Source organism: Micromonospora sp. NPDC049891 (genome assembly GCF_040660295.1).
GTDB lineage: Bacteria > Actinomycetota > Actinomycetes > Mycobacteriales > Micromonosporaceae > Micromonospora.
On the sequence record NZ_JBFAML010000019.1, the window covers coordinates 1 to 55587 of the forward strand.

The 55587-nt window shown below is 71.5% G+C and carries 59 protein-coding genes and 3 pseudogenes; 38 read left to right on the top strand and 24 right to left on the bottom strand.

What is annotated here, in order from left to right; all coding sequences use genetic code 11:
• The 4 genes from AB0I71_RS22225 to maa form a co-directional block, all read left to right on the top strand.
• Nucleotides 1-920, top strand: a 920-nt coding sequence (locus AB0I71_RS22225; RefSeq protein WP_357587505.1) for an aromatic amino acid transaminase, incomplete at its 5' end; no start/stop codon positions are given.
• 126 nt (nt 921-1046) lie between these two features.
• Nucleotides 1047-1463, top strand: coding sequence for a secondary thiamine-phosphate synthase enzyme YjbQ (locus AB0I71_RS22230; RefSeq protein ID WP_004936779.1), 417 nt, complete (start codon nt 1047-1049; stop codon nt 1461-1463).
• 4 nt (nt 1464-1467) lie between these two features.
• Nucleotides 1468-1821 carry an MmcQ/YjbR family DNA-binding protein gene (locus AB0I71_RS22235; protein ID WP_025304442.1) on the top strand — a complete coding sequence of 118 codons (354 nt, stop codon included), beginning with the start codon at nt 1468-1470 and terminating at the stop codon, nt 1819-1821.
• Between the two features lie 152 nt (nt 1822-1973).
• Nucleotides 1974-2531 carry a maltose O-acetyltransferase gene (gene maa / locus AB0I71_RS22240; protein ID WP_049204328.1) on the top strand — a complete coding sequence of 186 codons (558 nt, stop codon included), beginning with the start codon at nt 1974-1976 and terminating at the stop codon, nt 2529-2531.
• Nucleotides 2532-2562: 31 nt separating this feature from the next.
• Here maa and AB0I71_RS22245 read toward each other — a convergent pair whose 3' ends face one another.
• Nucleotides 2563-3615: an NAD(P)-dependent alcohol dehydrogenase gene (locus tag AB0I71_RS22245; RefSeq protein WP_043139692.1), complete on the bottom strand. Its 1053-nt coding sequence runs from the start codon at nt 3613-3615 to the stop codon at nt 2563-2565.
• A gap of 25 nt (nt 3616-3640) precedes the next feature.
• Between AB0I71_RS22245 and AB0I71_RS22250 the strand changes: the two are divergent.
• The 5 genes and pseudogenes from AB0I71_RS22250 to AB0I71_RS22270 all read left to right on the top strand — a co-directional run.
• Nucleotides 3641-4171, top strand: a pseudogene (locus AB0I71_RS22250) (SIS domain-containing protein); the annotation flags it as partial.
• A 10-nt stretch (nt 4172-4181) separates the two neighbouring features.
• Nucleotides 4182-5618, top strand: a complete 1437-nt coding sequence (locus AB0I71_RS22255; RefSeq protein WP_357587510.1) for a PfkB family carbohydrate kinase — start codon at nt 4182-4184, stop codon at nt 5616-5618.
• Between the two features lie 55 nt (nt 5619-5673).
• Entirely contained in the window at nt 5674-6369 is a 696-nt protein-coding gene (locus AB0I71_RS22260; protein ID WP_357587512.1) for an SDR family oxidoreductase, read from the top strand.
• On the top strand, nt 6366-7319 hold the full coding sequence (locus AB0I71_RS22265) for a glycosyltransferase family 9 protein (RefSeq protein ID WP_357587514.1): 954 nt from the start codon (nt 6366-6368) through the stop codon (nt 7317-7319). Before AB0I71_RS22260 ends, AB0I71_RS22265 begins: the two co-directional genes overlap by 4 nt.
• Nucleotides 7303-8286 (top strand): DNA topoisomerase IB, encoded by a 984-nt coding sequence (locus AB0I71_RS22270; RefSeq protein ID WP_357587516.1) that lies wholly within the window; start codon nt 7303-7305, stop codon nt 8284-8286. Before AB0I71_RS22265 ends, AB0I71_RS22270 begins: the two co-directional genes overlap by 17 nt.
• Nucleotides 8287-8349: 63 nt before the next feature.
• On the opposite strand, the gene AB0I71_RS22275 is transcribed toward AB0I71_RS22270, so the two are convergent.
• Entirely contained in the window at nt 8350-9129 is a 780-nt protein-coding gene (locus AB0I71_RS22275; RefSeq protein ID WP_357587518.1) for a TetR/AcrR family transcriptional regulator, read from the bottom strand.
• Nucleotides 9130-9194: 65 nt separating this feature from the next.
• Here AB0I71_RS22275 and AB0I71_RS22280 point away from each other — a divergent pair, with 65 nt between their 5' ends.
• Both AB0I71_RS22280 and AB0I71_RS22285 read left to right on the top strand, forming a co-directional pair.
• Nucleotides 9195-10187: an ATP-binding cassette domain-containing protein gene (locus tag AB0I71_RS22280; protein WP_357587520.1), complete on the top strand. Its 993-nt coding sequence runs from the start codon at nt 9195-9197 to the stop codon at nt 10185-10187.
• Entirely contained in the window at nt 10180-10944 is a 765-nt protein-coding gene (locus AB0I71_RS22285; RefSeq protein WP_357587522.1) for an ABC transporter permease, read from the top strand. Before AB0I71_RS22280 ends, AB0I71_RS22285 begins: the two co-directional genes overlap by 8 nt.
• 97 nt (nt 10945-11041) lie before the next feature.
• On the opposite strand, the gene AB0I71_RS22290 is transcribed toward AB0I71_RS22285, so the two are convergent.
• The 4 genes from AB0I71_RS22290 to AB0I71_RS22305 form a co-directional block, all read right to left on the bottom strand.
• Nucleotides 11042-11545 (bottom strand): hypothetical protein, encoded by a 504-nt coding sequence (locus AB0I71_RS22290; protein ID WP_357587695.1) that lies wholly within the window; start codon nt 11543-11545, stop codon nt 11042-11044.
• Nucleotides 11546-11685: 140 nt separating this feature from the next.
• Complete coding sequence (locus tag AB0I71_RS22295; protein ID WP_357587524.1) at nt 11686-13317, bottom strand: RecQ family ATP-dependent DNA helicase; 1632 nt, start codon at nt 13315-13317, stop codon at nt 11686-11688.
• A gap of 47 nt (nt 13318-13364) precedes the next feature.
• The gene (locus tag AB0I71_RS22300) at nt 13365-14315 is read right to left on the bottom strand and encodes a TIGR03557 family F420-dependent LLM class oxidoreductase (RefSeq protein WP_357587526.1); all 951 of its coding nucleotides are present in this window, start codon (nt 14313-14315) and stop codon (nt 13365-13367) included.
• A 74-nt stretch (nt 14316-14389) separates the two neighbouring features.
• A complete protein-coding gene (locus AB0I71_RS22305; RefSeq protein ID WP_357587528.1) occupies nt 14390-14512 on the bottom strand; it encodes a hypothetical protein in 123 nt (40 codons plus the stop codon).
• Between the two features lie 215 nt (nt 14513-14727).
• On the opposite strand from AB0I71_RS22305, the gene AB0I71_RS22310 reads away from it, so the two are divergent.
• Nucleotides 14728-16254: a glycoside hydrolase family 3 N-terminal domain-containing protein gene (locus tag AB0I71_RS22310; RefSeq protein ID WP_357587530.1), complete on the top strand. Its 1527-nt coding sequence runs from the start codon at nt 14728-14730 to the stop codon at nt 16252-16254.
• On the opposite strand, the gene AB0I71_RS22315 is transcribed toward AB0I71_RS22310, so the two are convergent.
• Nucleotides 16238-16519 (bottom strand): GNAT family N-acetyltransferase, encoded by a 282-nt coding sequence (locus tag AB0I71_RS22315; protein ID WP_357587697.1) that lies wholly within the window; start codon nt 16517-16519, stop codon nt 16238-16240. The two genes, AB0I71_RS22310 and AB0I71_RS22315, sit on opposite strands and share 17 nt — an antisense overlap.
• A 72-nt stretch (nt 16520-16591) precedes the next feature.
• Between AB0I71_RS22315 and AB0I71_RS22320 the strand changes: the two genes are divergently transcribed.
• From AB0I71_RS22320 to AB0I71_RS22350, 7 genes are all read left to right on the top strand, one after another.
• Nucleotides 16592-16972, top strand: a complete 381-nt coding sequence (locus AB0I71_RS22320; protein WP_357587532.1) for a hypothetical protein — start codon at nt 16592-16594, stop codon at nt 16970-16972.
• 59 nt (nt 16973-17031) lie between these two features.
• Nucleotides 17032-17853, top strand: a complete 822-nt coding sequence (locus AB0I71_RS22325; RefSeq protein WP_357587534.1) for a DUF1206 domain-containing protein — start codon at nt 17032-17034, stop codon at nt 17851-17853.
• A gap of 138 nt (nt 17854-17991) precedes the next feature.
• Complete coding sequence (locus tag AB0I71_RS22330; RefSeq protein WP_357587536.1) at nt 17992-19206, top strand: mechanosensitive ion channel domain-containing protein; 1215 nt, start codon at nt 17992-17994, stop codon at nt 19204-19206.
• A 146-nt stretch (nt 19207-19352) separates the two neighbouring features.
• The gene (locus AB0I71_RS22335; protein ID WP_357587538.1) at nt 19353-19805 is read left to right on the top strand and encodes a phage holin family protein; all 453 of its coding nucleotides are present in this window, start codon (nt 19353-19355) and stop codon (nt 19803-19805) included.
• Nucleotides 19802-20116 carry a DUF3618 domain-containing protein gene (locus tag AB0I71_RS22340; RefSeq protein ID WP_357587540.1) on the top strand — a complete coding sequence of 105 codons (315 nt, stop codon included), beginning with the start codon at nt 19802-19804 and terminating at the stop codon, nt 20114-20116. The genes AB0I71_RS22335 and AB0I71_RS22340 overlap by 4 nt, the downstream gene beginning before the upstream one ends.
• Entirely contained in the window at nt 20113-20385 is a 273-nt protein-coding gene (locus tag AB0I71_RS22345; protein WP_357587542.1) for a DUF4235 domain-containing protein, read from the top strand. Before AB0I71_RS22340 ends, AB0I71_RS22345 begins: the two co-directional genes overlap by 4 nt.
• Nucleotides 20386-20673: 288 nt before the next feature.
• Nucleotides 20674-20877 (top strand): cold-shock protein, encoded by a 204-nt coding sequence (locus AB0I71_RS22350; protein WP_013732668.1) that lies wholly within the window; start codon nt 20674-20676, stop codon nt 20875-20877.
• A 107-nt stretch (nt 20878-20984) separates the two neighbouring features.
• On the opposite strand, the gene AB0I71_RS22355 is transcribed toward AB0I71_RS22350, so the two are convergent.
• On the bottom strand, nt 20985-21179 hold the full coding sequence (locus tag AB0I71_RS22355; protein ID WP_357587545.1) for a hypothetical protein: 195 nt from the start codon (nt 21177-21179) through the stop codon (nt 20985-20987).
• A 71-nt stretch (nt 21180-21250) separates the two neighbouring features.
• The gene (locus AB0I71_RS22360) at nt 21251-22234 is read right to left on the bottom strand and encodes an aldo/keto reductase (RefSeq protein ID WP_357587547.1); all 984 of its coding nucleotides are present in this window, start codon (nt 22232-22234) and stop codon (nt 21251-21253) included.
• Nucleotides 22235-22325: 91 nt separating this feature from the next.
• On the opposite strand from AB0I71_RS22360, the gene AB0I71_RS22365 reads away from it, so the two are divergent.
• Entirely contained in the window at nt 22326-23117 is a 792-nt protein-coding gene (locus AB0I71_RS22365; protein WP_357587549.1) for a trans-aconitate 2-methyltransferase, read from the top strand.
• Nucleotides 23114-24139 (top strand): adenosine deaminase, encoded by a 1026-nt coding sequence (locus AB0I71_RS22370; protein WP_357587551.1) that lies wholly within the window; start codon nt 23114-23116, stop codon nt 24137-24139. Before AB0I71_RS22365 ends, AB0I71_RS22370 begins: the two co-directional genes overlap by 4 nt.
• Before the next feature lie 246 nt (nt 24140-24385).
• On the opposite strand, the gene AB0I71_RS22375 is transcribed toward AB0I71_RS22370, so the two are convergent.
• Together AB0I71_RS22375 and AB0I71_RS22380 are read right to left on the bottom strand one after the other, a co-directional pair.
• Nucleotides 24386-25801, bottom strand: coding sequence for a HAMP domain-containing sensor histidine kinase (locus AB0I71_RS22375; protein ID WP_357587553.1), 1416 nt, complete (start codon nt 25799-25801; stop codon nt 24386-24388).
• A 17-nt stretch (nt 25802-25818) separates the two neighbouring features.
• On the bottom strand, nt 25819-26508 hold the full coding sequence (locus AB0I71_RS22380) for a response regulator transcription factor (protein WP_357587555.1): 690 nt from the start codon (nt 26506-26508) through the stop codon (nt 25819-25821).
• 74 nt (nt 26509-26582) lie between these two features.
• On the opposite strand from AB0I71_RS22380, the gene AB0I71_RS22385 reads away from it, so the two are divergent.
• Nucleotides 26583-27497, top strand: a complete 915-nt coding sequence (locus tag AB0I71_RS22385; protein ID WP_357587557.1) for an ADP-ribosylglycohydrolase family protein — start codon at nt 26583-26585, stop codon at nt 27495-27497.
• Here the strand turns inward: AB0I71_RS22385 and AB0I71_RS22390 are convergent.
• Entirely contained in the window at nt 27494-28417 is a 924-nt protein-coding gene (locus AB0I71_RS22390; RefSeq protein ID WP_357587559.1) for a DUF1775 domain-containing protein, read from the bottom strand. The two genes, AB0I71_RS22385 and AB0I71_RS22390, sit on opposite strands and share 4 nt — an antisense overlap.
• Nucleotides 28418-28612: 195 nt before the next feature.
• Here AB0I71_RS22390 and thrS point away from each other — a divergent pair, with 195 nt between their 5' ends.
• From thrS to AB0I71_RS22405, 3 genes are all read left to right on the top strand, one after another.
• Nucleotides 28613-30619: a threonine--tRNA ligase gene (gene thrS, locus AB0I71_RS22395; RefSeq protein WP_357587561.1), complete on the top strand. Its 2007-nt coding sequence runs from the start codon at nt 28613-28615 to the stop codon at nt 30617-30619.
• Nucleotides 30620-30681: 62 nt separating this feature from the next.
• Complete coding sequence (locus AB0I71_RS22400; RefSeq protein WP_357587699.1) at nt 30682-31194, top strand: HIT domain-containing protein; 513 nt, start codon at nt 30682-30684, stop codon at nt 31192-31194.
• A 460-nt stretch (nt 31195-31654) separates the two neighbouring features.
• Nucleotides 31655-32713 (top strand): aldo/keto reductase, encoded by a 1059-nt coding sequence (locus tag AB0I71_RS22405; RefSeq protein WP_357587563.1) that lies wholly within the window; start codon nt 31655-31657, stop codon nt 32711-32713.
• Nucleotides 32714-32890: 177 nt separating this feature from the next.
• Here the strand turns inward: AB0I71_RS22405 and AB0I71_RS22410 are convergent, their stop codons facing one another.
• Nucleotides 32891-35044, bottom strand: coding sequence for an elongation factor G-like protein EF-G2 (locus AB0I71_RS22410; RefSeq protein WP_357587565.1), 2154 nt, complete (start codon nt 35042-35044; stop codon nt 32891-32893).
• Nucleotides 35045-35319: 275 nt separating this feature from the next.
• Between AB0I71_RS22410 and pgsA the strand changes: the two genes are divergently transcribed.
• From pgsA to pdxT, 6 genes are all read left to right on the top strand, one after another.
• Entirely contained in the window at nt 35320-35952 is a 633-nt protein-coding gene (gene pgsA / locus AB0I71_RS22415) for a phosphatidylinositol phosphate synthase (RefSeq protein WP_357587567.1), read from the top strand.
• 25 nt (nt 35953-35977) lie between these two features.
• Nucleotides 35978-36856 (top strand): phosphatidylinositol mannoside acyltransferase, encoded by an 879-nt coding sequence (locus tag AB0I71_RS22420; protein WP_357587569.1) that lies wholly within the window; start codon nt 35978-35980, stop codon nt 36854-36856.
• A gap of 13 nt (nt 36857-36869) precedes the next feature.
• Nucleotides 36870-38030, top strand: a complete 1161-nt coding sequence (locus AB0I71_RS22425) for a glycosyltransferase family 4 protein (RefSeq protein ID WP_357587571.1) — start codon at nt 36870-36872, stop codon at nt 38028-38030.
• 35 nt (nt 38031-38065) lie between these two features.
• Nucleotides 38066-38563, top strand: a complete 498-nt coding sequence (locus AB0I71_RS22430) for a hypothetical protein (RefSeq protein WP_357587573.1) — start codon at nt 38066-38068, stop codon at nt 38561-38563.
• Nucleotides 38564-38729: 166 nt separating this feature from the next.
• Nucleotides 38730-39647, top strand: coding sequence for a pyridoxal 5'-phosphate synthase lyase subunit PdxS (gene pdxS, locus AB0I71_RS22435; RefSeq protein ID WP_357587575.1), 918 nt, complete (start codon nt 38730-38732; stop codon nt 39645-39647).
• A gap of 7 nt (nt 39648-39654) precedes the next feature.
• The gene (gene pdxT, locus AB0I71_RS22440; protein ID WP_357587577.1) at nt 39655-40260 is read left to right on the top strand and encodes a pyridoxal 5'-phosphate synthase glutaminase subunit PdxT; all 606 of its coding nucleotides are present in this window, start codon (nt 39655-39657) and stop codon (nt 40258-40260) included.
• A gap of 155 nt (nt 40261-40415) precedes the next feature.
• Here pdxT and AB0I71_RS22445 read toward each other — a convergent pair whose 3' ends face one another.
• Complete coding sequence (locus AB0I71_RS22445) at nt 40416-41264, bottom strand: helix-turn-helix transcriptional regulator (RefSeq protein ID WP_357587701.1); 849 nt, start codon at nt 41262-41264, stop codon at nt 40416-40418.
• A gap of 103 nt (nt 41265-41367) precedes the next feature.
• Here AB0I71_RS22445 and AB0I71_RS22450 point away from each other — a divergent pair, with 103 nt between their 5' ends.
• The 5 genes and pseudogenes from AB0I71_RS22450 to AB0I71_RS22470 all read left to right on the top strand — a co-directional run bounded on the left by AB0I71_RS22450 (nt 41368) and on the right by AB0I71_RS22470 (nt 45317).
• On the top strand, nt 41368-41991 hold the full coding sequence (locus tag AB0I71_RS22450) for an NAD(P)H-dependent oxidoreductase (protein WP_357587579.1): 624 nt from the start codon (nt 41368-41370) through the stop codon (nt 41989-41991).
• Nucleotides 41988-42290: a hypothetical protein gene (locus tag AB0I71_RS22455; protein ID WP_357587581.1), complete on the top strand. Its 303-nt coding sequence runs from the start codon at nt 41988-41990 to the stop codon at nt 42288-42290. The genes AB0I71_RS22450 and AB0I71_RS22455 overlap by 4 nt, the downstream gene beginning before the upstream one ends.
• A gap of 219 nt (nt 42291-42509) precedes the next feature.
• Complete coding sequence (locus tag AB0I71_RS22460) at nt 42510-43259, top strand: YebC/PmpR family DNA-binding transcriptional regulator (RefSeq protein WP_099846556.1); 750 nt, start codon at nt 42510-42512, stop codon at nt 43257-43259.
• 175 nt (nt 43260-43434) lie between these two features.
• Nucleotides 43435-44050: pseudogene (locus AB0I71_RS22465) on the top strand (helix-turn-helix domain-containing protein); the annotation flags it as partial.
• Nucleotides 44046-45317: an MFS transporter gene (locus tag AB0I71_RS22470; RefSeq protein ID WP_357587584.1), complete on the top strand. Its 1272-nt coding sequence runs from the start codon at nt 44046-44048 to the stop codon at nt 45315-45317. The pseudogene AB0I71_RS22465 and the gene AB0I71_RS22470, both read left to right, overlap by 5 nt.
• Before the next feature lie 40 nt (nt 45318-45357).
• Here AB0I71_RS22470 and AB0I71_RS22475 read toward each other — a convergent pair whose 3' ends face one another.
• On the bottom strand, nt 45358-45756 hold the full coding sequence (locus AB0I71_RS22475) for a nuclear transport factor 2 family protein (RefSeq protein WP_357587703.1): 399 nt from the start codon (nt 45754-45756) through the stop codon (nt 45358-45360).
• A gap of 153 nt (nt 45757-45909) precedes the next feature.
• A pseudogene (locus tag AB0I71_RS22480) lies at nt 45910-46131 on the bottom strand (hypothetical protein); the annotation flags it as partial.
• 88 nt (nt 46132-46219) lie between these two features.
• Between AB0I71_RS22480 and AB0I71_RS22485 the strand changes: the two are divergent.
• Both AB0I71_RS22485 and AB0I71_RS22490 read left to right on the top strand, forming a co-directional pair.
• Nucleotides 46220-46408 carry a hypothetical protein gene (locus AB0I71_RS22485; protein WP_357587586.1) on the top strand — a complete coding sequence of 63 codons (189 nt, stop codon included), beginning with the start codon at nt 46220-46222 and terminating at the stop codon, nt 46406-46408.
• Nucleotides 46405-47043, top strand: a complete 639-nt coding sequence (locus AB0I71_RS22490) for a DUF402 domain-containing protein (RefSeq protein ID WP_357587588.1) — start codon at nt 46405-46407, stop codon at nt 47041-47043. The genes AB0I71_RS22485 and AB0I71_RS22490 overlap by 4 nt, the downstream gene beginning before the upstream one ends.
• A gap of 68 nt (nt 47044-47111) precedes the next feature.
• On the opposite strand, the gene AB0I71_RS22495 is transcribed toward AB0I71_RS22490, so the two are convergent.
• The 8 genes from AB0I71_RS22495 to AB0I71_RS22530 all read right to left on the bottom strand — a co-directional run bounded on the left by AB0I71_RS22495 (nt 47112) and on the right by AB0I71_RS22530 (nt 55561).
• Nucleotides 47112-48173 (bottom strand): ABC transporter permease, encoded by a 1062-nt coding sequence (locus tag AB0I71_RS22495; protein WP_357587590.1) that lies wholly within the window; start codon nt 48171-48173, stop codon nt 47112-47114.
• Entirely contained in the window at nt 48170-49063 is an 894-nt protein-coding gene (locus AB0I71_RS22500) for an ATP-binding cassette domain-containing protein (protein WP_357587592.1), read from the bottom strand. The genes AB0I71_RS22495 and AB0I71_RS22500 overlap by 4 nt, the downstream gene beginning before the upstream one ends.
• 81 nt (nt 49064-49144) lie before the next feature.
• Complete coding sequence (locus tag AB0I71_RS22505) at nt 49145-49825, bottom strand: response regulator transcription factor (protein ID WP_357587594.1); 681 nt, start codon at nt 49823-49825, stop codon at nt 49145-49147.
• The gene (locus tag AB0I71_RS22510) at nt 49822-51132 is read right to left on the bottom strand and encodes a sensor histidine kinase (protein WP_357587596.1); all 1311 of its coding nucleotides are present in this window, start codon (nt 51130-51132) and stop codon (nt 49822-49824) included. The genes AB0I71_RS22505 and AB0I71_RS22510 overlap by 4 nt, the downstream gene beginning before the upstream one ends.
• Before the next feature lie 467 nt (nt 51133-51599).
• Nucleotides 51600-53600 (bottom strand): M48 family metalloprotease, encoded by a 2001-nt coding sequence (locus AB0I71_RS22515; protein ID WP_357587598.1) that lies wholly within the window; start codon nt 53598-53600, stop codon nt 51600-51602.
• Nucleotides 53601-53610: 10 nt separating this feature from the next.
• Nucleotides 53611-54207: a LemA family protein gene (locus AB0I71_RS22520; RefSeq protein ID WP_357587600.1), complete on the bottom strand. Its 597-nt coding sequence runs from the start codon at nt 54205-54207 to the stop codon at nt 53611-53613.
• 71 nt (nt 54208-54278) lie between these two features.
• Nucleotides 54279-55223: a permease prefix domain 1-containing protein gene (locus AB0I71_RS22525; RefSeq protein ID WP_357587602.1), complete on the bottom strand. Its 945-nt coding sequence runs from the start codon at nt 55221-55223 to the stop codon at nt 54279-54281.
• Complete coding sequence (locus AB0I71_RS22530) at nt 55220-55561, bottom strand: PadR family transcriptional regulator (protein WP_357587604.1); 342 nt, start codon at nt 55559-55561, stop codon at nt 55220-55222. Before AB0I71_RS22530 ends, AB0I71_RS22525 begins: the two co-directional genes overlap by 4 nt.
• Nucleotides 55562-55587 lie beyond the last annotated feature (26 nt).

Here is a 55587-nt window from a genome sequence, read left to right on the forward strand (position 1 = left end):
GCCTGGGCCAGCGGCACGGCACGGTGCCGGTAGACCTCGCGGACCCGGGCCCGGACGGCGCGCACGTACGCACCTTCGGTGTCCCGGATTCGCAGGTGTGGGTCAGCGATCCGACCTGGGAAAACCACGTCGCCATCTTCAGCGGCGCCGGTTTCAAAGTGAATACCTATCCGTATTTCGACAGCGAAAGCCTGGGCGTGAAGTTCGACGCCATGCTGGCTGCGCTGAAACAGCTGCCGAAGCACAGCATCGCGCTGCTGCATCCGTGCTGCCACAACCCGACCGGTTCCGACCTGACCCCCGCCCAGTGGGATGAGGTGGTCAAGGTGATCGCCGATCGTGAAATCATTCCGTTCCTTGATATCGCCTATCAGGGCTTCGGCGGCGGCATGGAGCAAGACGCCTACGCCATTCGCGCCATCGCGGCGGCCGGCCTGCCGTGCCTGGTGAGCAACTCGTTCTCGAAGATCTTCTCGCTGTACGGCGAGCGCGTCGGCGGCCTGTCGGTGGTGTGCGAAAGCGAAGAGGCGGCCGGGCGCGTGCTGGGCCAGCTGAAGGCCACCGTGCGCCGCAACTACTCGAGCCCGCCGAACTTCGGCGCGCAGCTGGTGGCTAAGGTGCTGAACGACGCCCAGCTGAAAACCCAGTGGCTGGACGAAGTGGAGAGCATGCGCACCCGCATTCTCGAGATGCGTCACGCGCTGGTGGACACCCTGAAGAGCGCGCTGCCGCAGCGCAATTTCGATTACCTGCTGGCTCAGCGCGGCATGTTCAGCTACACCGGCTTCAGCGCGGCGCAGGTCGATCGCCTGCGTGAAGAGTTTGGCGTCTACCTGATCCACAGCGGCCGCATGTGCGTGGCCGGCCTGAACCACAACAATGTGCGTCAGGTGGCCGAGGCGTTTGCCGCGGTGCAGTAACGCCTGTTAGTCTGAACGGACGTTCATCGGGGAGCGATAGCGATATCGCTCCTTTTTTATTGCCGGTGCGCCGCCGAAGTTGCCGCAAACCGGAGAGAGAATATACTGATTGAGGGGCGCTCACTCATGTGGCATCAGCAAACGCTAATCCTCAGCGCAAAAGCGCGTGGCTTTCATCTGGTTACCGACGAGATCGTCAACCAGTTAACCCACTTACACCGCCTGCAAACCGGCCTGCTGCATCTGTTGCTGCAGCATACCTCGGCCTCGCTGACGCTCAACGAGAACTGCGATCCCACGGTGCGAGCCGATATGGAGCAGCATTTCCTGCGCCAGGTGCCGGAAAACGCACCCTATCAACATGACTACGAAGGGCCGGACGACATGCCGGCGCACATCAAATCCTCGCTGCTGGGCGCTTCCTTGACGCTGCCCGTCAGGCACGGGCGGCTGATGTTGGGCACATGGCAGGGCATCTGGCTGGGGGAGCACCGCATCCACGGCGGAGCACGCCGTATTGTGGCCACATTACAGGGGGAATAACCCAATGAATAACAGCGCATTGCTGGAGTACTGCATGGCGAAGCCGGGCGCGGAGCAGAGCGACCAGAACCAGTGGCAGGCCAGCCAGATCAAGGTGGGCGACGTGATGTTCGCGATGGTGTGCGAGGTCGAAGGGCGGCCGGCGCTGGCAATCAAGTCCAGCCCGGAGCTGGCGGAAAGCCTGCGCGAGCACCACCCGGAGATCGTCGCCTGCGACGGCCTGAACAAGGCGCACTGGAATACGGTGTTTCTCGACGGCAACCTGCCGAACTCGCAGTTTTATACGCTGATCGACAGCTCCTATCAGCTGGTGGTGGAAGGCCTGCCCGAACACGTGCGCCAGGAACTGCGCGCCTGATTGCCGGGCGGCGGCACCGCCCGTTTTTCTCCTGCTTTTTCGTGTTAAATCGTGATCGCGGCTTTAAATTGGGAACGTTCCCTTTTTGTCGTCAGGAAAAAACGGCTACGCTTGGGCATTCAAGAAACGCGGATAAGATTAAGGAGGCCGACATGGCCATCAGCGAAGAAAAGCGCAAGATGATCGCCGGGGAGCTGTACGACGCCGGTGATGACCTGCTGCGCAGCGAACGTCGGCGCGCGCGCCAGTTGACGCATCGCTATAACCACTCCTCGCCGGAAGAGGGCGAGCTGCGCAAACAATGGCTGGACGAGCTGCTGGGCGGCTATCAGGGCGGCACCATTGAGCCGACGTTCCGCTGCGACTACGGCTATAACATCTATCTCGGCAAGAGCTTCTACGCCAATTTCGACTGCGTGATCCTCGACGTGTGCGAGGTGCATATTGGCGATAACTGCCTGCTGGCGCCGGGCGTGCATATCTACACCGCCACCCATCCGCTGGACGCCGAGACCCGCGTCGGCGGCGCGGAGTTCGGCAAGCCGGTCAAGATTGGCGACAACGTGTGGATCGGCGGGCGCGCGGTGATCAATCCGGGCGTGACCATCGGCGATAATGCGGTCGTGGCCTCCGGCGCGGTAGTGACCAAAGACGTGCCGGCCAACTGCGTGGTGGGCGGCAACCCGGCCAGGGTCATCAAGCAGCTATAAAAAAACGGGCGCCGCCGGGCGCCCGCTGTCATCAGGCTCGCAGCGAGTCGATATCCACCACGAAGCGGTACTTCACGTCGCTTTTCAGCATGCGCTCATAGGCCTCATTAATTTGCTGCATCGGGATCAGCTCGATATCGGACGTGATGCCGTGTTGGCCGCAGAAGTCCAGCATCTCTTGCGTTTCCGCGATGCCGCCGATCAGCGAACCGGCGATGCGGCGGCGCTTCATGATCAGGTTGAACACCTGCGGCGACGGATGATCGTGCTCCGGCGCGCCGACCAGCGTTAGGGTGCCGTCGCGGCGCAGTAAGTTGAGGAACGGGTTCAGATCGTGCTGAGCCGCTACCGTGTTGAGGATGAAGTCGAAGCTATTAACGTGCTGCGCCATTTCATCCGGGTTGCGCGAAATCACCACTTCATGGGCGCCGAGGCGCTTGGCGTCTTCTATTTTCGACGGCGAGGTGGTGAACAGCACCACGTGCGCGCCCATCGCCCGCGCCAGTTTGACGCCCATGTGCCCCAGCCCGCCGAGGCCGACGATGCCGACCTTTTTGCCTGGCCCCGCGCCCCACTGGCGCAGCGGCGAATAGGTGGTGATGCCGGCGCACAGCAGCGGAGCGACCCCGGCCGGATCGAGATTTTCCGGCACGCGCAGCACGAAGTCCTGATCTACCACCAGATTGGTGGAGTAGCCGCCGTAGGTTACGGCACCGGTCTGACGATCCTGGCCGTTATAGGTGCCGGTAAAGCCGTTCTCGCAATACTGTTCCAACCCCTCATCGCAGCTCGGACAGCTGCGGCAGGAATCCACCATGCAACCGACGCCGACCAGATCGCCGACCCGGTAACGCGAGACATGGCCGCCGACGGCGCTGACGCGCCCGACGATTTCATGGCCTGGTACCACCGGGTAAATCGTATTGCTCCATTCGTTGCGAGCCTGATGCAGGTCCGAATGGCAGACACCGCAGAACAACACCTGAATTTGCACATCGTGGTCGCGCAGGGCGCGCGGTGGGTAATCGAAAGGCACCAGCGCAGATTTCGCATCATGCGCGGCATAGGCATGGGTAATGTTCATGGTCGCTCCAGTTATCAATGTAGGGCTGCTCGTCGCCGGCAACGGTGGCAGCGCCGCCGAAGCGCAACACCTGACCGCCGAGCTGGTCGGCAAGCTCCGCGACGACCGCCAGCCGCTGTCCGCAATCGCACTGCACGCCGAGACGTCGGCGTTGACCGCGATCGGCAACGACTACGGCTACACGGAGGTCTTCGCCCGGCAGGTCCGCGCGCACGGCCGGCCCGACGACGTGCTGCTGCTGCTGTCCACGAGCGGCGGCAGCGACAACCTGCTCGCTGCCGCGCGGGCCGGTCGGGAGGCGGGACTGCGGTGCTGGGCGTTCACCGGGCCGGCGCCGAATCCGCTCGCCGAGGCGTGTCACGAGGTGCTCGCCGTGGACTCCCCGGACACCCAGGTGGTCCAGGAGCTGCACCTGGTCTCCAGCCACCTGCTGTGCGAGTACGTCGAGCAGGCGATGGCCGAGCAGCTGACACCGGCGGCACCAGCGGCCGGTGCGGTGCGGGCCGGTGTCGAGGTGGTGCTGGACGGCGGTGCCGTCCGGCCGGTGCAGGCGTGAGGAGGCAAGCGTGACGGGACCCGTGGTGGTGGTCGGCGACACCCTGCTCGACCGGGACGTCGAGGGTGTGGTCAACCGGCTCTGTCCGGACTCGCCGGTGCCCGTGCTCGACGAGATCGCGCACGTGGATCGGCCCGGCGGCGCCGGTCTCTCCGCCGTCTTCGCCGCCGCACAGGGTGCCGAGGTGGTGCTGGTGACCGCGTTGGCCGACGACGCCGGTGGAGCCCGGCTCAGCGTGCTGCTCGCCGCCGCCGGGGTGCAGGTGTACCCGCTGCGGCTGAACGGTGCGACGCCGGAGAAGATCCGGCTGCGGTCCGGGGGCCGGGTGCTGCTGCGCCACGACCGGGGTGGCGGGGTGGGGGAGCTGGGGGAGCCGGGTGACGCGGTGCTGCGCGTCCTGGACCGGGCATCGGTGGTCCTGGTCAGCGACTACGGCCGCGCGGTGGCACGGCAGCCGGCGCTGCGGGCGGCCCTGGCTTCGATCCGTGCCCCGCTGGTGTGGGATCCCCACCCGCGTGGTCCCGCCGCGGTGCCCGGGGCGAACCTGGTCACCCCGAACGAGGCGGAGGTGCGGGAGCTGACGGAGGCACCTGTCGGCGCCACCCGGCTGGCCACCGCCGCCGAGGGGGCGCAGCGACTGCGGCAGCGGTGGCGGGCGGGGGCGGTGGCGGTGACCCTCGGTGCCGACGGCGCGCTGCTCAGCCATGCCGGGTCGACACCGCTGATGGTGCCCGCTCCGGTGGCCGCCGAGGGGGACACCTGTGGCGCGGGTGACCGGTTCGCCGTCGCGGCCGGCCTCGCCCTGTCCCGTGGTGCGTTGGTCTCCGAGGCGGTGCAGGAGGCGGTGGCGGACGCCTCGGCGTACGTGGCGGACGGCGGGGTGGCGACGGCCCTGCCGGCGCCGGTGCGGCGTGCCCCGCAGGCGGTGCATGCCGCGGTCGCCGGCGACCGGGTCGGGGTGGCCGCGTCCGCCGCCGTGGTCGCCCGGGTCCGCGCCGCCGGTGGCACCGTCGTCGCCACCGGTGGCTGTTTCGACCTGCTGCACGCCGGTCACGTGGCGACGTTGCAGGCCGCCCGGCAGCTCGGTGACTGCCTGATCGTGTGCCTCAACTCCGACGCCAGCGTCGCCGGGCTCAAGGGGCCGGACCGGCCAATCATGCGTCAGGACGACCGAAGTCGGTTGCTGGCCGCGCTGAGCTGCGTCGACGCGGTGATGATCTTCGACGAGCCGACGCCGACGGCGGCGCTGTCCTGGCTGCGCCCGGACGTCTGGGTCAAGGGTGGGGACTACGGCACCGGCGGTGTTGACGGTGACGGTCTCCCGGAGGCGGAGATCCTGCGTCGGTGGGGCGGCCACACGGTGGTGGTGCCCTACCTGGACGGGCGCTCCACCACCGAGATGATCGCCGCGACGGCCAACCGCAAGGTAGTGGAGGTGCGGCGGTGAGCGTGCGGAGCGAGCCGGTGTTGCGAGCCCCGCGGCCGCGAACGGAGGTTGCCCGGTGAGCGCGCCGGGTACCGGCCGGACCGTGCTGGTCACCGGTGGCTCCAGCGGACTGGGCGCGGCCGTGGTGGCGGCGGTGGCTGCCGCCGGTGGCCGGCCGCTGGTGCTGGACCGGCAGGCGCCGGCCGACGGGGTGCCCTGGGTGGAGTGCGACCTGGCCGACACCCGGAGCGCCGAGGCGGCCACCCGCGAGCTGGCCGAGCGGGTGGGCGGGCTGGACGCGGTGGTGACCGCCGCCGGCATCGACGTGCCCGGCCGGCTCGCCGACGTGCCCGGTGAGACCTGGGACCGGATCATCGCAGTCGACCTGCTGGCCACCGCCGCGGTGGTCCGGGCCGCGCTGCCGTTCCTGGTGGCATCCCGGGGCACCGTCGTGACGGTGGCCTCCACGCTCGGCGTCAAGGCGGTGAGCGACGCCACGGCGTACTGTGCGGCGAAGTTCGGGGTGGTCGGGTTCACCCGGGCGCTCGCCGCCGAGCTGGCCGGCACGGTCGGCGTCACGCTGCTCATCCCGGGTGGGATGCGGACGGCCTTCTTCGACGAGCGCGACAAGCAGTACCGGCCGGGGCCGGACGCGATCCTCAACGATCCGGCCGACACCGCCGCCGCCGTCATGTTCGCCCTGTCCCAGCCGGCCGGCTGCGCGATCCGCGAGATGGTGGTCTGCGCCGATCAGGAGACGTCGTACCCGTGATCCTGGCGCTGCGTGCCCTCGGCGTCGGTGACCTCGCCACCGCGGTCCCGGCGTTGCGGGCGTTGCGCGCCGCCTACCCGGACCAGCAGCTGGTGCTCGCCGCGCCGGCCTGGCTCGGACCGCTTGTCGAGCTGGTCGGCGGGGTGGACCGGCTGCTGCCCACCGATGGCCTGAACCGGCTGGACCGGCCCGCCGGGCGGGTGGAGGTGGCGGTCAACCTGCACGGCCGGGGTCCGCAGTCGCACCGGATGCTGGCCGCGGTCGACCCGGGCCGGCTGCTCGCCTTCGCCAACGCCGAGGCGCCGCACGTCGACGGGCCGGACTGGGACGACGACGAGCACGAGGTGTCGCGCTGGTGCCGGCTGCTGCGCGGGTACGGGGTTCCGGCCGACCCGACCGACCTGGACCTGCGCCGGCCGGGTCCAAAGCTGGCGGCAGGCGGGCTCACGGTGCTGCACCCCGGCTCGAAGGAGCCGGCCAAGCGCTGGCCGGCCGGCCGGTACGCGGCACTGGCCCGGGAGCTGACCGGGCGGGGGCACCGGGTGGTGTTGACCGGCAACGCGTCGGAGCGGACCGTGGTCGCCGGTATCGCGTACCAGGCGGGGCTGCCCGCCGCCGCGGTGCTGGCCGGTCGGACGGACCTGACCCAGCTCGCCGCTCTGATCGCCGGAGCGCGCCTGGTGGTCAGCGGGGACACCGGAGTGGCACACCTGGCCACCGGCTACCGGACTCCGTCGGTGGTGTTGTTCGGCCCGGTTCCGCCCGCCCGGTGGGGGCCACCGCCGGAGCGCCGACGGCACCTGGCGCTCTGGGCCGGCGCGCGGGCATGGCCGGAGTGGGACGGGGTAGGTGACCATCCCACGATGGTCGCCCTCGGTGTGGACGAGGTGCTGGCCGCCGTCGACGAGGTGGAGCGGGCGGTGCGGGTGGACCGTGCGGTTGCGGCGTAGCGATCCGGGTCGGCCGGGTTACCGGCGGCGCCGGCGGGGCAGAGGTTGGTCGTTCCTGGACCCGCGCGGTGAGCCGGTACGCGACCCCGACGAGTTGGCCCGGCTGCGGGAACTTGTCATCCCACCGGCCTGGCGGGAGGTGTGGATCTCGCCGTACCCCAACGGGCACATCCAGGCCATCGGCGTCGACGCGGCCGGTCGTAAGCAGTACCTCTACCACCCGCTGTGGCGGCAACGGCAGGACGAGGCGAAGTTCGACCACGTACTGGAGGTGGCGGGCCGGCTGCCGCTGTTGCGCGAGCGGGTCGACAACGACCTGGCGGTACGGGGGCTGCGTCGCGAGCGGGTGCTGGCCACGGTGACCCGGCTGCTCGACATGGGCACCTTCCGGGTCGGCAGCGACCAGTACGCGGTGGGTGAGGATCCGACGTTCGGGGTGGCCACCCTGCGCCCCGAGCACGCCCGGCTCCGCCGGGGTTGCGTGCTGTTCGAGTTCCCGGCCAAGGGCGGTATCGAGCAGGCACGGCTGATCTCCGACCCGCAGCTGTGCCGGGTACTTGCCGACCTGCGTCGGCGGCGGCGGGCGGCCGACCGGTTGTTCGGCTACTGGGACGGTCGGCAGTGGCGGGACGTACGGGCTGACGAGGTCAACGACTACCTGCGCGAGGCCAGCGGTGGCGAGATGACCGCGAAGGACTTCCGGACCTGGCACGCGACGGTACGGGCCGCGACGGAGCTGGCCGCGTTCGCCTCGTCCCGGTCGGTCACCGCCCGTCGTCGAGCGGTGGCGGCGGTGATGAGGCAGGTGGCGGAGCTGCTCGGCAACACACCGACGGTGGCCCGTGCGTCGTACGTGGATCCGAGGGTGGTGGATCTGTTCCACGACGGCGTGGTCGTCCCGGTGGCCGAGGGGACCTCGCCGGAGCAGGCCGAACGGGCGGTGCTGACCCTGCTGGCGCGGGCCTGACCGGGGCCTCAACCAGCGTCGGGTCTACCGCCGCCACCCGACCGGCCGGCATCGCGGGCCGGATCAGGCATCGCGGGATTCGGCGTCGCGGACAGTGCCGGCGGCACGGGTTTCGATCATCGCGGCCACCCCGTCGAGGATCCGGCCCAGCCCGAACCGCCATTCGAGGTCGGTGTCGTCGTCGTACTCGTCGCCCTCGGCCAGCAGCTCGTGAATCGCCGGGTACGGGCCGGGCGCGGTGACCGTGGCGAGGTACCGCCAGTAGCGCAGGCCCACCTGCTCCGGCGTCTGTCCGGTCCGGGCGGCGCCCTCGGCGATGTCGGCGGTGAGCGTGGCCCAGCTGCGGGCGTACCCACTGACCAGCATGATCGCGGCGATCCGCTCACTGGCGCGCAGGCCGGTGCCGCGCAGTGCGGCGAGCCCGTACTCCAGCCAGCGCACCTGGTTGGGGTTGATCGGTGGCCCGCTGATCGGCACGTGCCGCATCCAGGGCTGTCGGCGCAGTGCGGCGACGTTGCCCTCCCCCCACCGGGCCAGGGCCGGCCGCCAGCCCTCGTCGGCGCCACGGGGGGGCGGTGGCGGGCCGAACGCGGTGTCCACCATGAGGTCGAGCAGATCGTGCTTGGTGGGCACGTACCGGTACAGCGACATCGTCGCCACGCCGAGTTCGCTGGCCACCCGGCTCATCGACACCGCCGCCAGCCCTTCCGCCTGGGCGATCTGGATTCCGGCGGCAACCACCTGGTCGAGGCTGAGGCTGCGCTTCGGACCACGGCTCGGGCGGTCGCGCAGGCCCCAGGCGAGCGCGATGTTCTCGGGCAGCTCGACGTCGGGTCCGTCCACTCCACCTCCCAGGCCAGCGTTGACCGCCAGCATAGCTTCTGCGTATGGTCTACGCAGATAAGCGTATGACGTACGCAGATTGGGAGGTGTTCATGGTGCACGGACCGCCATCGGTCGAGCTGCTCGACCTGCGCAAGTCATTCGGGGGCCTCGTCGTGCTCGACGGGCTGACCCTGCGGGTACCCACGGGTGGGGTGCACGCCCTGCTGGGCCAGAACGGGGCCGGCAAGACCACCACGGTGCGGATCCTGGCGACGCTCACCCGGCCGGACTCGGGTACCGCCCGGGTCGCCGGCCACGACGTGGTGCGCGAGCGGCGGCGGGTTCGCCGGACGATCAGCCTCGCCGGCCAGCACGCGGCGCTCGACGACGGGCAGACCGGTGTGGAGAACCTGACCATGCTGGCCCGGCTCGCCGGGTTGCGGGCACCCGCGGCCCGCGCCCGCGCCGCGGCGCTGCTCGATCGGTTCGACCTGGCCGACGCCGGCGGGCGACGGGTGATCACGTACTCCGGTGGGATGCGGCGACGTCTCGACCTGGCGGCCAGCCTGGTCGGCTCACCCTCGGTGATCTTCCTGGACGAGCCCACCACCGGGTTGGACCCGCGCAGCCGGCAGGCGCTGTGGGAGGTGATCGGCGAACTGGCCGGTGCCGGGGTGACGGTGCTGCTGACCACGCAGTACCTGGAGGAGGCCGACCGCCTGGCCGACCGGATCATGGTGCTGCACGGTGGCGGGCTGGTCGCCGAGGGGACCGCGGCCGAACTCAAGCGGCGCTTCGGTGCCCAGCGGTTGGAGCTGACCTGGCGCGACGCCGCCGGTCTCGCCGAGGCGGCGCGGCGGTTGGGTGACCGCGTCACCCACCGCGAGCCGGCCCGGCTGGCGTTGTCGGTGGCCACCGACGGCAGTGCGCCACAGGTCCGCAGCCTGCTGGACGAGGTCGATCCGGACCGGCACGGGGTGGTCCGGTTCACCGTCCGGGAGGCGACCCTGGACGACGTCTTCTTCACCCTCACCGGCCGTCCGGTGAGCCCTGAGCGGGAGGTGGCCGGTGTCTGAGCTGACTGTCCGACCGATGCACGCCGCCGTGATGGTCGGCCGCTGTGTGCGGCTGTCCCGGCGCAACATCGACGCGCTGCTCACCTCGCTGCTGCTGCCGGTGATCCTGATGCTGCTCTTCGTCTATCTCTTCGGCGGGGCGATCGACACCGGTTCGGCGTACGTGACGTACGTGGTGCCCGGGGTGCTGCTGCTCTGCGCCGGCTTCGGGGCGGCCGGCACGGCGGTCAGCGTCACCACCGACCTGACCAACGGCATGATCGAACGGCTACGCACGATGGACGTCGGCGCCACCTCCATCCTCGCCGGGCACGTGGTGGCGAGCGTGGCGCGCAACACGGTCTCCACGGTGCTGGTGCTGGGGGTGGCGGTGGCCATCGGGTTCCGGCCGGCCGTCGCGCCGCTGCGCTGGCTGGCCGCTGCCGGGGTGCTGCTGCTGTTCCTGCTGGCGGTGTCGTGGCTCTCGGCGGCGTTCGGGCTGCTGGCCAGGACCCCGGAGGCGGCCAACGGCTACACCTTCCTGGTGATGTTCCTGCCCTATCCGAGCAGCGCCTTCGTACCCGTCGAGACCATGCCCAGCTGGCTGCGCGGCTTCGCCGAGCATCAACCGGTCACGCCGGTCATCGAGTCCCTGCGCGGCCTCCTGCTGGACACCCCGGTCGGCACGGCGCCCACCCGGGCGGCGGCCTGGTGCATCGCCCTGCTCGCGCTGGCGGTGCTCCTCTCCACCGTCCTCTTCCGCCGCCGCGTCGCCTGACGCCCTCCCCACCATGTTGATCATGAGATTAGCGGCGGTTTCGATCTCGAAAACTGCCGCTAACCTCATGATCAACGGGGCAGATGGGTGGGGTGGGTCAGTCGTTGAGGATCTGGGAGAGGCGGTCGCGGAAGCGCCGCTCGGAGGGGCTGACCTCGGTGCCGCCGAGGCCGAGCACGCCGCCGCTGCTGGCGGCGCCGACGACCTGCTCGGCGATCTCCACCAGCCAGTGCCGGTACGCGCCCGCCTCGCCCTCGTCCACCTTGGCCGCCAGCAGCGCCGACGCCTCCTTCGCCCGGCCCAGCACGTCCTCGGCGTAGCCGCGCGGGTCCGCGGGCTCGATGACCGGCATCTCCTCGCCGGCCTCCGGGTCGCCGACCCGGGTGACGATCTCGCCGGCCACGGCGGCCACCAGCGGGCTGGCCGACTCCCGCCCGCCGGAGATGGTCTCCAGGCCGGCGGCGCCCTCGGCCATCGTCGCCTTGGTGCCGTCGGACTCGGCGGCACTCGCCGCGGTGAGCACCGACTGTGGCAGCCCGACCAGCAGCCCCCACTCCTCGTCGGAGAAACCGAAACCGGTGTACGCCGGCTCTTCGATCACGACCCGCCCCTCCCGCTCGTCGTTCACGTTCTGGTCAACCGCGCCGCCAGCGGCGGCCGGCCGGTCTGGTCCAGCAGCCGTCGGCGCCGGACCGGTCACCGGCGGCCCGGTCTGGTCCAGTCGCCGGCGGCCGGCTCAGGTTAGTCCAGGGTCAGCAGACCCTGTTCGGACACCACGCTCACCGACAGCGTCTTGTACCCGACCTCGTCGAACAGGACCGTCATCCGGCCCTCCTCGTAGCTGAGTACCAGGCCGGAGCCCCACTCCGCGTGCCGCACCTGGCTGTGCACGGGGAACGGGCCGACCGAGCCGTCGTCGGGAACGCTGGTGCCCGCGTGGCAGTTGTCGCAGTGCCCGCAGATCTCGGTCATCTGCTCGCCGAAGTAGGCGAGCAACGTCTGGCCCCGGCAGGCGCTGGTCTCGGCGAAGGCACGCATCATGTCGGTGCGCGACCGGGTCAGGCTCTGCTGCCGCTCCGCCTCAGCGACCGCGGCCGCCGCCGCGTCGACCGGAGTGGGGGCGTAGCGGGGCGCGCTGACGCGTTGTCCCGCCGCCTGCACAGCGGCGCCGACCTGCTCCAGCAGGGCGAGGTACTGCCCGAGCTTGCGTGGGCCGAGCCCGGTCACCTCGCGCAGTTCCTTACGCGTGGTCGGTCCCTTGCGCAGCAACGCGGCCAGGTCGCGCAGCTCGGTGGCGTCGGGCAGGCCACCGCTGAAGTAGCGTTGCAGCCCGACGTCCTCGGCCTGCCACAGCAGCAGGACCCGGGCCGCCTCGCCGTCGCGGCCGGCGCGGCCGATCTCCTGGAAGTAGCTGTCCGGCGAGTCGGGCAGTGCCATGTGCACCACCCAGGCGATGTTGGGCTTGTCGATCCCCATGCCGAAGGCCGAGGTCGCCACCATGATCGGCACCTGGTCGGCGAGGAACGCCTCGTGCAGCCGGGTACGGGCGTTGGCCGGCATGCCGCCGTGGTAGTACTGCGCGGGATAGCCCGTGTCGGTCAGCCGGGCGGCAAGTTCCTCGGCGGCGCGACGGGTGGGCACGTAGATGATGCCGGGCCGCTTGTCGTCGCGCAGCAGGGCGATCAGGCGCCGCCACCGGTAGTCCTCGGTGGGGCAGTGCGCCACCTCCAGGAAAAGGTTGGGCCGATCCAGGCCGGAGACCACGATCTCGGGCTTGTGCAGCCGCAGCCGGTCGACGATGTCGTCGCGGACCGGCGGGGAGGCGGTGGCGGTGAGCGCGACCACCGGCGGTCGGCCGATGCCCTCGATGAGCTGCCCGAGGGCCAGGTAGTCCGGGCGGAAGTCGTGGCCCCAGGCGGAGATGCAGTGCGCCTCGTCGATCGCCACCAGCGCCGGCCGCAGGTCGCGGACCTCAGCCAACCGGTCCGGGTTGGCCAACTGCTCCGGGGTGATGAAGAGGAACTCCGCCCGCCCGTCGCGGATCTCGGCGATCGCCTCGGCCTGCTGGGCCGCTGTCTCGTCCGAGCTGATCCGGACCGCCCGCAGTTCCGATCGCTGTCGCTCGTTGAGCGCGGCGATCTGGTCCTGCTGGAGCGCCAGGAGGGGGGAGATCACCACGGTCGGGCCGGGGATCAGGCTGGCCGGGATCTGGTAGATCGCCGACTTGCCGGCGCCGGTGGGCAGCACCACCAGGGCGTCACGGCGGCGCATCACGGCTCGCATCGCGGCCAACTGGTTGGGCCGCAGAGTGGTCCAACCGAACAGGCTGCGCGCGGCTCGGCGCAACGACATCGAGTGCGTGGTCAGCTTCATCGAAGGCCGCAGGTACCCGGGAGGCTCCGCGCCGAAACCCGTGTTGATCAGCGCGCCCGGGGCAGCACCTCGCGCTGGTACAGGTCGAGCAGCCCCTGCCAGTTCGGCCCGGTGTTGGCGACGTAGACCTCGTCGAAACCGGCGGTCGCGTACGCGTCGATCTTCGCCAGGTGGGCGTCGGCGTCGTTGCCGCAGACGAACGCCTCGCGCATCGCCTCCGGATCCACGAGCGTGGCGGCCTGCTCGAAGTGGCGGGGCGAGGGCAGGACCTGGAGCAGCTCACCGGGGATCGCCTCGGTCGGCCAGCGCTCGTACGCCAGCCGCATGCCCTCCTCCACCGTCGGCGCGTACGCGGCCTTGAAACCGGCCTGGCACGGCTTGTCGCCTCCGCCGTTGTCCCGGAACCGGCTTACCAGGTCGGCGTCGGGCATGGTGTTGACGAAGCCGTCGCCGATGCTTGCGGCCAGGTCCACCGCCTTCGGCCCGAACGCGGAGACGTAGACCGGCGGCGGAGTCTCGGGCAGGGTGTAGATCCGGGCGTGCTCCACCTGGTAATGCCGGCCGTGGTGGTTGACGAAGCCGCCGCTCCACAGCTTGCGCATCACCTCGACCGCCTCCTCCAGCATCTCCAGCCGGACGCCGGCCTGCGGCCAGTGGTCGCCGAGGATGTGCTCGTTGAGTGCCTCGCCGGAGCCGACCCCGAGGACGAAGCGGCCCGAGTGCAGCACCGCGCTTGTCGCCGCGGCCTGGGCGAGCACCGCGGGGTGGATGCGTACGGTCGGGCAGGTGACGGCGGTGGTCACCGGGAGCCGGCAGACCTGGCTCAGCGCGCCGATCATCGACCAGACGAAGGGACTCTGCCCCTGGGCGTCCGTCCAGGGGTGGTAGTGATCGGAGATCCACAGCGCCTCGAAACCGGCCCGCTCGGCGGCCCGTGCCTGGTCGAGCAGTTCGGCCGGCGCGTACTCCTCGGTGGACAGGAAGTACCCGATCTTCATTTTTCCCCCTCGGCCCGCTGGTGCCTGTGGGGCAGGCGGTACCCCGGCGGGCGCCTGTCACACCCCCGACGGGCTCAGCGACGGAACATCGCGCGGATGGCGAGGAGCAGCAGCAGGCCGCCGACCACCAGGCCGAGCAGGCGTACGCCGGGGACGTCGGCCGCGCTCGTCGCGTCGGCCAGCAGTACGGGGTCCATACCCGCACTGTCGCGGTGCAGCGCTCCCAAGGCAACTGTAAGGTTTATTGACTATTGCGTGGCGCGGTGTGACCATGTCTGCACCGCCGGCTGGCGGGGGAGTCCACGGCGGAACACGCGGGGGTACAGCGCCGAATGAGTGAGCGGCAGCGAGCGAATCATCAACTCAGCGCGGCGGTGCCTCATGGCGGCACGCAGCGAAGCGGAGTGCCGGCATGAGTGAGCGAGTCGAGCGCAACGGAAACCTGGCAGCCCTGGCGGCCGCCGTCCTCCAGCCCGGTTTCGTCGGCACCGTACCGCCCGCCTGGATCTGCCGCTGGCTCGGCGACGGGCTCGGCTCGGTGGTGCTGTTCAGCCGCAACGTCGTCGATCCCGGGCAGGTCGCCGCACTCACCGCCGCGCTGCGCGCGGAGCGCCCCGACGTGATCGTCGCCATCGACGAGGAGGCGGGTGACGTCACCCGCATCGAGTCCGGCCGGGGCAGTTCCCGCCCGGGCAACCTCGCACTCGGCGCGGTCGACGACCCGGCCCTCACCGAGGAGGTGGCCCGCGATCTGGGCGAGGAGCTGGCCGCCGCCGGGATCACCCTCAACTACGCGCCGGACGTCGACGTCAACTCCAACCCGGACAACCCGGTGATCGGTGTCCGTTCGTTCGGCGCCGAGCCGTCGCTCGTCGCCCGGCACACCACCGCCTGGGTACGCGGTCTGCAAGCCGGTGGCGTCGCCGCCTGCGCGAAGCACTTCCCGGGCCACGGTGACACCCGCGTCGACTCCCACCACGACCTGCCCCGGATCGTCGCCGACCGGGCCCGGCTGCACGCCGTCGAGCTGGCCCCGTTCCGGGCCGCCGTGGCGGCGGGCGTCCAGGCGGTGATGACCGGGCACCTGCTGGTACCGGCACTGGATCCCGACCTCCCCGCCACCCTGAGCGGCCGCATTCTGGGTGGCCTGCTGCGCGAGGAGATGGGCTTCGAGGGTGTGGTGGTGACCGACGCGGTGGAGATGGGCGCGGTGGCCGACCGCTACGGTTTCGCCGGCGCCGCGGTGCGGGCCCTGGCGGCCGGGGCGGACGCGATCTGTGTGGGCGGTGAGCACGCCGACGAGGAGACGGCCCGTCACCTGCGGGACGCCATCGTCGACGCGGTCGTCGCCGGGGAACTGCCCGAGGAGCGGCTGGCCGAGGCGGCCAAGCGGGTCGGGCAACTCGCCGCCTGGACGGTGGCGGCCCGTACCGCCCGTCCCGGAACTCGGGCCGCCGCGGCCGGCACCGGCTCGACGGTCGGGCTGACGGCGGCCCGACTCGCCGTCCGGGTCACCACCGCCGAGGCCACGGCAACCACGTTGCCGCTGACCGGCCCGTCGCACGTGGTGGAGTTCCAGCCACCACACAACATCGCGATCGGGTCGGAGACCCCGTGGGGGGTGGCGGAACCGCTTACCGCTCTCGTGCCGGGCACCACGAGCGTCCGGTACGTCGAGCACTCGGTGCCGGCCGACCCGACCGTCGGCGCCACCGGTCGGCCGCTGGTGCTTGTGGTGCGCGACCTGCACCGGCATGCCTGGATGCGGGACGCCGTGGACCGGGCACTGGCTGCCCGCCCCGACGCGGTGGTCGTCGAACTCGGGGTCCCCGCCCTGGTCACCGGCGCGGTGCACGTCGCCACCCACGGCGCCACCCGGGCCGCCGGTCGGGCCGCCGCCGAACTGCTCGGTGGGGGCGCCGTCAGCCCGGGCTGGTGACCAGGTCGGCGTACTCCGGATGGCGTTCGATGAAGGCGGCCATGAACGGGCAGCGTGGCACCACCCGCTGCCGCTGCGCGCGGACCTGGTCCAGCGTGCCGCGGATCAGCGCCGCACCGACGCCCATGTTCTGGAAGGCCGGGTCCACCTCGGTGTGCGTGAAGATCAGCACCTCGTCCCGGGGCAGATACGCGGTGAAGCCGGCGAGCGCGTCGTCGACCAGGATCTCGTAGCGGTGTTTGGCGGGATTGTCCTCGACCAGCATGCTCACCTCTGCATTGTCCATCGGCCGTCCGCCGAACCGGTCGGTTCGCTGACGTCTCGTACGCTTGACCGCGTGACCAACCGATCCCCCGCCCGCAGGACCCCGCTCACCTTCACCCGTAGCACCCCCACCCGGCTGGCCGGACTGCTGGCCGGCCTCGCACTCGGCGCGGCCCTGCTGGCCGGTTGCAGCTCGGAAGGGGCCAGCACCAACTGTGGGCTGGACGCCTGCACGGTGACCTTCGACCGGGGCGTGGACGCCCGGGCCAACATCCTCGGCGTCGAGGCCCGGTTGGTCGAGGCACAGGACGACGTCGTCACCATCGAGGTCGGCGGCGAGCAACTGTCGCTCACCGTCGGCCAGCAGGCGGCCGACGTCGGTGGCCTCGCGGTCACCCTGGACAGCGTGACCGACACCGAGGTGAAGGTCCGGATCGCGCGTAACGGCGGCTGACCGTAACCGGGCGGCGGCCAGCACGTTTGGAAATCTTCGCGTTCGGAGATTGAGGCGCCATGTCTCTTACCCGGAACGCCGAAGCCACCGCCGCCCGTACGGCCGACAGCCGGTGGCTGGAACTCCTCGCCCGGGCCGGTTTCATCGGCTACGGGATCGTGCACCTGCTGTTCGGCTGGCTGGCGCTGCAGATCGCCTTCGGCAACTCGTCCGATGACGGCGACCAGTCCGGCGCGCTGCGTACCCTCGCCGCGCAACCAATGGGCAAGTTCCTGGTCATCGCCATCGCCGTGGGCATGCTCGCCATGGCGATCTGGCAGGCCCTCGAGGCGGCGGTCGGGCACCGCACCGAGCGGGGCAACGACCGAGTCAAGGAACGGGTCATCTCCGCCGCCCGCACCGTCATCTACCTCTGGCTGGCCTGGACCGCCTGGAAGGTCTTCTCCAACGCCAACTCGGACAGCGCCTCCCAGCAGGAGGACCTGACCGCCCGGATGATGGAGTCCACGGGTGGCCGCTGGCTGGTCGGCCTCGCCGGCCTGGTGCTCATGGGCATCGGTGTCGGCATGGCGATCTACGGCATCAAGAAGAAGTTCATGAAGCGGCTGAAGACCGGCGAGATGAACGCCAAGACCACTCAGCTCGCCCGCCGGCTCGGCATGGCCGGCTACGCCTCCCGGGGTACCGCCTTCGCGGTGACCGGTCTGCTGGTCGTGCTGGCCGCGGTGAACTACGACCCGGAGAAGGCCCGTGGCCTGGACGCCGCGCTGCGGACCCTGCGGGACCAGGCGTTCGGCACCATCCTGCTCGCCCTCATCGCCCTGGGCATCGCGGCCTTCGGCGTCTACTGCTTCCTCCAGTCCCGCTACCGCAAGGTATGACCTTCTCCTCCGTGGCCGCCCCGACGGTGGCCGGTGACGGCGATCCAAGGCACCATTGCCCCTTTGCCGGATCTTGATCGCCCGTTCGCCGGACGCCGCCGTCGGGGCCCGCCGTCGGGTCGGAAGGAGAAGCGACACGTGCACAGTTACCTCGTGACGGTCGTCGCCGCGCTCGCCGCGGCGGCGATCGCTCTTGCCGTGGTCGAGGTGGTGCATCGCCTCACCCGTCGGTGGGGCCGCCGATCGCTGCTGCTCACCGAGTTGACCGAGCACGCGCACCGCTCGTTCCAGGTCGCCGCCACCGTGCTCGCCGTGCAGTTCGCCGTCCGGTTCACCACCGGGTACGCGGTCGGCACCGGCTGGCGTCAGGCACTGCTGCACCTGCTGGTGCTCGCCGTCATCGCCGCCGGCGCCTGGCTGGTCGCCTCGCTGCTGGTGGTGGTGGAGGATACCGCGCTCGCCCGCTTCCGGGTGGACGTGCCGGACAACCGGCACGCGCGGCGGGTACGGACCCAGGTGGTGATGCTGCGTCGGTTGACGATCGTGGTGATCGTCGTACTCACCGTCGGCGTGATGCTGATGACCTTCCCCGCCGTGCGGGGCATCGGTGCCGGCGTGCTGACCAGCGCCGGTCTGGTCGGTGTCGTCGCCGCGCTGGCCGCACAGAGCCTGCTGGGCAACCTCTTCGCCGGCCTGCAACTGGCCTTCAGTGACGCGGTGCGGCTGGACGACGTGGTGGTGGTCGAGGGGGAGTGGGGCCGGATCGAGGAGCTGACGCTCAGCTACGTGGTGGTCCAGATCTGGGACGACCGGCGGCTGATCCTGCCCACCTCCTACTTCACCAGCACTCCGTTCCAGAACTGGACCCGCACCGAGGCGGCGGTCCTGGGCACTGCCGAGTTCGAGGTCGACTGGTCGATCCCGGTGCAGGCCATGCGGGAGGAGCTGCGTCGGCTGGTGGAGAGCACCGAGCTGTGGGACGGCCGGGTCTGTGTCCTCCAGGTGACCGACGCGACCGGCGGCATGATCAAGGTTCGCGCGTTGGTGAGCGCCGGCAACGCGGGCGCGCTGTGGGACCTGCGCTGCCGGGTGCGGGAACATCTGGTGGCGTGGGTACGCGACCACCGCCCCACCGCCATGCCCCGGCTGCGTACCGAGGTCGGCGACGGCGGAAGCGACCTGCCGTGGCAGTGGGTTCAGCCGCGGCACTCGGCACGCCGCCGGGCCGCGGCCGAGGTCCCCGACGATGCCCGCCTCTTCGGTGGCAGCGACGACGGTCAGGCCCGCAACGAGGCCTTCGTCGGCCCCGACGAGACCGTGGAACCTCGGCAGCCCGCCGAACCTCGCCGCTGAGCATCTCGTTATCCACTCGGATGTGGAGGTTTGGCGCGGCGTTTGACGGGGACGTGCTGCCCGACGCTTCTGCCCCTTTTCCGGGAACAGGATTGACGAGCGGCGACTCCGGGCATACAGCGCGGTGATGACGAGAGGGGGACAGCATGGCTGACGTGGCGAACGCCCGTACGTCCCACAACGGGCGTACGTCCCACAACGGGACCGAGCCGTCCACCGCCGAACTGGTCCAGCGGGCGACGGAACAGGTCTCGCGCCTGGTCCGGGACGAACTCACGCTGGCCCGCGCCGAGCTGACCGAGAAGGGCAAGCAGGCCGGCATCGGCGCCGGCCTGTTCGCCGGTGGGGGTGCCCTCGCCTTCTTCGGCCTGGGGGCACTGGTGACCGCCGCGATCCTCCTGCTGGCCCTGGTGCTGCCGGCGTGGGCAGCCGCCCTGATCGTGGCGGTGGCCCTGTTCCTGGCCGCCGGAGTGCTCGCGCTGATCGGCAAGCGCCGGGTCAGCCGCGCGGTCCCGCCGGTGCCCGAGGCGACGGTGCGCAGCCTGCGGGCCGATGTCGACGTGGTCAGTGCTGCGGTGAAGGACAGGGGACGGGCATGACGGGCAACGGTACGGGTGACACCGAGGCGCTGCGGGAGGAGATCCGGCGCACCCGCGTGGAACTGGGCGAGACGATGGAGGCGTTGGCCGCCAAGGCCGACGTGAAGAAGCGGCTGAAGTCCTCGGCGGACCAGGCGCGGGAGCGGGTACGCGAGCAGGCCGCGTTGACCGTCGCCCGGGTCCGCGCCCAGTCCGGTCTCACCCACCAGCAGGGACCGAGTCGGCAGGGTCCTGCTCCGTTCGTCGCGCTCGCGGTAGGTGCGGTCGCCGCCGCCGTGGTGCTGATGATCATCAGAGGGAGGCGTGGGTGAGCAAGGGAATCGGCAAGGCCGCCTACAAACCGGTAGGCGTGCTGATGGGTTTCGCCGCCGGTGCGATCGCGGGCGTGCTCTTCCGACAGGTGTGGAAGATGACCGCTGGTGACGGCGAGGCGCCCAACCCGACCGATGAGGACCGCCGCTGGGGCGAGGTCCTGGCCGCGGCCGCCTTGCAGGGTGCCATCTTCTCGGTCGTCCGGGCCGCCGTGGACCGGGGCGGCGCGGTAGGTGTCCGCCGGCTCACCGGTCGTTGGCCGGACTGAAGGCCTGTGTCAAGGGCCCTCTCACCATTTGTCGGTGAGGGGGCCTTTTGCCTTATCCACAGCGCCCGCCCGATGATCTCACGCATCCGTCAGGTCACATGTCGGAGAATTTCGTCCGGTAGGCTGTGCAGAGTTTTTGCGTACGTGGTTAAGCTGTTCCACGCTGTTGAGAGATCGCGTGGATTGAGAGAAGTCTCCTTCACCGGGGGCCGTCTCAGGCACCGCTGCTCGAAAACGGCCAACCGGCCGCACGGTGTGCTCGGCCGCCAGTTTTAGAAGGAGTTGCACATGGCGCAGGGAACCGTGAAGTGGTTCAACGCTGACAAGGGCTTCGGCTTCATCACCGTCGACGGCGGGGGTGCTGACGTGTTCGTCCACTTCTCGGCCATCCAGTCCAGCGGCTACCGCACGCTGGAGGAGAACCAGCGGGTGGAGTTCGAGATCGCCCAGGGCCAGAAGGGTCCGCAGGCCGAGCAGGTCCGCCCCCTCTGAGGCACCGGTCGGCGACCGCCGGCCAGTGGCGAGGCAGTCCCCGAATCAGTGCGAAGCCCCGCGTCCCGACCGGACGCGGGGCTTTCCGCATCGTGGGCGCGGCGGCGTCAGCGGCGGTTGCGGGCGCGTACGCCGAGCCAGAGCAGCGCCAACCCGACAAGTACCAGCAACGGTCCGAGTACCGCCCAGATCCGCTGGCCGGTCATCACGCTGCCCTCGACGTAACCGAGGCCCTGCACCGTCCACACCGCACCGACGACCACGGCCAGCAGGCCGAGTGTGAGCCGGAGCCAACCGTTCATCGCGGTCTCCCTCTGTTGTGGCCCGCCGCCGACCGGTCCGCCGGGGGGTGGCCCGTCGCCGGGCGCGCCGCTCACCATCGGTGGTGCACCTGGGGGCGGATCAGGTCGTCGTAGACCGCCGCCACCTCGGCCAGTTCGGTGGTGGACAGTGGCGGCTGGCCGGCCACGGCGGCATTGCCGCGGGCCTGGGTGGCGTCGCGGGCACCCGGGATGACCACCGTGACGCCCGGTTGGTCGAGCACCCAGCGCAGGGCGAACTGGGCCATCGTGCGGTCCTCGCCCACCAGCGGGGCGATCCGCCGCACGGCGGCCAGGCCGGTGGTGAAGTCCACTCCGGAGAACGTCTCGCCGACGTCGAACGCCTCGCCGTGCCGGTTGTAGTTGCGGTGATCGTCGGCGGCGAAGGTGGTGTGCTCGTCGTACCGGCCGGAGAGCAGGCCACTTGCCAGCGGGACGCGGGCGATGATGCCGACCCCGGCGGCCGAGGCGGCCGGCAGTACCCGTTCGAGCGGCTTGTGGCGCAGCGCGTTGAGGATGATCTGCACGCTGGCCACCCCGGGCCGGGCGATCGCGGTGAGCGCCTCGTCGCAGGTCTCCACGCTGACGCCGTACGCGGCGATCCGCTTCTCGGCCACCAGGGTGTCGAGGGCGTCGAAGACCTCGTCGGTGGCGAAGACCGCCGTCGGCGGGCAGTGCAGCTGCACCAGGTCCAACGTGTCCACGCCGAGGTTCGTCCGGGACCGGTCGGTCCATTGGCGGAAGTTGTCCAGGGTGTACGCCTCGGGCGTCTGCGTCACCCGACGGCCCATCTTGGTCGCCACGGTAAGCCCGGCGTCGGGGTGCGCCGCCAGGAAGCGTCCGATCAGCTGTTCGCTGCGCCCGTCGCCGTAGACGTCGGCGGTGTCCAGGAAGGTGACCCCGGCGTCGACCGCGGCGCTGAGCACCGCCATCGCGTCGTCCTCGGTCACCGTGCCCCAGTCGGCGCCGAGTTGCCAGGCACCGAGCCCGACCACGCCGACCTGGCGATCCATGCGGGGGAACGTGCGTTGCTCCATACGGTGAGCCTAGTGACTCCGCTTGCCGTGACGGGTGCCGGGCCGTACGGTAAACAAGACGGACGTACGGTTTGCGGGAGGTGGGGCGACCATGTGGGATCCGGCGGCGTACCTGCGCTACGGCGACGAACGGTCCCGGCCCTTCCACGACCTGCTGGCCCGGGTGGGCGCCGACCGCCCCCGGCAGGTGGTCGACCTCGGCTGCGGCCCCGGCACCCTGACCGCCGTGCTCGCCGACCGCTGGCCCGACAGTCGGGTCGTCGGCCTGGACTCCTCGCCGGAGATGATCGCCCGGGCCAGCGGGTCGGGCGTCCCGGTGAGCTTCGACGTGGCCGACGTGCGTGACTGGCGTCCGGACCGGGACACCGACGTGGTGGTCAGCAACGCGGTGCTCCAGTGGGTGCCCGGCCACCGGGACCTGCTCGTCCGCTGGGCCACCGAGCTGCCGGCCGGTGCCTGGCTGGCGGTGCAGGTGCCGGGAAACTTCGACGCGCCGTCCCACCGGGTGCTGCGCGAGGTTGCGGGTCGCCCACCCTGGCGGGCGGCGTTGACCCCGCTGCTCCGGGAGGCCCCGGTCGCCGATCCGGTCGACTACGCCGGGTCGCTGGTCGCCGCCGGTTGCACCGTGGACGCCTGGGAGACTACCTACGTGCACCTGCTGGCGGCCGGTCCCGACGCGGACCACCCCGTGCTGACCTGGCTGGAGGGCACCGCCCTGCGCCCGGTCCGGGCCGCGCTGGACGCCGCCGGCTGGTCCGCCTTCCGGGCCGCGCTGGCGGTACGCCTCACCGAGGCGTACCCGGTTCGGCACGGCCAGGTGTACTTCCCGTTCCGACGGATCTTCCTCGTCGCCCGTACCGGTTTCGCCCAGGAGAACTCGTGACCGACCTGCGTACCTTCATCGCCGGACTGCCCAAGGTGGAGCTGCACGTGCACCACGTCGGCTCCGCCTCGCCCCGGATCGTGGCGGAGCTGGCCGCCCGGCACGAGGGGCGCAGCCCCGTCCCGGCAGACCCGCAGCTGCTGGCGGACTACTTCGTCTTCCGCGACTTCGCCCACTTCGTCGAGCTGTACCTCAGCGTCGTGGACCTGGTCCGGGACCCGGACGACGTCTGGATCCTCACCCACGAGGTGGCCCGGGAGCTGGCCCGCCAGCAGGTCCGCTACGCCGAGCTGACCGTGACGCCCTACTCCCACGTACGGCGCGGCATTCCGGCACCGGCGTTCTGCGAGGCGATCGAGGACGCCCGCAAGAGGGCCGCCGCCGACTTCGGCATCGAGCTGCGCTGGTGCTTCGACATTCCCGGCGAGGCGGGCCTGCCGGCGGCCGAGGAGACGCTGCGGATCGCGCTCGACGAGCGTCCCGACGGGCTGATCAGCTTCGGCCTCGGCGGCCCGGAGATCGGCGTACCGAGGCCGCAGTTCAAGCCCTACTTCGACCAGGCGCGGGCAGCCGGTCTGCGCTCGGTTCCGCATGCCGGGGAGACCACCGGCCCGCAGACGATCTGGGACGCGCTGCACGAGCTGGGTGCCGAACGCATCGGGCACGGCATCTCCGCCGCGCAGGATCCGCGACTGCTCACGTACCTGGCCGAGCGGGGGATCGCGCTGGAGGTCTGCCCGACGTCGAATGTGCGTACCCGGGCCGTGGCCGACATCGACGAGCACCCGCTGCGCCGGCTGGTCGACGCCGGGGTGCTGATCACCATCAACTCCGACGACCCGCCCATGTTCGGCACCACCCTGGACGACGAGTACGCGGTGGCCGCCCGGCTGCTCGACGTCGGCCCGGAAGGGGTGACCGAGCTGGCCCGCAACGCGGTGTCCGCATCCTTCCTCGACGAGACCGGCAAGCAGCGGATCCTCGCGGAGATCGACACCTATTCCGCCGACCGGCGCGGCTGACGCCGCCGGGCGAACCGGCCAGGTGGCGCGCGGCGGGAGGAGGTGTGGGGGGACCGTGTCTCCCGCCGCGCGCACGGCTCCACCGGCCGAATGCGCTGGGAGCGTCAGGCCGGTGGAACTACTGGGTTCGCAGAGATCCTGTCAGCCGGACCGGTCGGGTGGAACGGGGTTAATTCGGATCTAAGGAAGACTTGTGCCGTCGCACAGCCCGGGCCACCGACCCGCGAGATGACCGTCCGGGCTCGCTCAGCCGTCGGTCGGCCGCTGCCGGGGCCAGCGGCGCCCGCCGGCCTTCTGCTCCCGGCCCTCCCGAGCCATCCGACCCACCAGACCGAACCGGCTCACCTGGCGCGGCGTCGCCTCCGGGTCGGCCAGCAGCATCACCACACTCGCCCCGCCCAGCCGGGCCCGGTCGATGCTCACCGATCCGTTGGCCTGCAACGCCACCCGCTTGGCGATGTCCAGCCCCAGCCCGGTGGAGCCCTGGTCGCTGGCGCCGCGCCGCAGCGCCCGGTCCGGGTTGGCGATACCGGGACCGGCGTCGTCGATCCGGATGGCCACGTACCCGTCGCGGCGCGACACCGCCACCTCGAACGCGGTGCCCTGCGGGGTGTAGCGGAACACGTTGCCGATCACGGCATCCAGGGCGGCGGCCAGCTCGGCCCGGGGCACCGGCGCGGGAATGCGCAGCTGGGCCCCGGAGACCCGGTGCGGGCGGTTCTGGTCACCGGCGAGGGCCGCCCAGAACACCATCCGGTCCCGGACCACTTCGCTCACGTCGCACATCGCCGGAACGGCCTCGGTCGCCACCGCCTTGCGGGTGGTCTTGATCAACACGTCGATCTCACCTTCCAGGGTGACGATCGCCTGACGGATCCGCCGGATGCCGCGCCGATAGTCCAGCTCTGCCTGGCTGAACGAGCCCACGCTCGTGTCGTCGGACTCCAGCGCCTCGGCGTCCAGCCGCAGCACGGTCAGCGGGGTGCGCAGCCGGTGGGACAGGTCCGCCACCAGCTCCCGCTCCTCGGTGCGAGCCGCCACCAGCCGTTCCGCCATCCGGTTGAACGCGTGGCCGGCCTCGGCCAGCTCGCGCGGGCCGTGCGGCTCGACGCGTACGCCCAGGTCGCCGTCGCCGATCGCGAGCGCCGCCTTGACCAGACCCCGGCTCGCGTCGGCCGCTCGGGCGGCGAGCCGGTCCACCACCAGCATCGCGGCACCGACAAGCGCGACGGCCACCCCGGCCAGCAACAGCCACCGGCCGCCGCCACCCGCGTCGAGCACGGCGTCCGGGACGAAGACCTCGACCACCGCGGTCTGCTCGCCCAGCACCACCGGATCCAGCCGCAGCACCCCGCCGTCGACGTCGACGACAAGCGAGCGGCCCTGCTCCCGGGCCTGCTCCAGTTGCACCGTGTCGGCCCGGCCGGCGGAGGAGTCCACGTCGAGCCCGTGCACCACCGGCCGGGTCGCCGGGTCGCCGCCGCTGGCCTCGATCGCCCGGGTCACCACCTCCGCCTCGGTGCTGATCGCGAGGGCCCCGGTCACCAGCGCACTGCGGCGGGCCGCGTCGGCGATCGCCTCCTCACGGGCCTGCCCGCCCAGGGTCAGCCCGAGCGGCACGAGAAAGGCAAGTGCCAGCAGGGTGCCCACGCCGGCCGTCAACAGGGCCAGCGCCCTTCTCAGTCCGGCGCCACCAGCCGGAAGCCCACCCCCCGCACGGTGCGCAGGTAGCGCGGCTTCGCCGCGGACTCGCCCATTTTGCGCCGTAGCCAGTACAGGTGAACGTCGATTGTCTGGTCCTCGCCGACCGATGGCTGACGCCATACCTCCTCCAAGAGCTCCCGCCGGGACACTACCCGGCCAGGGCGGGCGGCGAGATACGCCAGCAGGTCGAATTCCTTGCGGGTCAGCGCCAACGCCTCACCGTCGAGGTGGGCGCTGCGCTCGCCGACGTCCACCCGCAGCCCACCCACGCTGTGCACGGCGGGCTGGGCGGAGCGACTGGCCCGGCCCGCGCGGCGCAGCACGGTGGTGATCCGGGCGTCCAGGTGCGCGCCGGTGAACGGCTTGATCATGTAGTCGTCGGCGCCGGCCCGGAGCAGCTTGACCACGGACTGCTCGTCGTCGCGGGCGGTGGCGATGATGATCGGTACGTCGGTGATGCCCCGGAGCATCCGCAACGCGTCCGAGCCGTCCAGATCCGGCAGCCCGAGGTCGAGCACGACCAGGTCCGGTGTCTCCGCGGCGACCCGGCGCAGCGCGTCCAGTGCGGTGCCCACCGCGTGCACGGCGTGACCCCTGTCGGTGAGGGAACGAAGCATCGCGCCGCGTACGACGTGATCGTCTTCGACCAGGAGGACGGTGGCCACCCAAGCACGGTACTCGGGGCGGCAAGTGCGGCGTCATTGCGGCCCACCCCGGAACCCGCCAAGCTGGTGCGACCATGACGTTCACCCTCTATCCGGACACCCGCCTGGCGCTGGCCCGGGACAGCCTCGCCGGCCTGTCCGTCGGCGACGCCCTCGGTGCCCAGTTCTTCGTACCGGGTCGCCCGACCAGGTCCTGGCAGGCGGAGCTGCCCGCCGGCCCCTGGGTGTGGAGCGACGACACCGAGATGGCCTGCTCAGTGGTCGCCATGCTCGCCGAGCACGGCGAGATCGACCAGGACGGCCTGGCCCTCTCCTTCGCCACCCACTACGACCCGGCCCGCCGCTACGGCGCCGGCGCGGTGGGGATGCTCGAACTGATCCGTGCCGGCACGCCCTGGCCCGTGGTCGCCGCGTCCGCGTTCGACGGGCAGGGCTCCTGCGGGAACGGAGCGGCGATGCGGGTCGCCCCGCTGGGCGCGTACTTCGCCGACTCGACAAGCCGGGTGGTCGCCCAGGCCCGGGCATCGGCCGAGGTCACCCACGCCCACCCGGAGGGGATCGCCGGTGCCGTGGCGGTGGCGGTGGCCGCCGCCCGTGCCGTGCGGGCGCGGCTGGACGGCGACCGGCCGGACCCGGAGCGCCTGCTCGCCAGCGTCGCCGCCGCCGTGGACCCGGTGACCGAGGTGCACCGGGGCGTCCGCCGGGCGGCGGGACTGCTCGGCCGTCCGCTGCCGGAGGTGGTGGACGCGCTCGGCAACGGTTCCCGGGTCACCGCGCAGGACACCGTCGCCTTCACCTGCTGGGTGGCCGCGACCCACCTGGGCGACTACCCGGCCGCGATCCGGGCCTGTGTCGAGGCCGGCGGCGACGTGGACACCACCGCCGCCATCGCCGGTGGGATCGTCGCCGCCCACACCGGGGTCGCCACCGACGGCGGCGTGCCCGCCGACTGGTTGGCCGCCCGGGAGCCGCTACCCGACTGGGCCTAGCGCCGGGCGCCCGCCTCGACCGCGTCCGAGCTGGCGTCCTGCGCCCCGCCGGCCTGGCTGCTGGTCGCCTCGTTGCCGGTCGCCTGGGTGCTGGTCGCCTTGGCGGCTGGCTCGCCCGCGTCGGAACCGGGCGTCACGGGGTCGGCTGCCGGCGGCTCCTCGTCGAGCACCGACCTGTCGATCTCCTCGGTCGAGGTGCGGCCCCGGCGGCTGATCAGCCAACCCACCACCGCGCCGCCGCCGAGGCCGGCGACAAGTCCGGCGGCGAGCAGGCTGTTGGCATTCGGACCGCCGTCGGAGGTGGCGGTGGTGGGCGGGGCCTCCGCGGGTGCTGCGCCGCCGGGGGCCGCGCCGTGTCCACCGTGGGCGCCCGGGTAGGCCGGGTCGCCCGGCAACAGCGCCAGCGCCGGCAACGGCCGCTGGCCGGGGCCGCTGCCCCAGCTCACCTGGAGGCCGTCGGCGTACGTCTGCACCAGCTCGAAGGCCAGCCGGTCGGTCTGCGGCAGCGGTGCCATCGAGAACACCAGCCGAGCCGGGCCCTCGCCCGCCTCGCCCTTCGCCCGCGACCAGATCAGCGAGGCGGTCACCACGTCGGTGGCCGGGCCGTGCATGCCCGCCACCGGCCTGTCCAACTTGCGGGTGGTGATCGTCGGTGCCCAGCCCGGCACCGACAGCGGGTACACCTCGGCGATCGGCGGGTCCGCGGGGATCCTGATCTCGATCTTTTCGGTACGCACCCCGGGCCGTTCGTCGGGCACCACGAATTCGAGCTTCACCGCGTTGCCCTGCTGGGCCTCGGCCGGGGTGAAGGTCACCCCGTCGGCCCACGCCGTGGCGGGCCAGAGCAGCACCACGGCCGTGGCCAGGGCGGCCACCAGCGCGCCCCGGCGTCGACGGCTGCCGCCGTGCGTCATCGCCATCTGGGTTCCCATCCGTGTCCACGCGGCCGGAACCGGCTCCGGCCACACCTGGTAGTTCGGATCCGGGGTCGAAAAGGTTCAACGGTGGCGGCAATCGGCTGCCGTCGGTGTCGACGACGGCGGCCCCCGGGGGCCCGATAGCATCAGTGAGCCGGCATCGGCACCATCCGTCACATCTGCTGCGAGGAGTCCTCCGTGTCCGCACCCCGTACCCCCGCCGTGGCCGACCCCGTCGTCGTCGCCGCCGGGACGACGGCGGCCGACGCGGTGGCCGCGGCCGGGCTGCCCACCAACGGCCCCCGGGCGATCGTGGTGGTCCGCGACCCGCACGGCGTGCTGCGTGACCTGGACTGGCGTCCGGCCGAGGAGACCGTGGTCGAGCCGGTCACGCTGGACTCGCCGGACGGGCTGAACGTGCTGCGCCACTCCACCGCCCACGTGCTGGCCCAGGCCGTGCAGGACATCTTCCCGCAGGCGAAGCTCGGCATCGGTCCGCCGATCGACAACGGCTTCTACTACGACTTCGCGGTGGACAAGCCGTTCCAGCCCGACGACCTGGCCAAGCTCGAAAAGCGGATGCAGGAGATCATCAAGTCGGGGCAGCGGTTCCGGCGTCGCCGCTTCGACAGTCTGGACGAGGCGAAGACCGAGCTGGCCGCCGAGCCGTTCAAGCTGGAGCTGATCGACGTCAAGGGCGAGGGGCTGGACTCCTCCGAGGTGATGGAGGTCGGCGGGGGCGAGCTGACCATCTACGACAACCTCGCCGCCGACGAGGACAAGGTCTGCTGGTCGGACCTGTGCCGGGGGCCGCACCTGCCCAATACCCGGCTGATCGGTGCGTTCAAGCTGATGCGCTCGGCCGCCGCGTACTGGCGCGGATCGGAGAAGAACCCCCAGTTGCAGCGGGTGTACGGCACCGCCTGGCCGACCCGCGACGGGTTGAAGGCGTACCTGAAGCTGCTGGAGGAGGCCGCCCGGCGCGACCACCGCAAGCTCGGCGCGGACCTCGACCTGTTCAGCTTCCCCGACGAGATCGGCTCGGGCCTCGCGGTCTTCCACCCCAAGGGCGGCATCATCCGCCGGGAACTGGAGGACTACTCGCGTCGCCGGCACGAGGAGGCGGGGTACGAGTTCGTCAACAGCCCGCACATCACCAAGGCGCAGCTCTTCCAGACCTCGGGCCACCTGCCGTACTACGCCGACACGATGTTCCCGCCCATGCAGTTGGAGGGCGCGGAGTACTACCTCAAGGCGATGAACTGCCCGATGCACAACCTGATCTTCCGGTCGCGCGGACGGTCCTACCGCGAACTGCCGCTGCGGCTGTTCGAGTTCGGCACCGTCTACCGGTACGAGAAGTCGGGGGTGGTGCACGGCCTGACCCGGGTACGCGGCCTGACCCAGGACGACTCGCACATCTACTGCACCCGGGAGCAGATGCCCGGCGAGCTGACCACCCTGCTGTCGTTCGTGCTGGACCTGCTGCGCGACTACGGACTGGACGACTTCTACCTGGAGCTGTCCACCCGTGACGACTCCCCGAAGTTCATCGGCTCGGACGACGACTGGGCGGAGGCCACCGAGGCGCTGCGCACCGCCGCCGAGACCTCCGGCCTGGAACTGGTACCGGACCCGGGCGGCGCGGCCTTCTACGGCCCCAAGATCTCGGTGCAGGCCAAGGACGCCATCGGCCGGACCTGGCAGATGTCCACCATCCAGGTCGACTTCAACCAGCCCGAGCGGTTCGGCCTGGAGTACCAGGCCGCCGACGGCACCCGGCAGCGGCCGGTCATGATCCACCGCGCGCTCTTCGGTTCGATCGAACGGTTCTTCGGCGTGCTCACCGAGCACTACGCGGGGGCGTTCCCGGCCTGGCTGGCCCCGGTGCAGGTGGTCGGCATCCCGATCCGCGACGACCACGCCGACTACCTGCACGGCTTCGTCGCCGCGCTGCGCGCCGAGGGCATCCGCGCCCAGGTCGACGCCGGTGACGAGCGGATGCAGAAGAAGATCCGCACCGCGCAGCAGCAGAAGATCCCGTTCATGGTGATCGCCGGCGACGACGACGTGGCGGCGGGGACGGTCTCGTTCCGCTACCGGGACGGCTCCCAGCGCAACGGGGTACCGCTGGCCGAGGCGGTCACCCACGTCCTGGACGTGGTCACCTCCCGGACCAACACCGGCCCCTCCGCCGAGATGTGACGCTCGGGCGGGGCCGTAGGATCGCCGGTGTGACTGGGGCGGAGGAGCACACCGACAGGGACATGGCAGACGGGCTGGACCGGCTCTGGACGCCCCACCGGATGACGTACATATCCGGCGAGGACCGACCGGAGGGCGGTTACGAGCGCCCCTCCGGATGCCCGTTCTGCCTGGCCCCGGCCCGGCCACCGGAGGAGAGCCTGGTGGTGGCGCGCGGCGGGCACGTGTTCGTGGTGCTCAACCTGTACCCGTACAACCCGGGGCACCTGCTGGTCTGCCCGTACCGGCACGTGGCCGACTACACCGACCTGGACGGGCCGGAGACGGCCGAGCTGGCCTCCTTCACCCAGACCGCCATGCGGGTCATCCGCAAGGTGAGCAGCGCCCACGGCTTCAACCTGGGCATGAACCAGGGCGGGGTGGCCGGCGCCGGCATCGCCGCCCACCTGCACCAGCACGTGGTACCCCGCTGGGGTGGCGACGCCAACTTCATGCCGGTGATCGGGCAGACCAAGGTCCTGCCGCAGTTGCTCGGCGACACCCGCGACCTGCTCGCCCGCGCCTGGCCCGCCTGACCCGACTGCCCCGCGCCGCCCCGGTCCCCGCTCGGGCCCGCCTCGGTCCTCGCCCGGGCCCGCCGCGGTCCGTGCCCGGCTGCCCCGGCTGGCCGTGCTCGGCTGCCCGTGCTGGCGCTCGGCTGTGCCGGCTCCGCGCGGCGGCAGCCCTCGGTGTGCGCCCCGGTGCCTGCTTCGTTCCACGCCGTGGCGCTCCTCCCGTCCGCCCCCTTCGCTCTGCTTCAACCCACGCGGCGGTCACCGAGCGAAGTCGATGCGTATCGGTAAGCAGAGCAAAGGGGGCGCGGCGCGGATCCTGCTTGCCGGGCCAGCCGCAGGTCGCTCGCGGCGTGGCACGGGAGTGGACGGAACCCGCCTCGGATCCGCCTCCCATCGGGTGATCCGTACGACACCGGGGCCCGTACGGATGATCGTGCTGGATGTTCGTCAACGTCTGTCCGAAAGATGGCACGATGCGCCGGTGGTGGAGTCGACGCGGACGCTGGGCCGCAGCGGCATCGAGGTCAGCGCCCTGGGCATGGGCTGCTGGGCGATCGCCGGCCCGTGGGCCGAGGGGCGCATCCCGCTGGGCTGGGGGGCCGTCGACGACGAGGAATCGGTGCGGGCGATCCGCCGGGCGCTCGACCTCGGTGTGACGCTCTTCGACACCGCCGACAGCTACGGCGCGGGACACGGCGAACGGGTCCTCGGGCGGGCCCTGGCCGGCCGCCGCGACGAGGCGGTCATCGCCACCAAGTGGGGATACACGTTCGACGAGCGGACCCGGCAGGCCATCGGGCCCGACGCCTCACCGGCGTACCTGCGCCGGGCGGTGTGGGACTCGCTGCGGCGCCTCGACACCGACCGGATCGACCTCTACCAGCTGCACCTGGCCGACCTGCCCGTGGCACGGGCCCACGAGCTGATCGGCGCGTTGGAGGACCTGGTGGCCGACGGCCTGGTCCGCGCGTACGGCTGGAGCACCGACCGGGCCGACCGGGCGGCGGCCTTCGGGCACGACGCACCGCACGCCGCCGCCGTGCAGCACGGCCTGTCGGTGTTGCGTGACGCGCCCGACCTGCTCGCCGTCTGCGAGAAGTACGACCTGGCCAGCGTCAACCGTGGTCCGCTCGGCATGGGGCTGCTCACCGGCAAGTACCGTCCCGAGTCGGTCCTGCCCCGCGACGACGTGCGGGGGGTGACCTCGGGCTGGCTGGAGTGGTTCCGGGGCGGGCGGCCGGCACCGGAGTGGCTGCGCCGGGTGCACGCGGTCCGGGCGACGTTGACCGCCGACGGGCGCACCCTGGCCCAGGGGGCGCTGGGCTGGATCTGGGCGCGCAGCGATCGGACCATCCCGATCCCGGGCTGCCGTACCGTCGCCCAGGTGGAGGAGAACGCCGCCGCGCTGGCCCTCGGCCCGCTCGCCCCCGACCACTTCGCCGAGGTGGAGCGGCAGCTCGCCGCCCTGCGTGCCGCGGCGCTGCGGGAGGCCGACCGCCCCTACTGGCCCAGCCCGATGCTCCCCACCGCCCGCCCCTGACCAGAGCTGCCTACGCCGCCCGGGCGCTGAGCCGGTCGCGCCGCGCCCCGGAGCCGGCCGAGCCGGCCACGCTGCCCCGGAGCCGCCCGGGAGCCGCCCGGGAGCCGCCCGGGAGCCGCCCGGGAGCCGGCCACGCCGCCGTCACGCAGGTCGGCTCCGTCCGGGACGGGGCACCGGTCAGCTGTGCTCCTTGCGGATCCGGTCGGCCAGGTGGGCGGGCATCGGGTCGTAGCGGACGAAGTGTCGGCGGAAGGTGCCGGCTCCCGAGGTCATCGCCCGCAGCTCCACGGCGTAGCGCAGCAGCTCCGTGGCGGGCACCTCGGCGCGTACCAGGGTACGACCCTCGGAGTCCGGATCCGGTTCGGTGCCGAGCACCCGGCCGCGCCGGCCGGACAGGTCGCCCATCACCGCGCCCACGTTGCCGTCGGGCACCCGCACCGTCACCTCGTCGACCGGCTCCAGCAGCGCCGGCTGCCCCCGCTCGGCGGCGTCGCGCAGGGCCAGCGCCCCGGCGGTCTGGAACGCCGCGTCGGAGGAGTCCACGCTGTGTGCCTTGCCGTCGACCAGGGTCACCCGCAGGTCCACCACCGGATGACCGGCTACCAGGCCGCGCTCCATCTGGGCGCGGACGCCCTTCTCCACCGACGGGATGTAGTTGTGCGGAACCGCGCCGCCGACCACCCGGTCGACGAACTCGAAGCCGCTGCCACGCGGCAGCGGCTCCACCTCGATGTCGCAGACGGCGTACTGCCCGTGCCCGCCGGACTGCTTGACGTGCCGGCCGTGCCCCCGGGTCGGCACGGTCAGCGTCTCCCGTAGCGCCACCTGCACCGGCTCGGTGTCCAACTCCACCCCGCCCGCGCGCAGCCGGTCGAGGACCACGTCGGCGTGCGCCTCGCCCATGCACCACAGCACCAGTTGGTGGGTCTCCGGATTGCGCTCCAGCCGCATCGTCGGGTCGCCGGCCACCAGCCGGCCGAGGTTGCGGGCCAGGGCGTCCTCGTCGGACCGGGACTTCGCCACGATCGCCACCGGCAGCAGCGGCTCCGGCATCTCCCACGGGGCGATCAGCAGCGGGTTCTCCTTGGCGGAGATGGTGTCGCCGGTCTCCGCGCTGCCGGACTTGGTGATCGCGCAGATGTCACCGGCCACCGCCACGCCCACCTCCCGCAGGGTGGCACCGAGCGGGCTGTAGAGGTGAGCGATCCGCTCGTCGGCGTCGTGGTCGGGGTGGCCGCGTTCGGCCAGACCGTGCCCGGACACGTGCACGGTCTGCTCGGGGCGCAGCGTGCCGGAGAAGACCCGGACCACGCAGACCCGCCCGACATGCCTGTCGATGGTGGTCCGTACCACCTCGGCGACAAGCGGGCCATCCGGATCGCAGGTCAGCGGCGGTCGTGGGGAGCCGTCCACCCCGGTCACCGCGGGCAGCGCGTGCTCCGGCGGAGCGGGGAAACCGGCGGTGAGCACCTCCAGCAACGCGTCCATGCCGACCCCGGTCGCCGCGCAGACCGGTACCACCGGGTAGAAGTGGCCGCGGGCGACCGCCTTCTCCAGGTCCTCCACCAGGATGCCGGCGTCGATCTCCTCGCCTTCGAGGTACCGGTCCATCAGGGTCTCGTCCTCGCTCTCGGCGATGATCCCCTCGATCAGCTCGTTGCGGGACTCGACGATGGCCGGCAGGTGCTCCGGGTCGGGCTCACGCACCTGCGGCGGCAGCCCACCCGTGTAGTCGAAGACCCGCCGCGTGATCAACCCCAGCAGGCCGACTGTGGATTCGCCGTCGTCACCGAGCATCGGCAGGTAGAGCGGGAGCACGTTGTCGCCGAAGACCCGCTGGCAGAGCGCCACCGCCTCGTCGAAGTCGGCGCGGGGATGGTCCAGCCGGGCCACCGCGACCGCCCGGGGCATGTCCACCGCCGCGCACTCCTCCCACAGCGCTGCGGTGGCCGCGTCCATCCCGTCGACCGCCGAGACCACGAAGAGCGCGGCGTCGGCGGCCCGCAACCCGGCGCGCAGCTCACCGACGAAGTCGGCGTAGCCGGGCGTGTCGAGCAGGTTGACCTTGATCCCGTCGTGCAGCAGCGGCGCACAGGCCAGGGCGACCGAACGCTGCTGGCGTACGGCGGCCGGATCGTGATCGCAGACGGTGGTGCCGTCGGTGACCGAGCCGGCCCGGGCGATCGTGCCGGACGCCGCGAGCAACGCCTCGACAAGTGTCGTCTTGCCCGCCCCGGAGTGCCCGACGAGCACCACGTTGCGGATCCTGGCGGGATCGGTCACCACCGGTACGCCGCCGGTGGCTCCCTTGTCCTGACTCCTCTGCGCCATCGGGCGCACCTCCCTCAGCCGGTGGTGGGTGGCGACCGCCGCACGCGACGGGGATGCGGCCCGGGCGGGGTGCTGCGGCGATATCCTCCGGTGATTCGCTGGGAACCGGGCAGTCAACAGGCGGCGGGGTGAGCCGGGTCACCCTTCTGGCTCGATCTCACACCCGATGACGGGCCGACACAACCCTCTCCGGGCGGGCCGCCGCGCCGACTGAGCGTGGCTGGTCAGACGGGCGGTGTCGCCGGCCGAGCGCCGACCGTTATCGTGGGACCGCCATGGCGAAGATCTTCCAAGTGTCGGCCCGCGCGGGGATGACCCGCGTCGTCGAGCCGATCGCCCGTAGCCTGCTGCGCGCGGGCGTGTCCCCCAACGCGGTCACCGTCGCGGGCACCCTCGGGGTGCTCGTCGGCGCGCTCGGCTTCGGTGCCCGCGGCCATCTGGTCGCCGGTGCGCTGATCGTGACGGTCTTCGCGCTCACCGACCTGCTCGACGGGACGATGGCCCGGATGAGTGGCGGGTCGACCCGCTTCGGTGCGTTCCTCGACTCCAGCATGGACCGGGTCGCCGACAGCGCGGTGTTCGGCGCGGTCGCCTTCTACCTGGCCACCGAGGGCAATCAGGCGGGCGTGGCCGCCGCGCTGATCTGCCTGGCCGCGGGTGGGCTCGTGTCGTACGTCAAGGCCCGCGCCGAAGGGCTCGGGATGACCTGCAACGTGGGCATCGCCGAGCGTACGGAACGACTGCTGATCGTAGGTGTCGGCGGCCTGCTCGCCGAGCTGGTCCACCCGGTGGCGCTGCCGATCGCGCTCTGGCTGCTCGCGGCGGTGTCCCTGTTCACCGTCGGCCAGCGGATGCGGCACGTGTACCGGCAGGCCCAGCAGGTCGACGTGCCGGGCGGCCACGGGTGATCGGCACAGCCGGGCGGTGTACCCGGTGAATCTCACCGAGTTCGGTTTCGTCGCCGGCTGGCGGCTGGTCCGTGTGCTGCCCCGGCCGGTCGCCGCCGCCGCGTTCACCGCCGGTGCCGACCGCGCCCACCGCCGCCGTGGCCCGGGTGCCACCCGGCTACGCGCCAACCTTCGCCGCGTGGTCGGGCCCGAGCTGCCCGAGGCCGAACTCGACGACCTGGTCCGCCGGGGCCTTCGCTCGTACGCCCGCTACTGGATGGAGGCGTTCCGGCTGCCCGCGCTGAGCCGCGAGCAGCTGCTCGACGGGTTCCGGCTGGACCGCGCCGAGGTCCTCGCCGCGGACGTCGCCGCCGGGCGCGGTGCGGTGGTGGCGCTGCCGCACGCCGGTAACTGGGACGCGGCCGGGGCCTGGGTCGCCGCCAACGGCTGGCCGCTGTCCACCGTCGCCGAGCGGCTCAAGCCGGAGGGTGTCTTCGAGCGCTTCGTCGCCTTCCGGCAGGGCCTGGGTATGGAGATCCTGCCGACGAACGGTGGTGCCCGCCCGGCGATCGACGTGCTGACCGACCGGCTGGCCGCCGGGGCGGTGGTACCGCTGCTGGCCGACCGGGATCTCTCCGCCCGGGGCGTGGAGGTGGACTTCTTCGGCGGCCGGACCCGGATGCCGGCCGGCCCGGCGCTGCTGGCGCTGCGTACCGGCGCGCCGCTGTACGTGGCGTCGATGTGGTACGAACCGGATGCGGCGTGCGCCTCGCTGGTGGGCCCGCTGCCGGTGCCGGGGCCCGAGGCGGGCACACTCGACGTGCGGGTCCGATCGCTGACCCAGCTGATCGCCGACGGTCTCGCGGCGGGCATCGCCCGGCATCCGGAAGACTGGCACATGCTGCAACGGATGTGGCTGGACTGAGGGGACGGGCGCAATGCGGATCGGCATCGTCTGCCCGTACTCCTTCGACGTACCCGGCGGGGTGCAGAACCATGTCATGGACCTGGCGGAGGCGCTGATCGGGCTCGGGCACGAGGTGAGCGTCCTCGCCCCGGCGGACGAGGACTCGCCGCTGCCGCCGTACGTGGTGTCGGCCGGCCGGTCGGTGCCGCTGCCGTACAACGGCTCGGTGGCCAGGATCGCGTTCGGGCCGGTCTCCACCGCCCGGGTACGCCGCTGGATCACCCGGGGCGACTTCGACGTGCTGCACGTGCACGAACCGCTCGCGCTGAGCCTGTCCATGCTCGCCGTGCTCTCCGCCCGGGGACCGGTGGTGGCCACCTTCCACACCGCGATGACCCGGTCCCGGATGCTCGCCGCCGCCCAGGGGGTGCTCCAGATCGTGCTGGAGCGGATCACCGCGCGGATCGCGGTGAGCGCCCTGGCCCGCAAGGTGCAGGTCGAGCACCTGGACGGCGGGGCGGTGGAGATCCCCAACGGGGTGGCGGTGGCCAAGTTCGCCGGGGTCGAGCCGCTGCCCGGCTGGCCGGGGGAGTGCGACCTGGGCAGCGGCGGCACCCTCGGCTTCCTGGGCCGCTTCACCGAGCCCCGCAAGGGATTCCCGATCCTGCGCGACGCCTTCGTCGAGCTGGCCCGGCAGCGTCCCGGCCTGCGCCTGCTGGTCGCCGGTCCGGGCGACCCGGACGACCTGTTCGACAGGTTCCCGCCCGACCTGCGGGACCAGGTCACCTTCCTCGGTCTGGTCTCCGAGGAGGAGAAGGCGCGGATGCTGCGCAGTGTGCACCTCTACGTCGCGCCGAACACCGGCGGAGAGTCCTTCGGCATGATCCTCACCGAGGCGCTCGCCGCCGGCACCACAGTCGTGGCCAGTGACCTGGACGCCTTCCGCCGGGTGCTCGACGGCGGCCGGGCCGGCCGGCTGTTCCCGACCGGCGACGCGGTGACGCTGCGGGCCACGCTGGCACAGTTGCTCGACGACCCCGTTCAGCGGGCGGAGCTGACCGTCTGCGGTGACCAGGTGGTGGCGAATTTCGACTGGCCCGTGGTTGCCCGCCGGGTTCTGGAGGTATACGCAGCGGCGATCGAGGCCACCGACGGGCGGGTGATCGACCAGGAGTGGGTGGGGTTGACCTGATCGGGAGGGACGGGAGCAGCACTACGATGCCGGGCATGTGGTGGGTGGTGGGCGCGACGGTGGTCGTCGCCCTGGTCGCGGTGTACCTGATCTGGACCGCCGGCCGGGTCGAGCGGCTCCAGGATCGTGCCCAGCTCGCCGCCCGCGCCCTGGACGCCCACCTGCTGCGCCGGGCCGCCGCCGCGGCGGTGCTGGCCGAGCGCCGCTACGGCGTCGAGCTGTACGCGGCGGCGCGCATCGCCCTCGACGCCCAGCCGGAGGAGCGCGAGGCGGCCGAGAACGACCTGACCCGGCAGCTGCGGACGGTTCAGCTCGATCCCACCGACGCCGACTGCGAGGCGGTCATCGCCGCCAGCCGGCGGCTCGCCCTGGCCCGCCAGGTGCACACCGACCTGGTCCGCGACGCCCGATCGGCACGCAGCCGGCCCCTGGTGCGGCTGCTACGGATGGGACGCCGGCACACCTGGCCGCGCTACTTCGACATCGACGACCCGACCCTCACCATCCCCGCCGCCGACGTGCCCAGCCGCTGAGCCTCGCTGCCGGGCCCATCCGCGCACCAGGCCCGACCGTGGCCGGGGACCGGGTGACGGCGACCACAGAGCAGGCCACCACGGGTCTGATTGGCTGTCGGAGCGGCGTTCGCCCGGGCGTAGCATCTGCGCTGCCACCTCCCGAGGACGCCTGAGGAGCGACAACGTGTCCGAGACGACTTCCCCGAACGCCGGTGCCACCCCGGTCGTCGGCACCGCGCGCGTGAAGCGCGGCATGGCCGAGATGCTCAAGGGCGGTGTGATCATGGATGTGGTCACCGCCGAGCAGGCCAGGATCGCCGAGGACGCCGGCGCGGTCGCGGTGATGGCGCTGGAGCGGGTACCCGCGGACATCCGTGCCCAGGGCGGGGTCTCCCGGATGAGTGACCCCGACATGATCGACGGCATCATCAACGCGGTCTCCATCCCGGTGATGGCCAAGGCCCGCATCGGCCACTTCGTCGAGGCCCAGATCCTCCAGTCCCTCGGGGTCGACTACGTCGACGAGTCCGAGGTGCTCACCCCGGCCGACTACGCCAACCACATCGACAAGTGGGCGTTCACCGTGCCGTTCGTCTGCGGTGCGACGAACCTGGGCGAGGCGCTGCGCCGGATCACCGAGGGCGCCGCCATGATCCGCTCGAAGGGTGAGGCCGGCACCGGCGACGTCTCCAACGCCACCACCCACATGCGGAAGATCCGCCAGGAGATCCGCCGCCTCCAGTCGCTGCCGACCGACGAGCTGTTCGTCGCGGCGAAGGAGCTGCAGGCACCGTACGAGCTGGTCAAGGAGATCGCCGAGACCGGCAAGCTGCCGGTGGTGCTCTTCACCGCCGGTGGCATCGCCACCCCGGCCGACGCGGCGATGATGATGCAGCTCGGCGCCGAGGGCGTCTTCGTCGGCTCCGGCATCTTCAAGTCCGGCAACCCGGCCCAGCGGGCCGCCGCTATCGTCAAGGCGACCACCTTCCACGACGACCCGGACGTACTGGCCAAGGTGTCCCGCGGCCTCGGCGAGGCGATGGTCGGCATCAACGTCGACGACATCCCGCAGCCGCACCGCCTCGCCGAACGCGGCTGGTGACCCGACGGTGACGGCACCCGTCATCGGTGTGCTCGCCCTACAGGGCGACGTCCGCGAACACGTCACCGCACTGACCACGGCGGGCGCCCGGGCCCACACCGTACGCCGGCCGGCGGAACTGGACGCCGTCGACGGCCTGGTCATCCCGGGCGGGGAGTCGACCACGATCAGCAAACTGGTCGACATCTTCGAGCTGCGCGGCCCGATCGACAAGCGGATCGCGGACGGGATGCCGGTCTACGGCTCCTGCGCCGGGATGATCATGTTGGCCACCGAGGTGCTCGACGGCCGACCGGACCAGCGCGGCTTCGACGGCATCGCGATGACCGTCCGCCGCAACGCGTTCGGCCGGCAGGTCGACTCCTTCGAGGCACCGGTGGAGATCACCGGCATTCCGGGTGGGCCGCTGCACGCGGTCTTCATCCGCGCGCCCTGGGTCGAGCGGGTCGGTGACGGCGTCGAGGTGCTGGGCACGGTCACCGCCGGCCCGGCCACCGGCCGGATCGTCGCCGTCCGCCAGGGCAACCTGCTGGCCACCTCGTTCCACCCGGAACTCACCGGCGACCCCCGCCTGCACGCCTACTTCGTCGACCTGGTCCGCGCCCCCCGCTGACCCTGCCCCGCCCGCCGGGCCACGTGAGGCAGCAACTTCGGGGATGTTGCTGCCTCAACTCGCTTCGAGGCAGCAACATCCCTGAAACTGCTCGGATCTTCGCGGCGGCGCGGCGGCGCGGCGGGGGCGGTGGGGCGGGTGGTTGTGTCTTGGCTTCAGCCGGCGACCGAGCGGAGACCGCCGGGGCGGCGGCCCAGCAGGCGGTCCAGCGCCGCGGCGCTGTCCGCGTCGGCGGGCTGCTGCACCACCAGTCGCTGCTGGTCGTCGGCGAGCTCCAGCGTCTCGTACGACAGTCGCAGCGGCCCCACCTCCGGATGCCGCAGCCAGCGCACCCCGCTGGACTGCACCGCGACCGGCCGGCGCTGCCACCGGGACCGGAACGGTACCCCGACGGTACGGTCGAGCCGTTCGGCGAACGCGTCGGTGGCCGGGTCGCCCCCGCGCAACCGGTGCAGGTCGGCGACCTGCTGGTCGGCGAGGTCGGCCCAGTCGGGAAAGTGCTCCGGTGCCCGTTCGTCGGCGAAGATGAACCACACGAGGTTGGGCTGCTCGTCGTCGAGCAGCCCCAGCGGGCGGGCCAACCGGTCGAACGACTCGTTCCAGGCCAGCACGTCGCCGAGCCGGTTGAGCAGGTACGCCGGTCGGTCGCGCAGCGCCTCCAGCAGCGTCCGGACCTGCGGACGGACGGTACGCGACACGAACGGCCGCCCACCCGCGCACAGTTCCCGGCGTTGGTCGACCGACGCGAGTTGCTGAAGGTGCCGCCGGTCGGCGTCATCGAGCCGCAGCGCCTCGGCCAGCGCGGCGAGGATGCCGGGCGACGGGCGGGTGTCCCGGCCCTGTTCGAGCCGGGTCAGGTACTCCACGCTGACCTGGGCCAACGTGGCCAACTCCGCACGCCGCAGGCCCGGTGTACGCCGCCGGCCGTTGGTCGGCAACCCCACCTGCTCGGGCCGCAGCGCCTCCCGGCGGCTGCGGAGGAACGCGCCCAACTCGCCGTCCATCACGCGTCCAGTCTGCCCCGATCGCCGTCCCGGAGCATGTCCCCACCAGGGCTACCCTCACGCCGGTCTCCCCGAGTGTCGCCGGCGGCTGTGGGATCGGGTCATGAACAGAACGCACGAGAACGGACCGATCACGGTGGGCCTGGTCGTGGGCAGCAGCCGCCCGGGGCGGCGCGGCCCGGCGGTGGCGAAATGGGTGGCCGAGACGATGGCCGGGCATCCGGCGGCGCGCGCGGGTGAGCTGACCGTCGAGCTTGTCGATCTCGCCGAGCAGCGGCTGCCGATGCTCGACGAACCGGTGCCGGCCCGGTTCGGCGACTACCGTCACGACCACACCCGCCGCTGGTCGTCGGTGGTGTCGGCCTACGACGCCTTCATCTTCGTCACCCCGGAGTACAACAGCTCGGTCCCGGCGGTGCTGAAGAACGCCATCGACTACCTGGATGCCGAGTGGCGCGGCAAGCCGGCCGGAGTGCTCAGTTACGGCGCTCGCGGGGGCGGGCAGGCGGCCGAGCACCTCCGGGTGATCCTGGGCGAGGTGGGCATGGCCGTCGTACCGGGCCACGTCGAGTTGCAGCTCTTCACCGATTTCCAGTGGCCCGCCGAGCGCGCCACCGACCCGACCGCGCCCGCCCGGATCGCACCCGCGCCGCAACGTGCGGCCGAGGTGGCCCTGATGGTGAGCGCGCTGGTGGACGCCGGCCGCGGCGCGGTGCCGGTGCGATGAGCGTGGACACCCTGCTGATCAATTACCGGGTCCGGGCCGACCGCCTCGACGAGCATCTGGCCCTGCTCGACGCGGTGTACCGGGACCTGGCCCGGCTCCGCCCGCCCGGGTTCCGCTATCAGACCCTGCGACTCGACGACGGGCTCAGCTTCATCGACGTCGTCATGGGGCCGGATCTGCCCGGACCGCTGCCGTCGCTGGAGTCGTTCGGCCGCTTCCGGGCGGAGCTCGACGAGCGCTGCGAGCAGCGCAGCACTGCCGAGTTCACGGTGCTGGGGTCGTACGGCATGGGGGAGTGACTTCGTCCGCTTTGTGTCGATCGGGGGAGAGCGGGCCGGCGGCTGACGTGCGGCGGGTGACGGTCACCCGCCGCACGTCGGTAGGATTGTCGAGATTCGGCAGGGCCATCTGGCCGCCACTGCTTCCACCAGAGCTGACCGGCACCACCGTGTGCGCCGGTGCGGAGCGGGGCGCTCGGTGCGGTCGATGCAGACGGCGGGTAGCAACGGAGGTAACAGATGTCCGGCCACTCAAAGTGGGCGACGACCAAGCACAAGAAGGCGGTCATCGACGCCAAGCGCGGCAAGATGTTCGCCAAGCTGATCAAGAACGTGGAGGTCGCGGCGCGTACCGGCGGCGGTGATCCGGCCGGCAACCCGACGCTCTACGACGCGATCCAGAAGGCCAAGAAGAACTCGGTCCCCAACGACAACATCGACCGGGCCGTCAAGCGCGGCTCCGGCCTGGAGGCCGGCGGGGCCGACTACCAGACGATCATGTACGAGGGGTACGGCCCGAACGGTGTCGCGCTGCTGATCGAGTGCCTGACCGACAACCGCAACCGCGCCGCCACCGAGGTGCGCACCGCGCTGACCCGCAACGGCGGCTCGTTCGCCGACGCCGGCTCTGTGTCGTACATGTTCTCCCGCAAGGGCGTGGTGATCGTGCCCAAGGCCGGCACCACCGAGGACGACGTGATGATGGCCGTCCTCGACGCGGGCGCCGAGGAGGTCAACGACCTCGACGAGGCGTTCGAGGTGGTGTCCGAGCCCGGTGACCTGCTCGCCGTGCGGACCGCCCTGCAGGACGCCGGCATCGAGTACGAGTCGGCCGAGTCCTCGCTGGTGCCCAGCGTCACCGTGCCGCTGGACGAGGAGGGCGCGCGCAAGATCTTCAAGCTGATCGACGTCCTGGAGGACAGCGACGACGTGCAGAACGTCTACGCCAACTTCGACGTCTCCGACGAGGTCATGGCCGCCGTCGGCTGACCCCGCGTACGAGTCGAAGGCGCTGACCCCACCGGGTCGGCGCCTTCTTCATTCGTCGCCTTCAGCCGCTCCCCACCGGCGTGTCGAGCGCAGCAGATCGCTTGTCGCGATTGGTCGAGTGCGGAGCCGGCGCTAGGGGTTGCTAGAGATATCTTTCTAAAGCATTCTCTACTGTATGGCTGACGAGACACCTCGGCGCGCGCTCAAGGTCACCGACCCGCGTGCCCTGCGGGCGTACGCCCACCCGCTGCGGATGCGTCTGATCGGGCTGCTGCGCGGCGAAGGGCCGATGACCGCGACCCAGGCGGCGGCTCGGCTCGACGACAACGTGCCGAACTGCTCGTTCCACCTGCGGCAACTCGCCAAGTACGGGTTCGCCGAACGGGTACCCGGGGCGGACGCTCGGGAACGGCCCTGGCGGGCCACCACGCAGTACACCTCCTGGGACGACGACTCCGACGACCCGGACATGCGGGCCGCCACGGACCAGATCAACAGCGTGATGGTCGGCATCTACCTGCAACGCGCACAGGACTACCTCGCGATCCGCGCCGACGAGCCCGCCGAGTGGCGCGCCGCGGCCGGCTTCGGCGACGCGTTGCTGCACGTCACCGCCGCCGAGCTGGGTGAGATCACGGAACAGGTCGACGCCCTGCTGGCCCGGTACGACGAACGGATCGCCGACCCGGCGAAACGCCCACCCGGGTCCCGCCCGGTGACCTTCGTCCAGATGGCGCTACCGCGTGCAGCCGTACCCCCGGAAAGGACAGCGGGCGGAGACGGGCCGTGACCGAAACTCTCGCCCTGACCGACCCGGCGCCGCCGCGCCGGCCACGCATCCCACGGCTGCTTCGGCGGGCGGCCTTCCGCCGCTACTGGTCCGCGCAGACCGTCTCGCTCTTCGGCGACCAGATCATCGTGCTCGCCGTGCCGCTGCTGGCCGTGCTCGCCTTCGGCGCCGGACCCGCCGAGATGGGCTACCTGACCGCCGCCTCGCTGCTGCCGAACCTGTTCTTCTCCATGCCGGCCGGCGCCTGGGTGGACCGGTATCCCCGCCGCCGCCAGGTAATGATCGTCGCCGACGTCGGTCGGGCGGGCCTGCTGCTGGCCGTGCCGCTGCTGTGGTGGGCGGGCGTGCTGAACCTGCCGCTGCTCTGTGCCGTCACCTTCCTGATCGGCGTCCTCTCGATGTTCTTCGAGGTGGCGCACGTCAGCCTGTTCGCCACCCTGGTCCGACGGTCCGACTACGTGGACGCCAACAGTCTGATCAACGGCAGCAGGGCCATGTCGCACGTGGCCGGCCCGAGCATCGGTGGCGTGCTCGTGCAGGTGCTCACCGCCCCGGTCGCACTCTTATCCGGGGTGCTCACCTACCTGACCTCGGCGGTCTTCCTGGCCCGGATGACGGTCACCGAGCATCCCGTGGCGAGCGGACCCGGCCGGGGCATGGCCGCCGGCGTGCGGTACGTGGTCCGCTCGGCGATCCTGCGGGCGACCCTGCTCGGCACCACCACGCTCAACCTGTTCAACTACATGTTCGCCGCGCTCTTCGTGCTCTACGTGACCACCAGTCTGGAGGTGTCCCCGGGCGTGCTGGGCCTGATCATCGGGGCCGGCTCGTTCGGTGGACTGCTCGGCGCGGCAGTCACCGGCCCGGTCAGCCGCCGGATCGGCATCGGCCCCGCGGTCCTCCTCGGTTTCGTCGCCTTCCCGGCTCCACTGATCCTCGTGCCGCTGGCCACCGGGCCGCAGCCGCTGGTGCTCGCGCTGCTGTTCGTCGCCGAGTTCGTCGCCGCGCTGGGCGTCATGGTCCTCGACATCGCCGTCGGATCGGTGCAGATCGCCGCCACACCTGTGGCGATGCTCGCCGTGGTCTCCGGTTTCCGCCGCACCGTCAACTACGGCATCCGGCCGATCGGTGCCGTGCTCGGCGGGACCCTCGGCGCTGCGATCGGGGTACGGCCCGCCCTCTGGATCGCCAGTCTCGGAGCCCTGCTCGGGGTGCTCTGGGTCGTCTTCTCCCCGCTGCGCACCATGCGCACGCTGCCCGAGAGCTGAGGCTACGGGGCCGCTCGCCTGTCGACCCCGTCCGGCGAGGTCAGGGAAAGAGGGTGGTGGGTGGGAGGAACCTGCCCTCGGTGCTGTGGGAGTAGTCGCGGGACTCGGTGGCCAGGCCGTCGGCGTCGAAGCGGACCACAGTGCAGCCGGAGATGGTGACCGGCTCGTCGTACGGGTAGGTGACCGCCCAGTACTCGATGGTGGCCGTGTCGCCGTCGACCCGTGGTTCGCCGAACCAGACCTCCGCCGGCCGGGTCTCCTCGCCGAAACACTCCGCCACGTATGCCCGGAGCCCGGCCCGGCCCCGGTACGGGCGGAACATCGACGCCCAGTGGTCACCGTCCTCCGCCTGGAGGTCGACGATCCTCGCCACGTCCCGGGCCGGCCAGCCCTGGGCCCAGGCGTCCGCCCACCGTCGGGCCGCATCCCGTACGTCCATGATCGTGCTCCTCGTGTCCAGGGGTGCTGGATTTCTACCGTCGGGGTGTGACACTCGCGGGCGTGCCAGGCCGTTGAGCCGAGGAGCGGCCCAGCCCAGGAAGCGGTCGAACAACTCGGCCGGCGGCGGCGGCCGACCAGCGGCCAGCCAGAGCAGATCCCCGGTGGCGTCGAACAACTGACCGGCCAGGTAGATCGAGAGGCCGACCCGGTCCGGGCCGTACTCGTGGCGCAGCAGCATCCGGGCCGTCGGGCACGGCCAGGCGGCGGTACACGCCCCGCAGGACCAGTCGGGCCGCCGAGGCAGGTGCCGATGCACCCGATGCAACCGACTCAGCGGCTGTCTCAGCTGGGAAGAGGAAGGCGACGCGCTCATCTCGTCATGGTGGCAGAGCCTGTTTACAACGTCAATAGACAGCGCAGTTGTCGGAGTCGAGTATGATCGGCGCTGTCATTGTCAACACATGGAGCTGGTGGGCGTGTCGGAGATCCGCGAGATGCTGGGCAACGTCTCCAGGCAGCGCGCGTCTGTCATCGCCAACCAGCGAAACTTCCCGGAGCCCATTGCCGTGCTGGCGATGGGCAAGGTGTGGCGGAAGGCGGATGTGGCCGCGTGGATCCGGGAGCATCGGCCGGAGCTGGCGGGGGAGTGACCCCGACGCCGGAGCCGGTTGGCGGACGCTTCGCCCCGGGCGACGTGGTGGTGCGGCGGGAGATCCTGCGCGGCGAGGTGTGGTTCGGTTGCCCGACGATCTGCGTCGAGGATTCCGCCGATCTGCTCGCGCTCTACCTGCCGCCCGGTGCCGAGTTCGGCTTTCCCGAGTCTGGTGAGTTCCCGTGTGGCCGGCACCCGTGGCAGGTCGCCGGGCACACCGGCTGGACCGGTCACGGCAAGCTGATGCTTCAGCGGCCCGGCGAGGCGCACTCGGTCGACGTGTTCTGGTCCGGCTCTGAGCGCGCCTTCGCCGGCTGGTACTTCAACCTCCAGGACCCGTTCCGGCGTACGCCGATCGGGGTGGACACCCTCGACCACGAGCTGGACCTCTGGTGGGCGGCGGACGCCGACAGGTACGTCTTCAAGGATGTGGAGATCTTCGCGCAGCGGCTGGTGGAGGGGCGCTACCCGGGCATGGGCGAGGCGATCCGTGCCGAGGGCGACCGGATCGCCGCCCGGCTCGACGCCGGTGAACGCTGGTGGGACGAGTCCTGGCAGACCTGGCAACCCGACCCCGCCTGGCCCGTCCCCCGCCTGCCGGCCAACTGGGCAGCCATCCCACCCCACCGTTGACCGTCTGCACCCGAGGCAGCAACTTCGGGGAACTGCTGCCTGAGCGCGGAGGCGCCGCAGCGGCCGGCTCAGCCCAGCGTCTCGCGTTCGCGCCAGGCGGTGCGGATCGAGGTGCGGCCGTTGGTGCGCAGCAGCGAGCCCTCGTACACCCGGGCTCCGGCGAGCAGGAACCCCACCGCCGTGATCAGGAGCAGGGCCAGTGAGACGACAAGTTCCCAGCCGGCGGCGTCGCCGTTGAACAGCCGCAGCGGCATCGCCGTCGGTGAGGAGAACGGCAGGTAGGACAGCACCCGCATGGCTGTGACGTTGTCGTTGAGGAAGATCACCGCGAAGAACGGCAGCATCACCGCGAGCTGTACCGGCATCGACACACCACCGATGTCCTCCAGCCGGTTGACGAGCGCGCCGGCCGCCGCCCACATCGACGCGATCAGCACGAAGCCGAGCAGGAAGAACGGCACGAACCAGCCGATCGCCGGTCCGAGCAGCGACAGCAGCGTCCCGTTGTCACCGAACGCCATGCCGGCCACCGCGACCACTGCCACCAGGGCGATCTGGCCGAGCGCGAGGATCGTACCGGCGAGCATCTTCCCCGCCAGCAGGGCACGGACCGGCACCGCGGCGACGAGGATCTCCACGATCCGGGTCTGCTTCTCCTCGATGATGCTCTGCGCGATCTGCACCCCGAAGGTCTGCGAGGTGAGGAAGAAGATGAAGGCGAAGGCGAACGGCACCAGGAAGGCCACCACCGGGTCCACCGCGTCGGGGTTCAGCAGCCGGACCGGTGGTTCGGTGCTCAGCGCGGAGACGACGTCGCCGGGGGCGTCGTCCATGGCGAGCACGGCCGGGCCGGCGACGACCGCGGCGTCCGCGTCACCGTCGCGCACCGCCTGCTCGGCGGCGGCGTCGTCGGGTACGGCGAGCACCTCCAGCCCGGCCGCCCGCAACGGACCGGCCGCCGCCTCGGTCACCGCCACTGTGGACGGGCCGCCGGACAGCATCGGCGGCAGGATCGTCGCCGCCGCCGCGATCAGCAGGAACACGACGGTGCTGATCAGGAAGGTACGGTCGCGAAGCTTGACCCGGATCTCCCGGGCGGCGACCAGGCGGGTGGCCTGCATGACGTTCACTTGGCGACCTCTCGGAAGATCTCGGCGAGGGTGGGAGTGACCGGGCGGAACGCGCGGACCGGGCCGCGCTCCAGCGCAGCGCGCAGCACCGGCTGGTCGTCGGCGCCGGCGGCCAGGTCGAACACGGCGCGTGCGCCGTCGAGGTCGACCAGGCTCACCCCGGGGTGGTCGCGCAGCCAGCCGGCGTCGGTCTCCACCACCAGCTCATAGCGGGGCGTGGTGTACGCCGAGCGCAACTGTTCCCGGCTGCCGGCGGCGCGGATCGAGCCGTCCGCGATGATCACCAGGTCGTCGCAGAGTCGTTCAACCACATCGAGCTGGTGGCTGGAGAAGAGCACCGGAGCACCGGCGGCCGCCCGTTCCCGCAGGACACCGACGACCGTGTCCACGGCCAGCGGATCGAGACCGGAGAAGGGCTCGTCGAGCACCAGCACCTCGGGGTCGTGTACCAGCGCGGCGGCGATCTGGGCGCGCTGCTGGTTGCCCAGGGAGAGCGTGTCGAGCAGGTCGTTGCCCCGTTCGGCGAGACCGACCCGCTCCAGCAGCCCGTCGGTGGCCCGGCGAGCGGCGTCGGCGGTCAGCCCGTGCAGCTGACCCAGGTAGGTCACCTGCTCCCGGACGCTCATCTTCGGGTACAGGCCGCGTTCCTCCGGCATGTACCCGAAGCGACGCCGTACGTCCCGACTCAGCGGCTCACCCTGCCAGCTCACCTGGCCGGCGTCCGCGGCGAGCACGCCGAGGATGATCCGCATGGTGGTCGTCTTGCCGGCGCCGTTGCCGCCGACGAAGCCGGTCATCCGGCCGGCGACGACGTCGAAGGACACGTTCCGGAGTACCTGACGGTCGCCGAAGCTGCGGTCGACGCCGTCGAGACGGAGCACGTTTGTCACGGCGTACACGCTAATTTGTGGATCATGGCTCGCCGTCCGCCCCGGGACGGAGATCCGGGCTCCACCTCGCGGGGGAGACGCTCACCCGCCGGGCCGGACCACCCCGTGTTCGTACGCGAAGACCACCGCCTGTACCCGGTCACGCAGGCCCAGCTTGGCCAGTACCCGGCTGACGTGTGATTTCACCGTCGCCTCGCCCAGGTAGAGGCTGGCGGCGATCTCGGCGTTGCTGGCACCTCCGGCGACGAGCACCAGGACCTCCCGTTCCCGGGGTGTGAGGCTGCCCAGTGCCGCCTCCGACGCCACGTCATCACCGGGTTGGCTGCCCGGGCGGGCGAAGGTGGCGATCACCCGCCGGGTGAGTTCCGGCGCGAGCAGGCCGTCGCCCCGGGCCACCACCCGGATCGCGTCGACAAGTGCCTCCGGTGTGCCGTTCTTGAGTAGGAAGCCGCTCGCCCCGGCGCGCAGTGCGGCGAACAGGTAGTCGTCGCGGTCGAACGTGGTGAGCATCAGCACGGCCGGCCCGCCCGGCTCGTCATCGTCGGCGCTGATCCGCCGGGTGGCTTCCAGCCCGTCCATGCCGGGCATCTCCACGTCCATCAGCACCACGTCCGGACGTAGCGCCCGGGTCATGCCGACGGCCCGCTCCCCGTCGGCGGCCTCGCCGACCACGTCGATGTCGTCCTCGATCTCCAGGATGACCCGGAAGCCGGTACGCACCAGGTGGTGGTCGTCGGCGAGGAGCACGCGGATCGGGTTCACGCCGGACTCCCCGCCGGCAGCGGGAAGCGGACCCGCACCCGCCAGCCACCGCCGGTACGCGGACCCACCTCCAACTCACCGCCGTGGGTCGCGACCCGTTCCCGCATCCCGATCAGTCCCAGCCCGTCGGCGTTCGCCGACCGGGTGGCCCGGCCGTCGTCGCTCACCTCGACCTCCATCTCCTGCGCCAGATAACGGACCCGGACGTCGAGCAGGCTCGCCCCGGTGGCGTGCTTCAACACGTTCGTCACCGCCTCCTGCACCACCCGGTACGCGGCCTGGGAGACCGACTCCGGCAGCGGCTGCGGATCGCCGTACACCCCGAGGGTGGCGCGGAGCCCAGCCTCACCGGCCCGGTCCACCACGGCGGCTATCTGGTCGACCCCGGCCGGCTGCCGGGCGCCCTCCGGATCGCCGTCGCCGGCCCGCAGCACGCCGAGCATCCGGCGCAACTCGTCGACCGCCTGGCGGGCGGTCTGCTCGATGGAGGCGAGCGCGGTGCGCGCCTTCGCCGGATCCTTGTCGAAGACCCGGCGACACGCCGCCGCCTGCACCCCCATCACCGACACGTGGTGGGCGACCACGTCGTGCAGCTCACGGGCGATCCTGACCCGCTCGCCGACCACCGCGTGCTCGCGTACCTCGGCCTGTGACCGGCGCAGCCGTTCCGCCTGCTCGGCCACCTGGTGCTCGCGCCGGGCGGCCACCCAGGCGGTCTCGCCGAAGAAGTACGCGAACCCGAAGTACAGCGCGTTGACCAGGACGCCGGTGACGATCGCGGCGAGCACCGGCGGCACCGGGCCGACCGCGTCGGCGAAGGACTCCGCGGTGAGCGTGCGGTAGTTGATCGACAAGGCGATCCCCATCCAGGTGAACATCGCGACGATCACACCGATCCGCAGTCGGCGGGACAACCGACGGTTCCGGCCCCAGGCGCCCAGCGTGTAGATGGCGATGAACAGCGCCCAGGAGGAGAGCTGCCACTCGGGGACGGCGCGCACCTGCGAACCGATGAACGCGGCCGACACGGCCAGCGTGGCGGCGACGGGGAAGCGGCGTCGCCAGATCAACGGCAGCGGCACCGCGACGGTCCAGAAGAGCTGTTCGACACCGGACGGCGGTGGTCCCAGCACGAACGCCCCGGTGCTGCGGGCCAACGTCAGGCTGAGCAGGGCCAGGGCCGTGGCGGCCAGCCCGGCGTACAGGTCCAGCCGGCGCTGCTCCGGCGTCGGCCCCGGCCGCTGCCACTCGTCACTGGTTTCGGCCCGCCGCCACTCGTCGGTGGTCTCGGCGGTCTCGGTGGTCACCCTGGGCAGCATGCCATCCCCCTCGCCGATCGCCATACGCGTCGGGTGAGATCGGGCCGTCCGTCCGCCCACCGATCGTCACGAACAGTGCCTCCCCACCTCCCCAACCATTACCCCTGCCCTCCCTTTGCTCTGCTTCAACGGACGCAATGCTCACGGAAAGTATCAGCGGGTGCGGCAGGTGTGGCCGCGGACCGTTGCCGCGCCCCTGCTCAGGCACCAGTGCGTAGGTTGAAGCAGAGCAAAGCGTGCGAGGTGGGATAGAGGTCTTCCGCGTTGCCGTGACCCGGAGTGACAACCACTCTCTGTGTCCGGCTCTCGTGCGGATCCACCGAGGACAGAGAGCACCGGCGGGTCGGGCCGTACCGATGGGCGATGGGCGGTGGGCGATGGGCGCTGGGCGGTCGGGCGAGGGATGGGCGCTGGGCGGTCGGGCGGGGGACGGGGAGGGGAGGGCGGGGCGATGGTCAGCCGGTGACGTCGCCGACCATCGGCGGCAGCGGACAGTGCAGCAGGCCGCAGATCGTCCGCAGCAACTCGATCTCGGGCACGGTCATCATCCCGTCGTGGCTGATCACCGCGACGGTGGCCGCCACCAGCCGTTCCTTGTCGCCAGGACGCAACCCGTCGAGCACCGGCCAGGCGGTCTCCAGGGCGAGCACGCCGTTCTCCGGCGGCGCGTACGGCAGGTTGGTGTCCGGCAGCAGCGTGCCGACGCCGGCCTGGTAGGCCCGTTCCGCCTCGCCCCGGTCAGGGTGCCCGACCTGCGCGAGGATGGCCAGCAGGGCGGCCGCCGCCGAGCGCGTGTCGGTGAGCTTGCGCCGGTCGGTACGCCACCGGGAGTCCGGCCGTAGCGACTCCTCCAACTCAGCCAGCAGCAGCCGGGACAGGCAGTACTCGGTCACGTTTATCGCGCCGTCGGCGTGGATCAACGTGAACACGGCCGCCAGCAGTGACTCCAGTTCGGCGTCCGGACGCTCGCGCAACGCCGGGAAGGTCAGTTCGGCCAGCGGCAACCGCAGCTCAGCGGGGAGTTCGACCAGGTCGTCCGCCGCGCGCAGCGCGCCGTCGGCCAGTTCCTGGCCGTGTCGCTGAGCCACCGCGGCGTACTGGTGCTGCCGGATCTCCGGCTCGGCGCTGAGCAGCAGGCCGAGCAGCAGCGGTACGGCAGCCTCCCGATCGCGGGCCCGATCGAGCAGCGGATCCGGGATCCGGTCGAGGATCGCTGCGGCGTGGGTGTAGGCGCTCTCGGTCGGCGCGGCCACCCGGCCCAGCACCTCCTCCGGCGCGACGCGTACCCGCTCGCCGCGCCCGGGTGGCCCGGGCTGGGCCTGCCGCGCCCGACCCGGTGTCTCCCGCCCCGCCGCCGGCCGGCCCGGTGCGCCCGGCTGGCCTGGTGCGGCGGCCGGGGCCAGACCCATCGCCACGTCCTCCTGACGGCCCGACGGCGGCGCCGCCGCCCATCGCCGTGACAGTTGTTGCAGCTCGGCCGGGTCGAACGACGGCTCCAACGCCTTGATCCGGTCGGCCAGCGGGGGATGGGTGGCGAACCAGGACGTCCGGGCCGCCTCGCCGAAGAGCATGTGCCCGACCTCGTCGCGCTTCGGCGACTTCAGCTCGGACCCGTCGGTCAGGCCACCGATCTTCTTCAGTGCCCCGGCGATGCCCCGGGTCTGGCGGGTGTACTGCACCGCCGAGGCGTCGGCGAGATACTCCCGCTGACGGGACACCGAGGCCTGGATGAGGCGACCGGCGAGGACACCCACATAGCCTGCCACCAGCAACGCCAGACCCACCAGCGCCAGCGGGGCGGCGCTGCCGCCGCTGTTGTTGCCGCGTGACCGGCCGCCGCCGATGACCCCGGCGCGGGCCAGCCCACGGCCGATCACGGTCAGGAAGAGGATGCCGAACAACAGGCCCATCAGCCGGATGTTCAGCCGCATGTCGCCGTTGACGACGTGACTGAATTCGTGGGCGATGACCCCCTGGAGTTCGTCGCGGTTGAGCCGCTGCAACGCACCCCGGGTGACGGCGACGGCGGCGTCGGACGGGGTCCATCCGGCGGCGAAGGCGTTGATCGCCGTCTCCTCCGGCAGGACATAGACCTCGGGAACGGGTACGCCGGAGGCCAGCGCCATCTCCTCGACGACGTTGCGCAGCCGGCGCAGCTCCGGGTCCGTGGTGTTCGCCGGTACCGGCACCCCGCCCAGCTCCCGGGCCACCTTTCCGCCGCCGCCGCGCAACGCGAGCGTACGCACCAGGGCGGCCAGCCCGATCGCGGCGACCGTGGCGATGGTGACCATGGCCACGAACCCGGCGAGCTGGCCGGGATCGGCGGTGGTGGCGTTGAAGGCGAACAGTGCCGCGATGTTCACCACCACCACGATGCCGACCACGGCCAGCACGAACAGCAGTACCAGCCGGGTCGACAGCCGGCGTACCTGGCGCTGCCGTTCGAAGAAGTTCATCGCGGCCCGATCAGAACGAGACCTGCGGCGCCTGGCGCTGCTGCGGGTCGTCCGGCTGGAACAGCTCCGCCGGGCCGAACGAGAACATCCCGGCCAACACGCTGGAGGGGAAGACCTCGCGCTTGTTGTTGTAGGCCATCACCGCGTCGTTGTACGCCTGCCTGGCGAACGCGACCCGGTTCTCCGTCGAGGTCAGCTCCTCCGAGAGCTGCATCATGTTCTGGTTGGCCTTGAGGTCCGGGTACGCCTCGGAGAGCGCGAACAGCCGACCCAGGGTGGCGGTGAGCATGTTCTCCGCGCCACTGAGCTGCTGCATCGCCGCCGGGTCACCGGGGGAGGCCGCAGCCGTCGCCTGCGCGTTGACGGCGGCGTTGCGGGCGTTGATCACCGCCTCCAGCGTCTCCCGCTCGTGCTTGAGGTAGCCCTTGGCCGTCTCGACCAGGTTGGGGATGAGGTCGTGCCGCCGGACGAGCTGCACGTCGATCTGGGCGAAAGCGTTGCGGTACGCGTTGCGGGCCCGGACCAGCCCGTTGTAGATCGAGACGCCGAAGCCGACCACCGCCACGACGATCAACAGCAGGCACACCAATCCAATGATCAGTTCCACGGCCGCTCCCTCGGTGTGTGTCGGTTCTTCCGCTGATCATCGTACGTTCGCCGGTCCAGACCCGCTCCTGCTCAGCGCGCGGAACGTCGCGCCTTGACCGCGCTGTCGACGATGTCCCAGATCGTGACGGCGACGATCACCACGATGCTGATCCGGGCGACGGTGTCCAGGCCGCCGTCGCGCAACCAGGCGAAGCGGGCGACGAACTCCGGGTTGAGCAGCCGGTCATTGGCCAGCAGCCAGATCGCCGGAACCGCGAAGGCCAGGTTGAGCACGGCGTTGACGCCGACCAGGGGCCACGTCCAGCGGCGGGCGCGGTACTTGGCGATCTCCAGGCCGATGCTGGCGAGCAGAACCACGAGCAGCAGCGGAAGCCAGAAACCCCACAGTGCCGGATCCAGGATCGGCAGGCGCTCGCCGTCGGGACCGATCACGGACTGGAACTGCTGCCACGGCAGGAAGGCGATGAGCAGGACCAGGAACACGATCGAGGCGCACACGTCGGTGAGGGTGACGTCCCGTTCGACGGGGTGGTCGGGAAGCTGGTCGACGCTCCAGTCGGGCAGGTCCAGCGGGGTGCCGAGCCGTTCCAGCACCGCGAAGACCAGGGTCACCCAGAAGGCGATCTGCACCGCCACGTTGAACGCGACGCTCACGCCCGAGCCGATCGCACCGGCCGGGTTGTCGGAGACGGTGGCCTGGACCACCCCGACCGCCACTCCGGCGATGGCGGGAACGATGCTGAGCAGCAGGATCAGCAGGCGTTGCCAGGCCAGGTAGTAGGTGGGGCCGATGAGCTGTAGCCGGCGGTCGGCGTAGCGGGCGGCGAGCTGAGCCGGGTCGCCCAGCTCGGTCAGCACCTCGCGCTCGGCGGCGCCGGCGTCCTGCCCGGCGGCGGTCCGGTCGTCGATCATGTCACCGATGGAGGCGCGCAGTTCGGTGGCGATCTCCTCGCGCCGCCCGGTCGGCACCGAGCGCAGGGTGGCAGCCAGGTAGCGGTCGGTCAGGGAGGTCATCGGGGTGCTCCTTCGATCAGGGTGGTGAGGGAGGTCTGTACGGCGGCGAGGTCGTCGAGCAGTCGACGCAGCAGCTGCTCGCCGGACTCGCTGGTGCGGTAGAACTTGCGCGGTCGGCTCTCCTCGGTGTTCCACTCGCTGGTCAGGAGCCCCTGCTCCTCCAGCCGCCGCAGTAGGGGATAGAGGGTGTTCGCGTCGACCGGAAAGCCGTGCCCGGTGAGTCGTTGCAGCAGCGCATAGCCGTAATCGGGCCGGCGCAGCGCGACCAGACTGGCCACCACCACCGTGCCCCGGCGTAGCTCCTGTAGGTGGGTCCGTAGGACGTCATCGCTGACCATGTGTCACACCATACTGTGTGCCACAC

Coding starts and splice junctions, on each gene's coding strand:
- AB0I71_RS22400 (WP_357587699.1), top strand. CDS start 30,682: ATGGCAGACGGGCTGGACCGGCTCTGGACGCCCCACCGGATGACGTAC.
- AB0I71_RS22515 (WP_357587598.1), bottom strand. CDS start 53,600: ATGAACTTCTTCGAACGGCAGCGCCAGGTACGCCGGCTGTCGACCCGG.
- AB0I71_RS22475 (WP_357587703.1), bottom strand. CDS start 45,756: ATGGACGTACGGGATGCGGCCCGACGGTGGGCGGACGCCTGGGCCCAG.
- AB0I71_RS22295 (WP_357587524.1), bottom strand. CDS start 13,317: ATGAAGCTGACCACGCACTCGATGTCGTTGCGCCGAGCCGCGCGCAGC.
- maa (WP_049204328.1), top strand. CDS start 1,974: ATGGCCATCAGCGAAGAAAAGCGCAAGATGATCGCCGGGGAGCTGTAC.
- AB0I71_RS22460 (WP_099846556.1), top strand. CDS start 42,510: ATGTCCGGCCACTCAAAGTGGGCGACGACCAAGCACAAGAAGGCGGTC.
- AB0I71_RS22235 (WP_025304442.1), top strand. CDS start 1,468: ATGAATAACAGCGCATTGCTGGAGTACTGCATGGCGAAGCCGGGCGCG.
- AB0I71_RS22450 (WP_357587579.1), top strand. CDS start 41,368: ATGAACAGAACGCACGAGAACGGACCGATCACGGTGGGCCTGGTCGTG.
- AB0I71_RS22245 (WP_043139692.1), bottom strand. CDS start 3,615: ATGAACATTACCCATGCCTATGCCGCGCATGATGCGAAATCTGCGCTG.
- AB0I71_RS22530 (WP_357587604.1), bottom strand. CDS start 55,561: ATGGTCAGCGATGACGTCCTACGGACCCACCTACAGGAGCTACGCCGG.
- AB0I71_RS22360 (WP_357587547.1), bottom strand. CDS start 22,234: ATGGAGCAACGCACGTTCCCCCGCATGGATCGCCAGGTCGGCGTGGTC.
- AB0I71_RS22355 (WP_357587545.1), bottom strand. CDS start 21,179: ATGAACGGTTGGCTCCGGCTCACACTCGGCCTGCTGGCCGTGGTCGTC.
- AB0I71_RS22350 (WP_013732668.1), top strand. CDS start 20,674: ATGGCGCAGGGAACCGTGAAGTGGTTCAACGCTGACAAGGGCTTCGGC.
- AB0I71_RS22455 (WP_357587581.1), top strand. CDS start 41,988: ATGAGCGTGGACACCCTGCTGATCAATTACCGGGTCCGGGCCGACCGC.
- AB0I71_RS22315 (WP_357587697.1), bottom strand. CDS start 16,519: ATGCTGGTCGAGGACAATCCCGCCAAACACCGCTACGAGATCCTGGTC.
- AB0I71_RS22410 (WP_357587565.1), bottom strand. CDS start 35,044: ATGGCGCAGAGGAGTCAGGACAAGGGAGCCACCGGCGGCGTACCGGTG.
- AB0I71_RS22310 (WP_357587530.1), top strand. CDS start 14,728: ATGAGTGAGCGAGTCGAGCGCAACGGAAACCTGGCAGCCCTGGCGGCC.
- AB0I71_RS22340 (WP_357587540.1), top strand. CDS start 19,802: ATGACGGGCAACGGTACGGGTGACACCGAGGCGCTGCGGGAGGAGATC.
- AB0I71_RS22525 (WP_357587602.1), bottom strand. CDS start 55,223: ATGACCTCCCTGACCGACCGCTACCTGGCTGCCACCCTGCGCTCGGTG.
- AB0I71_RS22390 (WP_357587559.1), bottom strand. CDS start 28,417: ATGGCGATGACGCACGGCGGCAGCCGTCGACGCCGGGGCGCGCTGGTG.
- pgsA (WP_357587567.1), top strand. CDS start 35,320: ATGGCGAAGATCTTCCAAGTGTCGGCCCGCGCGGGGATGACCCGCGTC.
- AB0I71_RS22425 (WP_357587571.1), top strand. CDS start 36,870: ATGCGGATCGGCATCGTCTGCCCGTACTCCTTCGACGTACCCGGCGGG.
- AB0I71_RS22300 (WP_357587526.1), bottom strand. CDS start 14,315: ATGAAGATCGGGTACTTCCTGTCCACCGAGGAGTACGCGCCGGCCGAA.
- AB0I71_RS22280 (WP_357587520.1), top strand. CDS start 9,195: ATGACGTACGCAGATTGGGAGGTGTTCATGGTGCACGGACCGCCATCG.
- AB0I71_RS22230 (WP_004936779.1), top strand. CDS start 1,047: ATGTGGCATCAGCAAACGCTAATCCTCAGCGCAAAAGCGCGTGGCTTT.
- AB0I71_RS22335 (WP_357587538.1), top strand. CDS start 19,353: ATGGCTGACGTGGCGAACGCCCGTACGTCCCACAACGGGCGTACGTCC.
- AB0I71_RS22485 (WP_357587586.1), top strand. CDS start 46,220: ATGGAGCTGGTGGGCGTGTCGGAGATCCGCGAGATGCTGGGCAACGTC.
- AB0I71_RS22365 (WP_357587549.1), top strand. CDS start 22,326: ATGTGGGATCCGGCGGCGTACCTGCGCTACGGCGACGAACGGTCCCGG.
- AB0I71_RS22325 (WP_357587534.1), top strand. CDS start 17,032: ATGTCTCTTACCCGGAACGCCGAAGCCACCGCCGCCCGTACGGCCGAC.
- AB0I71_RS22430 (WP_357587573.1), top strand. CDS start 38,066: ATGTGGTGGGTGGTGGGCGCGACGGTGGTCGTCGCCCTGGTCGCGGTG.
- AB0I71_RS22305 (WP_357587528.1), bottom strand. CDS start 14,512: ATGGACCCCGTACTGCTGGCCGACGCGACGAGCGCGGCCGACGTCCCC.
- AB0I71_RS22385 (WP_357587557.1), top strand. CDS start 26,583: ATGACGTTCACCCTCTATCCGGACACCCGCCTGGCGCTGGCCCGGGAC.
- AB0I71_RS22445 (WP_357587701.1), bottom strand. CDS start 41,264: ATGGACGGCGAGTTGGGCGCGTTCCTCCGCAGCCGCCGGGAGGCGCTG.